The sequence below is a fragment of the Streptomyces sp. NPDC048751 genome, assembly GCF_043198595.1.
Classification (GTDB): domain Bacteria; phylum Actinomycetota; class Actinomycetes; order Streptomycetales; family Streptomycetaceae; genus Streptomyces.
In genome coordinates, this window is sequence record NZ_JBICUX010000005.1 from 514,971 (window position 1) to 572,641 (window position 57,671).

Annotated in this window: 44 protein-coding genes and 1 pseudogene (2 of these 45 cut by a window edge); 19 read left to right on the plus strand and 26 right to left on the minus strand. The window is 70.9% G+C overall.

The genetic code is table 11. From position 1 onward, the window contains the following. On the minus strand, positions 1-822 hold the 5' portion of the coding sequence (locus tag ACGFNV_RS19515; RefSeq protein ID WP_393623981.1) for an acyl-CoA dehydrogenase family protein. The gene continues 813 nt to the left of window position 1, outside the view; the window shows 822 of its 1,635 coding nt (coding positions 1-822); its start codon is at positions 820-822; the stop codon falls past the left edge of the window. 143 nt (positions 823-965) lie between these two features. Here ACGFNV_RS19515 and ACGFNV_RS19520 point away from each other — a divergent pair, with 143 nt between their 5' ends. Then, positions 966-2,126 carry a YihY/virulence factor BrkB family protein gene (locus ACGFNV_RS19520; RefSeq protein WP_393623983.1) on the plus strand — a complete coding sequence of 387 codons (1,161 nt, stop codon included), beginning with the start codon at positions 966-968 and terminating at the stop codon, positions 2,124-2,126. A gap of 6 nt (positions 2,127-2,132) precedes the next feature. On the opposite strand, the gene ACGFNV_RS19525 is transcribed toward ACGFNV_RS19520, so the two are convergent. Next, positions 2,133-2,972, minus strand: a complete 840-nt coding sequence (locus tag ACGFNV_RS19525) for an NAD(P)H-binding protein (protein WP_393623985.1) — start codon at positions 2,970-2,972, stop codon at positions 2,133-2,135. A gap of 125 nt (positions 2,973-3,097) precedes the next feature. Between ACGFNV_RS19525 and ACGFNV_RS19530 the strand changes: the two genes are divergently transcribed. Together ACGFNV_RS19530 and ACGFNV_RS19535 are read left to right on the plus strand one after the other, a co-directional pair. Continuing rightward, entirely contained in the window at positions 3,098-4,033 is a 936-nt protein-coding gene (locus ACGFNV_RS19530; RefSeq protein ID WP_393623987.1) for an AraC family transcriptional regulator, read from the plus strand. A 40-nt stretch (positions 4,034-4,073) separates the two neighbouring features. Next, on the plus strand, positions 4,074-4,754 hold the full coding sequence (locus tag ACGFNV_RS19535; RefSeq protein WP_393623989.1) for a helix-turn-helix domain-containing protein: 681 nt from the start codon (positions 4,074-4,076) through the stop codon (positions 4,752-4,754). Here ACGFNV_RS19535 and ACGFNV_RS19540 read toward each other — a convergent pair. The 4 genes from ACGFNV_RS19540 to ACGFNV_RS19555 form a co-directional block, all read right to left on the minus strand. Then, positions 4,743-5,138, minus strand: coding sequence for a VOC family protein (locus tag ACGFNV_RS19540; protein ID WP_393623990.1), 396 nt, complete (start codon positions 5,136-5,138; stop codon positions 4,743-4,745). The genes ACGFNV_RS19535 and ACGFNV_RS19540 overlap by 12 nt on opposite strands. Before the next feature lie 123 nt (positions 5,139-5,261). Next, a complete protein-coding gene (locus ACGFNV_RS19545; RefSeq protein WP_393623992.1) occupies positions 5,262-5,519 on the minus strand; it encodes a hypothetical protein in 258 nt (85 codons plus the stop codon). After that, complete coding sequence (locus tag ACGFNV_RS19550; protein ID WP_393623994.1) at positions 5,516-6,379, minus strand: oxaloacetate decarboxylase; 864 nt, start codon at positions 6,377-6,379, stop codon at positions 5,516-5,518. The genes ACGFNV_RS19545 and ACGFNV_RS19550 overlap by 4 nt, the downstream gene beginning before the upstream one ends. Positions 6,380-6,571: 192 nt before the next feature. After that, complete coding sequence (locus ACGFNV_RS19555; RefSeq protein ID WP_393623995.1) at positions 6,572-7,216, minus strand: hypothetical protein; 645 nt, start codon at positions 7,214-7,216, stop codon at positions 6,572-6,574. Between the two features lie 73 nt (positions 7,217-7,289). On the opposite strand from ACGFNV_RS19555, the gene ACGFNV_RS19560 reads away from it, so the two are divergent. Beyond that, the gene (locus ACGFNV_RS19560) at positions 7,290-7,919 is read left to right on the plus strand and encodes a VOC family protein (RefSeq protein ID WP_393623997.1); all 630 of its coding nucleotides are present in this window, start codon (positions 7,290-7,292) and stop codon (positions 7,917-7,919) included. A gap of 42 nt (positions 7,920-7,961) precedes the next feature. Here ACGFNV_RS19560 and ACGFNV_RS19565 read toward each other — a convergent pair whose 3' ends face one another. From ACGFNV_RS19565 to ACGFNV_RS19600, 8 genes are all read right to left on the minus strand, one after another. Then, positions 7,962-8,333 (minus strand): VOC family protein, encoded by a 372-nt coding sequence (locus ACGFNV_RS19565; RefSeq protein WP_393623999.1) that lies wholly within the window; start codon positions 8,331-8,333, stop codon positions 7,962-7,964. Positions 8,334-8,395: 62 nt separating this feature from the next. Then, positions 8,396-9,448 carry a LacI family DNA-binding transcriptional regulator gene (locus ACGFNV_RS19570; protein ID WP_393624001.1) on the minus strand — a complete coding sequence of 351 codons (1,053 nt, stop codon included), beginning with the start codon at positions 9,446-9,448 and terminating at the stop codon, positions 8,396-8,398. A gap of 181 nt (positions 9,449-9,629) precedes the next feature. Beyond that, a complete protein-coding gene (locus ACGFNV_RS19575) occupies positions 9,630-11,222 on the minus strand; it encodes a family 43 glycosylhydrolase (RefSeq protein ID WP_393624002.1) in 1,593 nt (530 codons plus the stop codon). Continuing rightward, a complete protein-coding gene (locus tag ACGFNV_RS19580) occupies positions 11,219-12,133 on the minus strand; it encodes a carbohydrate ABC transporter permease (protein WP_393624003.1) in 915 nt (304 codons plus the stop codon). The genes ACGFNV_RS19575 and ACGFNV_RS19580 overlap by 4 nt, the downstream gene beginning before the upstream one ends. Then, on the minus strand, positions 12,133-13,017 hold the full coding sequence (locus ACGFNV_RS19585; protein ID WP_393624005.1) for a carbohydrate ABC transporter permease: 885 nt from the start codon (positions 13,015-13,017) through the stop codon (positions 12,133-12,135). Before ACGFNV_RS19585 ends, ACGFNV_RS19580 begins: the two co-directional genes overlap by 1 nt. 10 nt (positions 13,018-13,027) lie before the next feature. Then, entirely contained in the window at positions 13,028-14,362 is a 1,335-nt protein-coding gene (locus ACGFNV_RS19590; RefSeq protein WP_393624007.1) for an ABC transporter substrate-binding protein, read from the minus strand. Positions 14,363-14,721: 359 nt separating this feature from the next. Next, the gene (locus ACGFNV_RS19595) at positions 14,722-15,810 is read right to left on the minus strand and encodes a LacI family DNA-binding transcriptional regulator (protein ID WP_393624008.1); all 1,089 of its coding nucleotides are present in this window, start codon (positions 15,808-15,810) and stop codon (positions 14,722-14,724) included. Between the two features lie 233 nt (positions 15,811-16,043). Further along, on the minus strand, positions 16,044-17,057 hold the full coding sequence (locus ACGFNV_RS19600) for a hydroxyacid dehydrogenase (protein ID WP_393624010.1): 1,014 nt from the start codon (positions 17,055-17,057) through the stop codon (positions 16,044-16,046). Between the two features lie 615 nt (positions 17,058-17,672). On the opposite strand from ACGFNV_RS19600, the gene ACGFNV_RS19605 reads away from it, so the two are divergent. From ACGFNV_RS19605 to ACGFNV_RS19635, 7 genes are all read left to right on the plus strand, one after another. Then, positions 17,673-19,022: an extracellular solute-binding protein gene (locus ACGFNV_RS19605; protein WP_393624012.1), complete on the plus strand. Its 1,350-nt coding sequence runs from the start codon at positions 17,673-17,675 to the stop codon at positions 19,020-19,022. Further along, positions 19,019-20,011, plus strand: a complete 993-nt coding sequence (locus ACGFNV_RS19610) for a carbohydrate ABC transporter permease (RefSeq protein WP_393624014.1) — start codon at positions 19,019-19,021, stop codon at positions 20,009-20,011. The genes ACGFNV_RS19605 and ACGFNV_RS19610 overlap by 4 nt, the downstream gene beginning before the upstream one ends. Next, on the plus strand, positions 20,008-20,871 hold the full coding sequence (locus ACGFNV_RS19615) for a carbohydrate ABC transporter permease (protein WP_393624016.1): 864 nt from the start codon (positions 20,008-20,010) through the stop codon (positions 20,869-20,871). Before ACGFNV_RS19610 ends, ACGFNV_RS19615 begins: the two co-directional genes overlap by 4 nt. Before the next feature lie 51 nt (positions 20,872-20,922). Further along, the gene (locus ACGFNV_RS19620; RefSeq protein ID WP_393624017.1) at positions 20,923-22,446 is read left to right on the plus strand and encodes a glycosyl hydrolase family 28 protein; all 1,524 of its coding nucleotides are present in this window, start codon (positions 20,923-20,925) and stop codon (positions 22,444-22,446) included. Then, entirely contained in the window at positions 22,443-25,574 is a 3,132-nt protein-coding gene (locus tag ACGFNV_RS19625; protein WP_393624018.1) for an alginate lyase family protein, read from the plus strand. Before ACGFNV_RS19620 ends, ACGFNV_RS19625 begins: the two co-directional genes overlap by 4 nt. A 27-nt stretch (positions 25,575-25,601) precedes the next feature. Then, entirely contained in the window at positions 25,602-26,849 is a 1,248-nt protein-coding gene (locus tag ACGFNV_RS19630; protein WP_393624020.1) for an alginate lyase family protein, read from the plus strand. 92 nt (positions 26,850-26,941) lie between these two features. After that, positions 26,942-28,576, plus strand: a complete 1,635-nt coding sequence (locus tag ACGFNV_RS19635) for a carboxylesterase/lipase family protein (RefSeq protein WP_393624022.1) — start codon at positions 26,942-26,944, stop codon at positions 28,574-28,576. Here ACGFNV_RS19635 and ACGFNV_RS19640 read toward each other — a convergent pair. From ACGFNV_RS19640 to mmuM, 3 genes are all read right to left on the minus strand, one after another. Beyond that, positions 28,458-30,314 carry a glycoside hydrolase family 127 protein gene (locus ACGFNV_RS19640; protein WP_393624023.1) on the minus strand — a complete coding sequence of 619 codons (1,857 nt, stop codon included), beginning with the start codon at positions 30,312-30,314 and terminating at the stop codon, positions 28,458-28,460. The genes ACGFNV_RS19635 and ACGFNV_RS19640 overlap by 119 nt on opposite strands. Positions 30,315-30,472: 158 nt before the next feature. Continuing rightward, positions 30,473-31,528, minus strand: coding sequence for a LacI family DNA-binding transcriptional regulator (locus ACGFNV_RS19645; protein WP_393624024.1), 1,056 nt, complete (start codon positions 31,526-31,528; stop codon positions 30,473-30,475). Positions 31,529-31,674: 146 nt separating this feature from the next. Continuing rightward, on the minus strand, positions 31,675-32,631 hold the full coding sequence (gene mmuM, locus ACGFNV_RS19650; RefSeq protein ID WP_393624026.1) for a homocysteine S-methyltransferase: 957 nt from the start codon (positions 32,629-32,631) through the stop codon (positions 31,675-31,677). Between the two features lie 145 nt (positions 32,632-32,776). Between mmuM and ACGFNV_RS19655 the strand changes: the two genes are divergently transcribed. Then, positions 32,777-34,159 (plus strand): amino acid permease, encoded by a 1,383-nt coding sequence (locus tag ACGFNV_RS19655; protein WP_393624028.1) that lies wholly within the window; start codon positions 32,777-32,779, stop codon positions 34,157-34,159. Here ACGFNV_RS19655 and ACGFNV_RS19660 read toward each other — a convergent pair. Together ACGFNV_RS19660 and ACGFNV_RS19665 are read right to left on the minus strand one after the other, a co-directional pair. Then, positions 34,144-34,629 (minus strand): SRPBCC domain-containing protein, encoded by a 486-nt coding sequence (locus tag ACGFNV_RS19660; protein ID WP_393624030.1) that lies wholly within the window; start codon positions 34,627-34,629, stop codon positions 34,144-34,146. The genes ACGFNV_RS19655 and ACGFNV_RS19660 overlap by 16 nt on opposite strands. 237 nt (positions 34,630-34,866) lie before the next feature. Next, positions 34,867-36,961: pseudogene (locus ACGFNV_RS19665) on the minus strand (autotransporter). A 207-nt stretch (positions 36,962-37,168) separates the two neighbouring features. On the opposite strand from ACGFNV_RS19665, the gene ACGFNV_RS19670 reads away from it, so the two are divergent. After that, positions 37,169-38,233, plus strand: coding sequence for a family 43 glycosylhydrolase (locus ACGFNV_RS19670; protein ID WP_393624031.1), 1,065 nt, complete (start codon positions 37,169-37,171; stop codon positions 38,231-38,233). A 5-nt stretch (positions 38,234-38,238) separates the two neighbouring features. Continuing rightward, on the plus strand, positions 38,239-39,651 hold the full coding sequence (locus ACGFNV_RS19675) for an RICIN domain-containing protein (RefSeq protein WP_393624032.1): 1,413 nt from the start codon (positions 38,239-38,241) through the stop codon (positions 39,649-39,651). Between the two features lie 7 nt (positions 39,652-39,658). On the opposite strand, the gene ACGFNV_RS19680 is transcribed toward ACGFNV_RS19675, so the two are convergent. After that, entirely contained in the window at positions 39,659-41,335 is a 1,677-nt protein-coding gene (locus tag ACGFNV_RS19680; protein ID WP_393624033.1) for a rhamnogalacturonan lyase B N-terminal domain-containing protein, read from the minus strand. A gap of 192 nt (positions 41,336-41,527) precedes the next feature. On the opposite strand from ACGFNV_RS19680, the gene ACGFNV_RS19685 reads away from it, so the two are divergent. After that, positions 41,528-42,571, plus strand: a complete 1,044-nt coding sequence (locus ACGFNV_RS19685; protein WP_393624034.1) for a rhamnogalacturonan acetylesterase — start codon at positions 41,528-41,530, stop codon at positions 42,569-42,571. A gap of 89 nt (positions 42,572-42,660) precedes the next feature. After that, the gene (locus tag ACGFNV_RS19690; protein WP_393624035.1) at positions 42,661-44,382 is read left to right on the plus strand and encodes a DUF2264 domain-containing protein; all 1,722 of its coding nucleotides are present in this window, start codon (positions 42,661-42,663) and stop codon (positions 44,380-44,382) included. A gap of 3 nt (positions 44,383-44,385) precedes the next feature. On the opposite strand, the gene ACGFNV_RS19695 is transcribed toward ACGFNV_RS19690, so the two are convergent. Next, positions 44,386-45,789, minus strand: a complete 1,404-nt coding sequence (locus ACGFNV_RS19695) for a hypothetical protein (protein WP_393624036.1) — start codon at positions 45,787-45,789, stop codon at positions 44,386-44,388. A gap of 99 nt (positions 45,790-45,888) precedes the next feature. On the opposite strand from ACGFNV_RS19695, the gene ACGFNV_RS19700 reads away from it, so the two are divergent. Together ACGFNV_RS19700 and ACGFNV_RS19705 are read left to right on the plus strand one after the other, a co-directional pair. Next, positions 45,889-46,263: a VOC family protein gene (locus tag ACGFNV_RS19700; protein ID WP_393624037.1), complete on the plus strand. Its 375-nt coding sequence runs from the start codon at positions 45,889-45,891 to the stop codon at positions 46,261-46,263. 137 nt (positions 46,264-46,400) lie between these two features. Further along, positions 46,401-46,814, plus strand: a complete 414-nt coding sequence (locus ACGFNV_RS19705; protein WP_393624085.1) for a hypothetical protein — start codon at positions 46,401-46,403, stop codon at positions 46,812-46,814. 7 nt (positions 46,815-46,821) lie between these two features. Here the strand turns inward: ACGFNV_RS19705 and ACGFNV_RS19710 are convergent, their stop codons facing one another. Together ACGFNV_RS19710 and ACGFNV_RS19715 are read right to left on the minus strand one after the other, a co-directional pair. Beyond that, a complete protein-coding gene (locus ACGFNV_RS19710; RefSeq protein WP_393624039.1) occupies positions 46,822-47,613 on the minus strand; it encodes an alpha/beta fold hydrolase in 792 nt (263 codons plus the stop codon). Beyond that, positions 47,603-48,190, minus strand: a complete 588-nt coding sequence (locus ACGFNV_RS19715) for a TetR-like C-terminal domain-containing protein (protein ID WP_393624041.1) — start codon at positions 48,188-48,190, stop codon at positions 47,603-47,605. The genes ACGFNV_RS19710 and ACGFNV_RS19715 overlap by 11 nt, the downstream gene beginning before the upstream one ends. 371 nt (positions 48,191-48,561) lie before the next feature. On the opposite strand from ACGFNV_RS19715, the gene proP reads away from it, so the two are divergent. Beyond that, a complete protein-coding gene (gene proP, locus ACGFNV_RS19720) occupies positions 48,562-50,055 on the plus strand; it encodes a glycine betaine/L-proline transporter ProP (RefSeq protein WP_393624043.1) in 1,494 nt (497 codons plus the stop codon). 81 nt (positions 50,056-50,136) lie between these two features. Here the strand turns inward: proP and ACGFNV_RS19725 are convergent, their stop codons facing one another. From ACGFNV_RS19725 to ACGFNV_RS19735, 3 genes are all read right to left on the minus strand, one after another. Next, positions 50,137-51,480, minus strand: a complete 1,344-nt coding sequence (locus tag ACGFNV_RS19725; protein WP_393624045.1) for a jacalin-like lectin — start codon at positions 51,478-51,480, stop codon at positions 50,137-50,139. A gap of 128 nt (positions 51,481-51,608) precedes the next feature. Continuing rightward, entirely contained in the window at positions 51,609-54,053 is a 2,445-nt protein-coding gene (locus ACGFNV_RS19730) for a SpoIIE family protein phosphatase (protein ID WP_393624047.1), read from the minus strand. Positions 54,054-54,435: 382 nt separating this feature from the next. Beyond that, on the minus strand, positions 54,436-57,671 hold the 3' portion of the coding sequence (locus tag ACGFNV_RS19735) for a HAMP domain-containing protein (protein ID WP_393624048.1). 1,036 nt of this gene lie beyond the right edge of the window; only the last 3,236 of its 4,272 coding nucleotides appear in the window; its start codon lies beyond the right edge, outside the window; its stop codon occupies positions 54,436-54,438.

Below are 57,671 nucleotides of genomic sequence, written 5' to 3' on the forward strand. Positions count from 1 at the left end.
GTCGAACTCGACCTCGGCGGAGGCGTTCGAGCGGTTGCCCAGCTTGTCCTTCAGCCGCTGGACCAGGAACGTGTTGCGGGTGCCGTCCTCCAGCACGCGCGGCACGAGGAAGCAGGTGAGTCCCTCCGGGGCCTGGGCCAGCACCAGGAACCCGTCCGACATGGGTGCCGAGCAGAACCACTTGTGCCCGGTCAGCTCGTACGTCCCGTCCTGCGCGAGCGGCACGGCCCGCGTCGTGTTGGCCCGTACGTCGCTGCCGCCCTGCTTCTCCGTCATCCCCATGCCGAACAGGGCACCCGCCTTGTGGTGGGCGGGCCGCAGCTCACGGTCGTAGATCGTGGACGTCAGGCGCGGCTCCCACTCGGCGGCGAGCACGGGATCCGTACGCAGGGCGGGCACGGCCGCGTGGGTCATCGACAGCGGGCAGCCGTTGCCCGCCTCGACCTGCGCCCAGACCAGGAAACCCGCCGCCCGCCGTACGTGCCCGCCCGGCCGCGCCCAGGCCGCGGTCAGCCCCGCGGCGACGCCCTTGCCCAGCAGACGGTGCCAGGCCGGATGGAAGTCGACCTCGTCGAGGCGCCGGCCCTGGCGGTCGTGCGTACGCAGCCGGGGCGGAAACTCGTTCGCCTGCACCCCCCACTCCTGCACCTGCGCCGACCCGGCCGACTGCCCGAGCCCGGCCAGCTCGCCCAGCGCCTCCTCCACCAGCCCCGGGTCGAGATGCCGCTCGACCGCCTCCGCGAGGGCCCGGTCGGCGGAGAATACGTCATAGCCGACCAGCGGTGGCGGCTGGTTGCTCACCGTATGCGTGCTGCGTCCCATGCAGGCGAACCTACCCCCGGGTACGCCGCTCATGGCCTGTCTGACACGGCCGGCCGGCCGCGGGTGCGGCAGCGGACGTCCCGGCCGGGCGGGAGGCCGTGGCCGGGATGAGTGGGGGCTCGTATGGCGGATACCTTTAGGGCGTGCAGCAAGCAAGCCAGTCACCCGAGCAACCCGAGGGCGCCCCAGGGCGTCTCCACCGGGCGCGTGTCCTCTACCGCAACGTCTCCAAGCGCAGGACCACCTGGCTGCTCCTGAAGGACACCGTCAACTCCTGCATCGAGTACCGCATCCTCGGCCTGGCCGCCGAGGCCGCCTTCTTCACCCTGCTGTCGGTGCCGCCGCTGCTGCTCAGCCTCATCGGTCTCCTCGGCTACGTCGACGACTGGACCGGCACCGACTCCATCAGCAGCCTGGAGAACAACCTCCTGGAAGCCTCCCGCACCGTCCTGTCCGACAAGGGTGTGAGCCAGCTCGCCCAGCCGATCCTGGACGACGTGATGAAGGGCGGCCGCCCCGACGTCATCTCCATAGGCTTCCTCTTCGCCTTGTGGTCCGGCTCCCGCGCGGTGAACGTCTTCATCGACACCATCACCGTCATGTACGGCCTCGACGGCGTCCGCGGCATCGTCAAGACCCGGCTCGTGGCGTTCGCGCTGTTCATCGCGGCCCTGCTGATCGGCTCGGTCGCGCTGCCGCTGATGGTCGCGGGCCCGGACGCCGTGGTGCGGATCGTGCCGTGGTCGACGACGGTGGTCCAGGTCCTGTACTGGCCCGTGGTGATCATCCTGTCCATCGCCTTCCTGACCACCCTCTACCACGTCTCCGTCCCCGTCCGCTCCCCCTGGATCGAGGACGTGCCCGGCGCCCTGGTGGCCCTCGGCATGTGGGTCCTCGGCAGCTTCCTGCTGCGGATCTACCTCCAGAGCACCATCGAGGGCGCCACGATCTACGGCTCCCTGGCCGCCGCCGTGGCCGTACTGCTGTGGATCGGTGTGGCCGCGTTCGCCGTCCTGGTCGGCGCCGCCGTCAACGCGGCGATCGACCGTGTCTGGCCCGCCGCCGCGACGGCCGCGGCCCGTGCGGCCAACGAACGGGCCCGCGAGGAGGAGGCCGCGGACTACGTCGCCCGTATCGCCGCCGCCCGCGCCCACGAGGACCCCGACGACCCCGACATGCCGTCCGAGTTCCCCGAACGCTGGTCCCGCTTCCTGCCACCGGAGGACGTGACGGGCCGGCTGCGCACCCATGCGAAGACCTCACCGAAGGTCAACGGCGAGGAGGAGGACCCGCCGGAGAAGTAAGGCGCCTCACCCCTTCCAGACCCCCGCCGCCGCGGCCTCCCGCGCGAAGTCGCCGAAATCGCGGGGCTCCCGTCCCAGGACGCGCCGGACGCCGTCCGAGAGGTGGGCGTTGCGCCCGTCGAGCAGCGACTCGAACAGCTCGACCAGGAAGCCCACCTCCTGCTCCGGCAGTCCGAAACCGGCCAGGTGCGCGCCGTACTCACGCGCCGACACGGCCCGGTACGTGAACGCGCGTCCCGCCGCCGCACCGACCTCCGCCACCGCCTCCTCGAACGTCAGCAGCCGCGCCCCGGACACGTCGATCGCCTGCCCCACGTACCGGTCGCCGGACGTCAGCGCGGCCACCACGACATCCGCGATGTCCCGCACGTCGACGAACGGCTCCCGCACGCCGTCCCCCGCGGGGAACACCAGCTCCCCGCCCAACCGCAACTCCTCCACCAGCGGCCCCTCGCTGAAGTTCTGCGCGAACCACGAAGCCCGGACGACCGTCCAGTCGGCCCCCGACTCCCGCAGCGCCTCCTCGGTGGGCCGCGCCTGCTCCGCTCCCCGCGCCGACAGCAGCACCAGCCGCCGTACCCCCAGGGCGACCGCCTCGTTCGCGAGCCGCCCGACCGCGTCCGCCGCGCCCGGGGCGCCCACGTCCGACGGGTACACCAGGTACGCCGCGTCCGCGCCCCGCAGGACGTCCGCCCACGTCGACCGGTCCTCCCAGTCGAAACCGCGCGCCCGCGACGCGGCCCGTACCGTCAGCCCCGCACCGCGCGCGGCCTGCGCCACCCGGCTCCCCGTACGACCGGACGCGCCGGTCACCACCACCGTCATGTTCTGAGTGTTCTCGGTCATGTCCCCAGTGAACTCAAGGCCGTGCCGAAGTCCCATCGCTGAACGGCTCATTCCCATACGCGCGCGTCCAAGGGCTGTCCCGTAATCCCTGGGGGGGATTACGGGACAGCCCTTAGGCTGACCGCATGGATGCCCTCGCAGGCCTGCTGGAGGGCCCCCGCGCGCGGGGCGCCTTCATGATCCGTGCGTGCTTCGATCCGCCGTGGAGCCTGCGCGTCGAGGACCGGGCCCCGCTGACCCTGATGCTCATGGCCCGCGGTGACGCCTGGATCACGCCGGACACGGGGGAGCGGGTGCGGTTACGAGCCGGCGACCTCGCCATCGCGCGCGGCCCGGCCCCGTACACCTGCGCCGACGACCCCGCCACGCCCCCGCAGGCGGTGATCCTGCCCGGTGCCGAGTGCGTGTCCCCCGACGGCCGCCCCCTCTGCGGCACGATGGACCTGGGCGTACGCACGTGGGGCGACCGCGCCGACGGCTCCATGGTCATGCTGATCGGCACCTACCAGATGCGGGGCGAGATCAGCGGTCGGCTGCTGGACGCGCTGCCCACCCTCCTGACGCTGTCCTCGGAGGTGTGGGACTGCCCGCTGACCACCCTCCTCATGGAGGAGATCGTGCGCGACGAGCCCGGGCAGGAGGCGGTCCTCGACCGCCTGCTCGACCTGCTGGCCATCACCGCGCTCAGGGCCTGGTTCTCCCGCCCCGAGGCCGAGACGCCCGCCTGGTACCGGGCCCTCGCCGACCCGGTCGTGGGCCGCGCCCTGCGCCTCCTCCAGGACGACCCCGCCCACCCTTGGACGGTCGCCGCCCTGGCGGCCAAGACCGGGGTGTCGAGGGCGGCGCTCGGCCGCCGCTTCACCGCCCTCGTCGGCGAACCCCCGATGACCTATCTCACCGGCTGGCGCCTCGCTCTCGCCGCGGACCGCCTCCGCGACACCGAGGACACGATCGCCGCCATCGCCCGCCAGGTCGGCTACGGCAGCGCGTTCGCCTTGTCCACGGCGTTCAAGAGGACGTACGGGGTGAGCCCGCAGGAGCACCGGACAAGGGCGGGGTAGGGGATCGGTCTCGGCCAGGCCGCGGCGTAGCCTGTCCTACGTGTACGCGGAACGGCCGTCCCGGCTGACCGGCGCCGTCGTCTGGACGAACACCCCGTCGCCGCCCGGCGCCCGGCCCGTGCTGCCCGACGGCTGCATGGACCTGCTGTGGAGCGAGGGCCGACTGCTGGTCGCCGGCCCCGACACCCACGCGTACGCCCCCGAAGGCCCCGCCGTGCCCTGGGCGGGCCTCCGCTTCCACCCGGGCACCGCGCCCGCCTTCCTGGGCGTACCGGCGAACGAACTGCGCGACTGCCGTGTGGAGTTGGCCGACCTGTGGCCGGCCGCGGAGGTACGACGCCTGCGCGATGGTGTCGAGTCGGCGCCCGACCCCGCGACGGGCCTGGAGGAGGCGGCCCTGCGGCGCGCGGCCGAGTCGTTCCCGCCCGACCCACTGCTACGACGGCTCGTCACCGCTCTGGACGCCGGCCGCTCCGTCGCCGCGACCGCCGACGAACTCGGCCTGGGGGAACGCCAGTTGCACCGCAGAGCCCTGACCGCCTTCGGCTACGGTCCGAAGACGCTGGCCCGCATCCTGCGCCTGCAGAGGGCTCTCGCCCTCGCCCGCACGGGCACCCCGTTCGCGGTGACGGCGACCGGCGCCGGTTACGCCGACCAGGCGCACCTGGCAAGGGACGTACGGCAGTTGACGGGCATGACGCTCACGGACCTACTGGCCTGACGGCGCGTAGAGGTCGACGCCGTTGCCGTCCGGGTCGAGCACGACGGCGTACCGCTGACCCCACACGGCGTCCCACGGCTTCAGCTCCCCGCCGTACCCGGCCCTCACCAGTTCCTCGTACACCGCGTCGACCTCACCCGCACCCTCGCACCGCAACGCCAGCGAGGCCCGCCCGCCCCCGGCCGGCGCCCGCCACTCCGGGTGGAAGGACCGCACGGTCTCCTCGGTGTCCAACATCAACCGCACCCCACCCGGCACCCCGGCCTCGGCGTGCGGCGCGCTCTCGGAGCCCTCGGGGAAGGCGAACCCGAGACGACGGTAGAAGGCGACGGAGGCGGTCATGTCGGAGACGACCAGGCCAATGGCATCGAATCGTGGACTCATGAAGCCACCGTAGGCAGCGCTTCGAGCGTCGGTCTTGAAGGAATCGGACACGTTGAAGAGGGCAGGCCGGGTGCCACCTGTCCGTCGGTGACGCCCGGCCGACGCGCTCGTTCTTCTCGTGGCTCAGTCCTTTTCTCTGTCCTGCGCGCCGACCAGCGCCTCCATCATGTCGACCGCGCTGCCGTCGTGGTCGCTGCCCGCGGTGCCGCTGCTGCCCTGCTGGACGTTGCCGGAGCGGTCGATCTCGAGGATCGAGTCGGCCTGGGAGTTGTCGATCACGGTGATGAAGCTCTCTGTGGCCGCCGCGGGTGCCGCCGCGACGCCGAGCAGGGCCGCGGTCAGGGCGGCGACCCTACGCAGCCGGGGCGGGGTCGGGCTCACGCGCTCACGCCCGCGGGCTCGTCGCGCAGCCGGGCGATGTTCCGCTCCAGCAGCTCGGTGGCGGCGCGGACACCGACGCCGCTCGTCGCGTCCACCTCGGGCAGCCTGCCGTCGGCCTGCTTGAGCCCGGCGAGCGCGGAGTCAATCGCCTGGTGGGCGGCGAAGAGACAGGGCGTGCTGTAGATCGCGACGTTCACGCCGAGGTCGGACAGCTCGCTCAGCGAGAGCCGGGGAGACTTGCCGCCGGCGATCTGGTTGAACAGCAGCGGCTTGTCGCCCACGACGTCCCGGATCCGGCGGATCCACTCCACGCTGCGCACTCCGTCGACCAGGACCACGTCCGCGTCGGTGGCGGCCAGTGTCTTGGCGCGGCGCAGGATGTCGGCCTCGTCGGTGGCGTCCGTACGGGCCACCACGACCAGGTCGCGCCGGGTGGCCAGCACCATCTCCAGCTTCGCGAGGTACTCCTCCAGCGGCAGCACCTGCTTGCCGTCGGCGTGTCCGCAGCGGCGCGGCCGCTTCTGGTCCTCCAGGATCACGCCCGAGGCCCCGATCCGCTCCAGGCCCTCCACCACGTGGCAGGCGACCTCCGGATCGACGTACCCGTCGTCGATGTCCACCAACAGGTGGTGCCGCGGGAACGCACCCCGCAGCCGTTGGACGAACGCCACCATGTCCGGCCAGGCGATGAATCCGATGTCCGGCAGTCCGTAGTACGAGGCCGCGAAGCCGAAGCCGGAGACGAACATGCCGTCGTAGTGCTCTGCGGCGATCGACGCGGAGTACATGTCGTACACGCCGATCAGCGGGGTCGTCCCCGGGTTCGCGATCTGCTCCCGCAGCTTGTTCCCGTAAGTCACCGTCCGGCTCCTCCAATGGAGTCGAGGGGTCAACACACCAGGCGTAGGAAGGCCGCCGCGACACGGCAGCCCTTTGCCAAGACAAAAGGATCCCTATGTCGACGGACGACTTTCTCCTTACGGGCACTTTGCTCACCCCAATGGCGCAACCGGTTCACCGGAGAAACGTCACTGGTGTGCCGGGGCGGGCGCTCAGCCACCCACGTCCACGTTGTTGTCGGGGGCTCCGTCGCCGACCGGGGGCAGGTCCCCGCGCTCGACGGGTCCGGTCGGCTGCTGCCCGCCCGTGTCCGGCAGGAGGGTGTCGAGTTCGGCGGCGGAGGGGCGGTGGACGTTGCGGGCGGCCTCGCTCAGGACGTCGCGCGGGACGCCCTCTCCTGCGAGCCGGACGACGTGGCCCTTCTGCGGGATCGCGTACTCCTCCTGCTGTCCGTCGCTGCGGTACCAGGCGTCGCCGTCGCGGGTGCAGGTGGTGCTGCCCGAACTCGCGTCACCTACCGGTTGTTCCGGGCAGTTCTCGGCGGTCATCGTGCCGCGGTCGACGGAGAGGGTGAGCCGGGTGCCGGCCTTCCGCGACCAGTACGTGGCGGAGAAACCGTCGCCGCCGTACACGCCGACGGACTGCTGGGCGAGGGTGTAACCGGAGGCCCGGGTGACGTGGACGAACTCCGGTGCGACGCCCAACGCCTTTGCGCGGGTGGCGAGTTCGGTCGGGTCGGCCGGGCTCGCGTCCGCCGTCCCCGTGCCGGCGTCCGCCTTCTGCGTGCCGCAGCCGGTGAGGAGGGCCGGGAGGAGCAGTGGCAGCGAGAGTGTCAGGGCTCGGGCGGCACGGACCATGAACGCCATCCTGCCGCACAGGTGTTCCCAAGGTGACGTCTTTTCGCCGAGGGGGCGCGTAGTGTCACCCGCGATGAACACAATTCCCACACTGCTTGATCACCTCGTCCTCGCAACCCCCGATCTGGCGGCGACGGTCACCGAGTTCACCCGGCGCACCGGTGTGGCCCCCGCCCCCGGCGGCGCGCACGTCGACCTGGGCACCCGCAACTATCTGGTCGGCCTGGGCGGCACCGCCTACCTGGAGATCATCGGCCCCGACCCGGAGCAGGCGGGCACCGACGGCCCCCGTCCCTTCGGCGCCGACGGGCTCGACACCGCGCGGACGCTCACCTGGGCGATCAGCCCACCCGACCTGGACGCCACGGTCGCGGCCGCCCGCGCCCAGGGCTACGACCCCGGTGACGTGCGGGCGATGAGCCGCCGACGTCCCGACGGCACCCTGCTGGAATGGCGCCTGACGGACGGCTCCGCCCACCCCTCCGGCCTCGTCCCGTTCCTCATCGACTGGGGCACCTCACTCCACCCGTCGGCGTCCGGTCTGCCGGTCACCCCGCTCCTCGCGGTATCGGCGACGGCCCCCGCCCCCGCCGAGATCCGCCCCGCCCTCACGGCACTCGGTACGCAACTCGCCCTGAGCGCGGGCCCGGTGGGGATGACGTTCACGGTTCAGACGCCTCGGGGAGCGGTGACGTTCCACTGAAGCGGCTTCCGAACAACGGGAGTTGCGCGTCCCGAACCGCGTTCACGCCTCCTGGTGGAGATTGACGATGTTGCCGTCCGGGTCACGCAGCCACACCGATCGACGTCCCCACGGCTGGGTCGTCGGAGGCTTGAGGATCTGGAGCCCGCGGGCCCGCGCTTGTTCGTGGCGCGCGTCCACGTCGTCGACCCGGAACTCCAGAGTGAAACGCCCACTCGCGGCAAAGGCCGAGACCCCGGGCACCATCGCCTCGATGCCCTGCGTGGAGAAGAACGACAGCACCGCACCGGGCACCGTCACCCGGGCGAAGGGGTCCTCGCCCTCGACTTCGGCGTCGAGGACGGCGGCGTAGAAGGCCGCGAGACCCGGGACGTCGTCCGTGATCAGACAGGTGCCGGTGAAGTGGGGGCGCATCCGGGCATCGTAGGCCGAGGAACGACGTCACGTCCGGCCGATCAGCCAGGCCTCGCAGCCCCTCAAGTACGGGTCCGGGGTGGCGCCGTGCTCGCCCGTTCCACCAGGCGGGTCGACAGCTCGGTGCGCGTCCCCTCCGGGCGCTCGCCGTCCATCATCCGCACGAGCAGCCGTAGCGCCGTCGCCGCCATCTCGGCGAGGGGCTGGCGGACGGTGGTGAGGGCGGGGGCGGCCCAGCGGGACTCGGGGAGGTCGTCGAAGCCGACGACGCTGATGTCGTGGGGGACGCGGAGGCCGCGCTCGGCCAGGGCCTCGTAGACGCCGAGGGCCATGCGGTCCGAGCAGACGAAGACAGCCGTGGGGGGTTCGGGCAGGTCGAGGAGTTCGCGCATGCGGTGCCGGGCGACGGCCTCGTCGAAGCCGCCGTAGCGGATGTACTCGGGACGGTGCACGACGCCCGCCGAGGCGAGGGCCGAGCGGTAGCCGGCGACGCGGGCGCTGCTGCACATCGTGCGTCGCCGGCCCGCGACGACGGCGATGTGCCGATGGCCCAGCGACAGCAGGTGCTCGGTCGCCGTGACCCCGCCCTGCCAGTTCGCCGCGCCCACCGACACCACGCCCGGCGGCGGTTCCAGCACCGGGTCGATCATCACGAACGGGATGCGGTGCTGGTCGAGCCAGGCGAACTGGGACTCGGTGAGCTCGGCCAGGTTGAACAGGACTCCGGCCGAGCCGCGCACCGTGAGCTTGTCCAGCCAGCCGCGCCGGGGGCGGGCGGCCCGGGTGCGGGACAGGGCGGCCGAGACGACCACGTCCAGGCCCGCGTCGTGCGCCGCCTCCTCCACCCCGTGCAGCACCGCGCCCGACCAGGAACTCTCCAGCGAGTGCACGACGAGGTCGACGAGCCGGGGCGGCCTGGCCGCGTCGAAGCGGGGCCTGCGGACGTAGCCGAGCCGGTCCAGCGCCTCCGTGACCCGGCGGCGGGTCTCGGGTGCGACGTCCTCCCGGCCGTTGACCACCTTGGAGGCGGTCGGTACGGACACCCCCGCCTCGCGGGCCACGACCGCGAGCGTCGGCCCGGCCGTCGCCACGCTCGCACTCCCCGTTCGGACCATCGGGAACCACCTCTCCGGCCCGCCCGAGGGCCAGCGAACGTCCGACCGGCACCGTGGGGGAGCCGCCCGGAGACCGACGCGCAGAAAGCGCTTGCTATCCTAGGTGCGCCTCAACGCGACGTGAAGACACCGGAAGTGACGGGATCTTCCCGCTCACGTCGTCCGGACTTCGACGCGTCGCTCACCGAGCCGTGCACGTCAGCCCGAAGTCCCGGAAGTCGGCCGTGAACGTCGCCGCCACCAGGTCCCACGCGTGGATCCCGGCCATCGCCCCCGTGAACCGCAGCCGCGCACCGTGGTCGTCGGAGAGCCGGCTGAAGTCCAGCACCGGACCGATCGGCGTCCGCGTCCCCTCCCGCACATGCCAGAAGCGCGCATCGGCGCCCTCGATCGTCACCCCCAGTCTCACCGGCACCCCCGCCGCCACCTCCTCGACGGCCACCCGCCGCGCGCCCCCCTCGTCGCGGTCCACGAGGCTGAGCACCGTACGCCCGCCGCCCCGCCACTGCTGCCCGCGCTGCTCCTCGCCCTCCGGCTCGGCCCAGGTCAGGTCCAGGGCGAGGTACGCCTCCGCGTCGTAGCGCAGGACCAGCCCCGCGCCCTGCGTGAAGGTCGACGGACGGGCCTCCACCGTGACCGCAGCCTCCGCCCGGTGCTCGGTGATGCGCTGCGCCAGCAGGCTGTACGCGAACCGCGACTCCGGACCGTGCCGTCCGCGCAGCCGGATCCAGCCCGGCCGGCTCGTGGCGTCGGCCCAGGACGGGTCGGGCGCGGCCCGCAACGTGCTCCAGGGCCAGCCCAACGGGTCGGGCGAGGGGAGGGGACGGACGAGCGGGCGGGCCGGTGTCGGCACGTCCACCTCGACCGCCGGATGCCAACCCCCGTGTGGCATCCGCGGCCGGCCCTGCGCGTCCCAGGTCACCGCCTGGATCGCCGTCTCCCGGCCGAGCGTGCAGCGCGGCCCGTGCGGGGTGTTCAGGGGGCGCGCCGCGAGATGGCTGAGCACCCACTCCCCGTCCGGCGTCTCGACCAGTTCCGCGTGCCCGGCCTTCTGCAACGGCAGCGACGGGTCGTCCCGCGAGGTGAGCAGCGGACGGTCGTCGAGTTCGTACGGCCCCACGATCGCGCGGCTCCGGGCGGTCAGCACACCGTGTTCGAAACCGGTGCCGCCCTCCGCCAGCACCAGCACGTACCAGCCGTCGCGGTACAGCAGCTTCGGGCCCTCGATCAGCCGCTCGTGCTGCAGCAGCAGGTGCGTGTCGCCGACCGGGGCGAGGGTGTCGCGGTCCAGTTCGGTCAGCACGATCCCGGCGAAGCGCCGGCCGCCGGGGCGGTGGTCGTTCTGCAGGTTGAGCAGCCACAGCCGGCCCTCGTGGTGGAAGAGGGCCGGATCGAAGCCGTGACTCGCGATGCGCCGCGGGGACGTCCAGGGCCCGGTCGCCGCGGGGGCGGTGCAGACGTACGTGTCCGTGTCGAAGTACGGCGTCCCCACCGACCGTACGACGGAGTACACCACCCAGAACCGGTTCCCGTCCCAGCTCAGCGAGGGTGCCCAGATGCCGCCCGAGTCGGGGACACCGGCCAGACAGTCGCCGGGGGCCGCGCCCCGGACGTGACCGGCGTACTCCCAGTGGGTGAGGTCCCGGGAGCGGTGGATCGGGATGGTGGGGAACCACTCGAAGGAGCTGTTCGCCACGTAGTACCAGTCCCCGGCCCGGACCAGGGAGGGATCCGGGGCGAAGCCGCGGATCACCGGGTTGCGCAGCACGGTCACTTGAGCGCCCCCAGCGTGACTCCGCTCCGCCAGTAGCGGCGCATCGCGACCATCATGATCGCCATCGGGACGATGGACAGCAGCGCGCCGGTCAGGACCAGGCTCGTCAGGTCGACGCCCGACTCCAGGCGCTTGCCGGACCAGTTGTACAGGCCCAGGTTGAGCGTCCAGTTCTCCTCGCCGCGCAGGACGGTGAGGGGGAGGAAGAAGGCGTTCCAGGTGTTGACGAAGGCCAGCAGGAACACCGTGGCGCCGCCCGTCGTCATCATCCGCAGCACGATGCTGAAGAAGATCCGCAGCTCACCGGCGCCGTCCAGGCGGGCCGCCTCAAGGAGTTCGAAGGGAATGGTGGCCTCTGTGTAGACCTTGGCGAGGTACACGCTGAACGGGTTGATCAGGCAGGGGACCAGCATCGCCCACGGGGTGTCGACCATGCCGATCGCCGAGAACAGCAGGTACAGCGGGAGCGTGAGCAGCGCGATCGGGATCAGGAACGAGCCCACCACGCACGCGAACACCAGATTGCGCCCCGGGAAGTCGAAGCGCGCCAGGCCGTATCCGGTGGCGAGCGCGATCAGCGTGCCGCCGAGCGAGCCGACCCCCGCGTACAGCAACGAGTTCGCCGTCCAGCGCAGGAAGATGCCGTCCTCGTAGGTGAACAGCTGGTGCAGGTTGTCCCACAGGTGCCAGCCGGAGAACCACAGCCCGTTGCTCTGGTAGAGCCCCGTGCGGTTCTTGGTGGCGGCGACCATCAGCCACCAGACCGGGAAAAGACTGTACGCAGTCGCCAGGATGAGGCCGACCAGCAGAAACCTCTGGCCGCCGCGGGAGCGGGAGGCCGGATCCGGGGTCGTGAGCCGGCGCACCGGGCGTCCCGGAGCCTTCTCCGCGCGGTTTTCGGTGAGCGTCATCAGTCGGCCTCCCTCGAGGTCAGCCGGTAGAAGAGGAAGGAGGCCACGCCGAGGATGAGGGCGAGCAGCACCGACAGGGCCGCGGCGTAGTGGTAGTTGCCGGCGTTGAACGCCTGGTTGTAGATGATCATGATGGGCGTGAAGCTGTCGTTCACCGTCTGCGGGGTGACGTTGCGGAACAGCGCGGGCTCGTTGAAGAGCTGCAGCATCTGGATGATGGAGAGCAGCCCGGTCAGCACCAGCGCCCCGCGCACGAACGGCACCTTGATGCTGCGCGCGATGCGGATCTCCGAGGCCCCGTCCAGCCGCGCCGCCTCGAACAGCTCGCGCGGCACGGCCTGGAGGGCCGAGTAGATGATCACCATGTTGTAGCCGATGCCGTGCCAGGTCAGCAGGTTGCCGATGGACGTCCACACCATGGACGGCGCGAAGAAGTTCCAGTGGAACCCCAGCACTTCACCCATCGGCGTCAGCGGCCCCACGTCCGGGCTGTACAGGTTGATCCACACGATCGCCGCGACGACGCCCGGGATCATGTACGGCACCAGCAGCAGGATCCGGAACCGGCTCGCGATCCGCGAGGTGAGCGCGTCCAGGAGCAGGGCCAGCACCAGGCTGATGAACAGCATCACCGGGATCTGCACACAGGCGAACAGCACCACCCGCAGGATGGAGCTCAGGAACGCCGTGTCGGTCAGCCCCTGCCGGTAGTTGTCGAGCCCCGAGAACTTCTCCGTCGCGCCACCGAGCCCCAGCCCGGACTGCTGCTCCCGGAAGAGGGACTGGTGGACGGCGTAGCCGATCGGGACCAGATAGAGGAAGACGAAGCCGAGCTGGAAGGGAACCGTGAACGCGGCACCCTTCCAGCGCAGTGAACGAATCATCTGTTCTGCCTCAGCCCTTGACGCTGATGCCGCGGGACTTCAGGTCCTTGACCGTCCACTCCTGCATGTGCGCGAGCAGGTCGGTCACCTTCTCCTGCTTGTTGATCACCTTCGCCCAGCCGGCCTGCATCTCCGTGAACATCGCGGTCCAGTCCGGCCCGAAGGTCCAGTCGGTGGTGACGGTCTTGAGGCTGTCCTTCACCACTGTCTGCGCGGGCTGGTAGTTGCTGCCGAGCAGCTTCTCGGAGATCGCCTCGGGCACGTACGAGTCACTGTCGGCCAGCGCCGGCATGACGCCGTTGCCGGTCGTCGGACTGGCCATCGTCTTCACGGCACCCGCGTCCGTGGACATCCACAGCGCGGCCTGAGCGGCCTGCTCCTGGTGCTCGCACTGCTGGGTCACCAGCGTCACGCTGCCGGTCAGGTTGGTGCCGGCCGGGGTCTTCGCCGCCTCACCGGCGAACGTCGGCCACGGGGACAGCGCCCACTTCCCGAACGACTTGGAGAAGTTCTGCACCATGCCGGCCATCTGCCAGGTGGAGATCTGCCGGGTCGCGGTGCCGCCGTTGTCGTAGTTGCGCTGCACGGCCGCGTAATCCGCGAACGACAGCTTGGAGTTGAGGTCGTTGTCGATGATCTCCTGGATCACCTTCGCGGCCTTCTGGGTGCCCGCGTCCTGGAAGTCCACCTTCCAGGAGTTGCCGTCGATGGCGTACCAGTGCGCCCCCGCCTGCATGGCGAGCACCTCCAGGGTGCTGGGATCCTCACCGGCGTAGTTGGTGATCTTCACCCCGTGCTTCTTCAGCACCTTGCCCGCGGCGATGAAGTCGTCCCAGGTCGTGGGCGGCTTGATGCCGTACTTCTGGAAGATGTCCGTGCGGTAGATCGTGAAGTTGGGGGCCGAGCTGGTCGGGACCCCGTAGAGCTTGCCCTGCACCTGCGCTCCGGCCCAGGCGCCGGCGTTGAACTTGTCCTTGCCGGCCTCGACATACTTGCTGATGTCGGCGAGCGCCCCCTGGGAGACCCAACTGGTGACGTACTCCGCGGTGTTCTGCACGAGACAGGGCGCGTTCTTGGCCTTGACCGCGTTGGTCAGCTGCTTCTGCATGGTCAGCTGGTCGGTCACCTTGGTGTACTTCAGCTGGATGTCCTTGTGGGAGGCGTTGAACGCCTTGACGACGGCCTCCTGGCCGTTGGCCCAGCCCCAGAAGGGGAGGGTGACCGGGCCCGAGGACTTCGAGGACGAGTCGTCCCCTGACCCGCCGCAGGCGGTGAGCAGACCTGTCAGCGCGAGTCCCGCGACAGCGGCGCGGGCGAACCTTCTCCGGGGGCTGAGGGAGTTCATCTGACCGTGATCCTTCGGAAGTAGGCGTCTCGGAAGAGGGACGGCGGCTCGGTACTGGCCAGGAACGGCGGCCGGAGAACATCGGCACGCGGTTGCGGGGGGTTCGGCCAAGCGGAAGCGGTAGAAACCGGTTGCTGGGAAGGTAGGCCGAGGGGTCGGCCCATATCAAGAGGTGTGCGGGAAATTTGTTACGGCGACCGGTCCGGGAGGTGAGTGCGAAACAGGGGCACCGGATTGTGGTGCCCGCAGGATAAGCGCAGGTCACAGTCAGCGTCAGGGGATCGCCGGGCGACGGACGGGGCCCCGTGCAGGGCGCTCCACACCCTGTAAAACCTCAGGAAACCGTTTACGAAAACAGCTCAGGAACGGTGCGCGGGCGGGCGCACGGAGTCGCGTACGACGACATGGGTGCCCAGCACCAGGTGCTCCCCGTCGCCGCCCTTGCGCCGCCCCGCCCCGACCTCGCGCCGGTCGGCCACGGCACGCAGCGCGACCCGTCCCATCTCCTCGTACGGCACGTGCACGGTGGTCAGTTGAGGCGTCAGCTGCGAGGCCAGCGGGATGTCGTCGTACCCGGTGATGGACACGTCCTCCGGCACCCTCAGCCCCGCCGCGCGCAGCGCCTGAAGCGCACCCGCGGCCACCACGTCCGTGCCGGCCAGTACCGCCGTGAACCGGAGCCCGTCCCGCAGCGCCGACTCGACCGCCCGGTACCCGTGGTCGTCGTCGTACGGCCCGTGCCGCACCGACCCCGGGTCGAACGGCACCCCGTACGTCTCGAACGCCCGCCGCGCCCCCCGCAACCGCCCCTGGGCGGTGGTGAGTCCGGCGGGCCCCGGCAGCACCAGGACCTCCCGGTGCCCGGCCGACAGCAGATGGCTCGCCATGGCGTACGCCCCGGACTCGTTGTCGTAGTCGACCGTCGTGGCCGGTACGTCGCCCTCCAGCGGCGGCCTGCCCACCAGCACGAGATGCGATCCGGCCGCGTCCAGGGAACGGGCGAACCGCGCCATGCGCAGCTGGTACTCCTCGTAGTCGTAGGCACCGCCGAGCAGCACCACCGCCGCGACGCCCTGCTGCCGCATGAGGTTGACCAGGGCGAGTTCGCGCTCCGGGTCGTCGCCCGTCGTCCCCACCAGCGAGAGCCAGCCCCGCAGCGTGGCCGCGCCCTCGACGCCCTTCGCCACGTGCGCGAAGGCCGCCCCGGTGATGTTGTTGATCAGGATCGCCACCGTCGGCGTACCGCCGCCGGCCAGTGAGCGGGCGTGGGCGTTGGTGACGTAGTCCAGGTCCCGGACCACCTTCATCACCCGCCGGCGCAGCTCCTCGGAGACCGGGTAGTTGCCCGACAGCACCCGCGACACACTCGCCACGGACACGCCCGCGCGCTCCGCCACGTCCCGGATGGTCGCCCGTCCGGCGTCCACGGGCGCCTTGCGCTGACTCACCGTTGCGGCTCCTTCACCGTCGTGGGCCGATCACCGGGAGGGCGGGCGGTACGGCGCCTCTCGCCGGTGCGGAAACCGTATCCCATGGTTCCTCCAGGTGGGGGAGGGTGTGGAGGGCGGATGGCAGGGGAGGCCTGCGCCGGTTTTCCAGGTTGCGCCTGCCGGTAAGACAGGGAGTTCGTGGCTGCCGGTGCCACGGGGTGCCGGGCCGCCTGTCCCCGGCAAGCCCGTCCTCAGGCGACCCGGGCAAGATCCGCATGCCGCACCTCATGAGCCAGCGCCGCCCCCGCCACCAGCCGCTCCAGCTCCTCCACCACGATCTGCCCCAGCCGCTCCAGCTCGTTCCCCAGGGACCCCGCGATGTGCGGCGTCAGGAACACGTTGGGCAGCGTGTACAGCGGTGAGTCCGCGGGCAGCGGCTCGGGCTCGGTCACGTCCAGTACGGCGTGCAGGCGTCCGGAGACGAGTTCGTCGGTCAGTGCCCGGTGGTCGATCAGCGCGCCCCGGGAGGTGTTGATGAGCACGCCGCCGTCCCTGATGAGGGCGAGCCGGTCCCGGTCGAGCATGTGGTGGGTCTCGGGGATGTCGGGAGCGTGCAGGCTGACGATGTCGCTGCGGCGGAGCAGGTCCTCCAGGGGGAGGAGTTCGGCGCCCAGCGCGGCGGCTTCGGCGGGGGCGACGTAGGGGTCGTGCAGGAGGACCTGGAAGTCGTACGGCCGGAGCAGTTCGAGCAGGCGGCGGCCGACGCGGGAGGCGCCGATGACACCGATCCGGCGGCCGACGTTGCCGATGGCCGCGGTCTCGGCCGGGGTGGGCTGGGCGTGGGTGGCGCGGAATCGCTCGCGGTGGGTGAACGCGTCCTTGCCGGCCAGCAGGATCATGGCCAGCGTGTACTCGGCGACCGGCAGCGCGTTGCCCGTGACCGCGCTGGAGACGGTGGTCCCGTGCTTCCACAGGGCTTCGCCGACCAGGGAGCGGACGGAGCCCGCGGCGTGCAGGACCGCGCGCAGCCGGGGTGCCGCGGCCAGGGTGTCCGTGTCGAGGTGGGGGCAGCCCCAGCCGGTGATCAGGACCTCGGCGTCGGCCAGTGCGGGCGCGGCGGCGGGGTCGGTGAAGTCCCGTACGACGAGCGCGGGGTCGATCCGGGCCGTCCGCTGGAGCCGGGCCATCAGGGGCGCCGGGAAGAGCAGCGGGAGGTGCACCGGATCCATGGCGAACACGGCCCTGGGCAACTGGGCGCTGGGCATGACTCTCCTGAGGGCGTCGGAAACAGTTTCTGAAAGCGTCTTCTACCGTAGATCTGGCGCCGAGGCGGGGTCAATCACTGGAACGGTCCACGGCCCCGGGAAATCTTTCGACCGGAGTCGGGAGCAAACGCCCACGTCACGGCGGGACTTGGTGGTCGGGCGGGCGATGCTCGCCGTATCCGCGCCTTGAGCGGGGGACCGTAACGTGTTTCCGGAGAGGGCCAGTGCCGTGGGGCGGCAGGTCGCGTGACGGGCGCTGTCACAACCGGTTGCCGTCCCGAGCGTGGCGAGCACCGCAAGGTGCCCGAGCGGGCCGGCGGCTTGTCCCGAACGTCGACACCTCTGACGGCGCGAGCCGTATCGGGCGGATAACCCGAGGTCAGCGCAGTTGCCCTGTTCCCTGTCGCTCGCCCTCGCCCTGTGAGGCGACCGCCCGCGCCCCGTGTGCAGAGTTTTCGAAAGTCTGCGAAGCCCCTTGACGTGCTCCCTCGACCGGAAGAAGCTCTGCCCACCCGATCGCAGCAACCGGTTGCTACCTGTTACTGCGACCCAGGGAGCCGATCGAGTCGATCGAGCCCCTCGAGCCGCGTTCTCCGAGCAGAAGGTGAGGCCTTCATGCGTGCGCATGCCGGTGCCCCTCCCAGTCGCCGCCGATTCCTCGCCCTGTCGGCGGGCGGCGCCGCGGCCGGTGCGGCGGCACTCAGCGGCTGTGCGATGCGGGTGTCGAGCGCGGTCGGCGGCTCCGGCGAGACCGTCACGGTGATGGCCAAGGCCGACGACATCTCCCCGGAGCTGATCAAGCAGGCCCAGAAGGACATCGGCGTCAAGATCAACACGGTGCTGTACAGCACCAGCAAGCTGATCGCGATGATGACCAACGGCAACCCGCCCGACCTGGTACGCGGTGTCGGCGCCGTGGACGCCCCGTACTTCGCGGCCCGGGGGGTGATGGAGAACCTGGACCCGTACTTCGCGAAGAGCGGTGTCCTCAAGCTCGACGACCTGGACCCGGTGAACGACCTGTGGCGTTACGACGGCCGCACCCAGGGCAAGGGCCCGCGCTACGGCATGGCCAAGGACTTCTCCCAGGACTCCATGTTCTGGTACAACACCGCCCTCTTCGACCAGGCCGGCGTCGACTACCCGCCCGAGCTGGAGCCGGTCACGTACGAGGAATGGCTGGACAAGGCCAAGCGGCTCACCCGCCGCAAGAACGGCCAGACGACCGTGTTCGGCGGCAGCTACAACGGTGTACTCACCCCCAACCTCCTGGCCAGTCTGACGGTGGCCGCCGGCGGAAGCCTCTTCACCGACGACTTCTCCCAGGTCGACTTCACCGCCCCCGAGGCCCGCAAGGCGCTCGGCTGGTACATCGACTACTGCCGGACCAGGGTCGGGCCCAGCATCGTCCAGCCCGACCCCAACACCTGGGACGGACCCACCTTCCAGGCGAACCGGCTCGCCATGTCGAACTCGGGGTACTGGCTCGGCGGCCTGATCAACGCCGACAAGAAGCTGGCGCCACTGTCCCGGCTCGCCCCCGCGCCGATCTTCGAGGGCGGTCGGCGGATCAGTCCCTGCCAGGCCGGCACCGGCTTCTGGATCCCCAGCACGTCGCACCACAAGGACGCCGCCTGGAGGGTCTTCGAGTGGTTCTTCGGCGAGGCGCCGGCCAAGGCGCGCGCCTCCGGCGGCTGGGGCATCCCGACCCTGAAGTCCCTGCGATCACTGATGCCGGCGCAGGAGAGCTATCAGAAACGGGTGTTGGAGGTGCAGCAGGCCGAGCTGAAGCACTACTCGGTGATCGCCTTCACGCCCTACGCCACCGCCGACTCGCTCCTCGCCCTCTTCAACCAGATCGCCCCGGCCGCCATGAACGGCGGGATGTCCGTCGACACCCTCGCGCGGCGCCTGAACTCGGCCATGAACGAGCAGCTCAAGCGCGGTAAGGAGCAGGTGGGATGACGGTTGATCAGGTCTCGTCCGTCGCGAGCGGGCCCGGCCCGGCCCCGGTCGCCGGACCGGTACGGCCCCGGCCGCGCTCCTCCATGACCGCGCGCAGGCACCGGGCGTTCTACATGTTCGCCGCGCCCTGGATCGCCGGGTTCGTGCTGCTGACCATCGCACCGATGGCGTACGCGCTGTGGCTGAGCTTCACCACCTTCGACGGCATCTCGCCCCGCTGGCACTACGTCGGGCTCGGCAACTACCGCGAGCTGGCCGCCGACTCGCAGACCTGGGACGCCCTGGGGCGCACGGGACTGTTCGCGGTGACCTCGGTGCCGCTGTCGATCGTCGCCGGACTCGGGCTCGCCGTTCTGGTCAACCGGCCGCTCAAGGCGCGCGGGCTGTTCCGCACCCTGCTCTACCTGCCGGCCGTGGTGCCGCCGGTGGGCGCGGGCATCGCGTTCAAGCAGCTCTTCGACCAGAACTCCGGTGCCGCCAACGGTGTGCTGAACCTCTTCGGCATCGACGCCCTCGGCTGGCTCGCCGACCCCTACGCGCGCTACGTGCTGATCATGACGGTGCTCTGGACCGCCGGAAACATCATGATCATCTCGCTGGCCGGGCTCCAGGACATCCCCCGCGAGCTCCTCGAAGCGGCCCGCATCGACGGCGCGAGCGCCTGGCGGAGCTTCCGCAGCATCACCGTGCCACTGCTGTCGCCGGTCCTGCTCTTCCAGACCGTGACCGGCGTCATCGCCTCGGTGCAGACCATCATGCCGCTGCTCCTGGCCCCCGACCCCACTCCGGCCGGCATCACCGCGCTCCCGCAGTCCACCTACCTCTACATGATGCACGTGTTCGCGGAGTACTTCGCGTTCGGCCGCTACGGCTACGCCTCCGCGCTGCTGTGGGTGCTCTTCGTCCTGATCCTTCTCGCGACCGGACTCATCTTCAAGGCCACGTCCGGCGTGGTGTTCTACAACGTCGACCCGGAGGCGAAGAAGTGACCGCCACGAGCCCGACCCCCAAGGCCGCGCCCCGGGTGCGGGTACGCGTCAACCGCCTCGTCCTCTACACGGTCCTCGTCGTGCTCACCGGCCTGTTCCTCGGCCCCTTCGGGTGGCTGGTCGTCGCCGGCCTGAAGACCCCGGCCGAACTGGCTGCCTCGCCCGTGCGCTGGCTGCCCGACCACGTCCAGTGGCACAACATCACCGACGCCTTCAGCCTCATCGACTTCCTCGGCTACGCCCGCAACTCCCTGGTCATCGCCGGGATCTACGCCACCCTCGTCACCCTCAGCTCGGCCTGGGTCGGCTTCGGCTTCGCCCGCCTGGACGCCCCGGGCAGGAAGACGCTGTTCGGCATCCTGCTCGGCTCGATGATGCTGCCCCAGATGATCACCCTGCTGCCCACCTACCTGATCTTCGCCAAGCTGGGCATGGTCGACACGTACTGGCCGTGGGTGCTGTGGGGCCTCGGGGCCGCCCCCTATCTGGTCTTCCTCTTCCGGCAGTTCTTCGCGGGGCTGCCCCGCGAGCTGGAGGAGGCCGCGATCGTCGACGGCTGCGGCTACGCGGCCATCTTCTGGCGGATCTTCCTGCCGCAGTCCTGGCCGGTGCTCTCCGCGAGCTTCGTGATCGCCTTCACCTGGACCTGGGGCGACTACATCGCCCCGCAGCTGTTGCTGTCCACCGACCGCACCACCCTCGCGGTCGCCGTCATGTCCACCTACGTCACGTCGGCCGGTACCCCGGTCACCAACCTCCAGGCCATGGCCTCCGTGATGTACGTCGTGCCGATCCTGCTGATCTTCCTCGTCGCCCAGCGCGGCTTCGTCGCCGGGATGTCGACGACCGGTCTCAAGTAACCCGCCGCCCCCCTCTCCCCTTGTTTCCCCATCCCTCGCAAGGAGTTCTGGATGAACACGCCCCTGTCCCGCCGTACCGCCCTGCAGGCGGCGGGTGCCACCGTGCTCGCGGCCGGTCTGTCCGGCGGCCTGACGGCGACGGCGGCCCGCGCGGACGACAGCAACGCAGCGCCCCAGCTGGTCACCTACCCGCGCCCGGCGACCATGCCGACCAACACCAGCTTCAAGGTGCGGGTGCGCACCGCCCCCGACGGCGACTGGCAGACCCTCGACATCTGGCGTCCGCAGCTGGAGGAGATCAACGCCACCACCGGCTCCGGCAAGGTCTACAACACCTCGATGGTGTACTTCGACTTCCGCGGCTCCGTCGAGCTGGAGGTCACCTACCTCAAGGGCGGCACCACCAAGGCGCGGGTGAGACCGGACGCGCTCGGCATCACGCCCGAACTCCTCGGCGACACGCTGCGGTTCACCCTCGACGAGCCGCGTGACGTGGTCGTCCAGATCAACGACGAGATCTTCGACTGTCTGCACGTCATCACCAACCGCGTCGACCCCAACCCGCCCTCGGCCGACGACCCGGACGTCATCTACTTCGGTCCGGGCGACCACACCGTCCCCGGCAACGTCCTCACCGTCCCCAGCGGCAAGACCGTGTACCTCGCGGGCGGTGCCGTCCTCCGGGCGCAGGTGTTCTTCAAGAACGTCGAGAAGGCGGCCCTCGTCGGCCACGGCATGATCACCGCCGGCCCCGGCGGCATCCTCTGCGAGGGCAGCAAGAACATCCGCGTCGAGGACGTCATCATCATGAACCCGAACGGCTACGCGGGCACGTTCGGCATGAGCGAGAACGTCCACGTCAAGAAGGCCCGTTCGTTCAGCTCGAAGGGCAACGGCGACGGTTTCGACGTCTTCTCCTCGACCGGGATCGTCTTCGACGGCTGCTTCATGCGCAACTCCGACGACTGCTTCGCCATCTACTGCCACCGCTGGGACTACTACGGCGACACCCGCGACATCACCATCCAGAACTGCACCCTGTGGGCCGACGTCGCCCACCCCATCAACGTGGGCACCCACGGCAACACCGACAACCCCGAAACGCTCGAGAACCTCGTCATCAGGAACATCGACGTCCTCGACCACCGCGAACCCCAGATGAACTACCAGGGTTGCATCGCCCTCAACCCCGGCGACTCCAACCTCATCAAGAACGTGCTGATCGAGGACGTACGGATCGAGGACTTCCGCTGGGGCCAGGTCATCTACATGAAGGTGATGTACAACCCGAAGTACAACACCTCGGTCGGCCGCGGCATCGAGGACGTCTACGTCAAGAACCTCAGCTACACGGGCACGCACGCCAACCCGTCGCTCTTCCTCGGCTACGACGCCGACCACGCCATCAAGAACGTCACCTTCGAGAACCTGGTGATCAACGGCAAGGTCATCGCCGACTCGATGAAGAAGCCGTCCTGGTACTACACCACCGACGCCGTCCAGTGGTTCTACAACGAGCACGTGCTGGGCCTGAAGTTCCTCACCACCGCAGAGGCGGAGGCGGCAGCACAGTGAGCACCATCAGCCGCCGAGGCCTGCTGAAGTCGTCCACGGCGCTGCTGCTCGCCGCGGGTACGAACGCCCTGTTCGTGCCCGCGGCCCGGGCAGCGGACACCACCGACGCCGCCTCGAACGCGCCGGGCTTCGCCTTCACCCACCCCGGCCTCCTGCACAGCGCTGCCGACCTCGCCCGGATGAAGTCCGCGGTCGCCGCCAAGCAGTCACCGATCTACGACGGCTACCTCGCGCTCGCCGCCCACAGCCGCTCGCAGAGCACGTACACCGTCCAGAACACCGGTCAGATCACGTCCTGGGGCCGCGGCCCCACCAACTTCCAGAACCAGGCCGTCGCCGACTCCGCGGCCGCCTATCAGAACGCCCTGCTCTGGGCCGTCACCGGCGACCGGGCGCACGCCGACAAGGCCCGCGACATCCTCAACGCCTGGTCGTCCTCCCTGACGATCGTCACCGGCGCCGACGGCCCCCTCGGCGCGGGCCTGCAGGCCTTCAAGTTCGCCAACGCGGCCGAACTGCTGCGCCACACCGGCTACGACGGCTGGACGGACGCCGACGTCGCCCGCTGCGAACGCTCCCTCCTCGACGTCTGGTATCCCGCCGTCTCCGGCTACATGCTCTACGCCAACGGCAACTGGGACCTGACGGCCATTCAGACCATCCTGGCCATCGGCGTGTTCTGCGAGGAACGCACCCTCTTCGAGGACGCCCTGCGCTTCGCCGCCGCCGGCGCGGGCAACGGCAGCGTCCCGCACCGCGTCGTCACCGACGCGGGCCAGGGCCAGGAGAGCGGCCGCGACCAGGGCCACGAACAGCTCGCCGTCGGCCTGATGGGCGACGCCGCCCAGGTCGCCTGGAACCAGGGCGTCGACCTGTGGGCCTACGACGACAACCGCATCCTCGCCAACGCCGAGTACGCCGCCCGCTACAACCTCGGCGGCGACGTCCCCTTCACCCCCGACCTCGACCGCACCGGCAAGTACATCAAGAAGACCGTCTCCGCCACCGGCCGCGGCACCCTGCCCCCGATCTACGAGATGTACTACGCCCACTACGCCGGCGTCCGCGGTCTCGACACCCCCGCCACCCAGGCCGCCGTCTTCCGCGGCACCGGCGGCGCCCGTGTCGTCGAGGGCAGCAACGACGACCTGCCCAGCTGGGGCACCTTCGCCTACGCCGGCGCCACCGCCGCCGACCCCACCACACCCGCACCCCCGGCCGGCGTCACCGCGGTGGGGGAGGACCGGGCCGTCACCGTTTCCTGGCTGCCCTCGGCCTGGGCGCGGGGCTACGACGTCCAGCGAGCCACCGCCCCCGAGGGCCCCTACGAGACCATCGCCTCCGACGTCGACCAGCCGACCTACGTCGACCGCGGCGTCCGCGCCGGCCGCACCTACTACTACACGGTCACCGCCGCCAACTCGACGGGGGTGAGCGACAGTTCCGCTCTCGCGGTCGCCACGGCCGGCCTCCCCGCCCCCTGGTCGACCCGTGACGTCGGCGACGTGCGGATCCCGGGCTCGGCCGTCTTCGACGGGGAGCGGTTCGTGCTGGAGGCGTCCGGCACCGCCGACACCTACCGCCTCGCGCACCTGCCCCTGCGCGGCGACGGCACGGTCACCGCCCGCATCGTGTGGCCGCTCAGCTCCCAGTACGCCAAGATCGGCGTCACCGTCCGCGCCTCCCTCGACCCCGACGCCGCGCACGCCTCGATGCTCGTCCAGGGCCTGCCGCTGCACACCTGGAGCGGCGTGTGGACCGTACGCCCGCAGACCGGGGCCGCCGTGTCCGCGACCGGCAGCACCCCCGTGCCGCCCAGCCAGCAGCAGGCGATCACCACCAGCGCCTCCTTCCCCATCTCCAGCCTCGGCGCGCTGCCCGAGTCGGCGACGCCGCTTCAGGCGCCGTACGTCGAGGGCGCGGGGGACGGCTACCGGCTGCGGGCGCCCTACTGGGTGCGGGTGAAGCGGGAGGGGCGGCGCCTCACCGGCTCGATCTCTCCCGACGGCAGGCGGTGGACGGTCGTCGGCACGACCGACGTCGACGGCATGCCGCACACCGTCTACGCCGGACTCGCCCTCACCTCCTGCCTCGGCGTCGACGAGGACTACGCCGAGACCGGCACCGGCGCCTTCGACAACGTCAGCGTCACCTCGCCCGACGGCGACGTCTGGCGCGTCCCGGCCCCCACCCGCACCGCCACCGACCTCCGGGCCGCCCCCGGTGCCGACGGCATCGGGCTGGCCTGGACCGACCCGGACCTCTCGGCCCGCTACACCGTGCTGAGGTCCACCCGCGCCCACGGCTCCTACGAGAGCATCGCCACCGGAATCGGCCCGGTCGGCTTCGGCACCCGCATCCGCTACGCCGACGCCACCGGCACACCCGGGACGACGTACCACTACGTCGTGGCGAAGACCAACTGCGGTGGCTGCGGCCCCCGTTCGGCCTCCGCCAATGCCGTCATGCCGACCGTCACCGCCGCCCCCACGCAGCCGACGGCCGCCAGGAACACCCCCCTGCCCGACCCCTGGACCCACGGTGACCTCGGTGACGTGGTCCTCGACCGGAGCGCGTACGGCACCCTCGGCGTCGTCGCCGTCCTCACCCCCGGTGACGCGGCCCACGCCGACGGCACGTTCACCGTGCAGGGCGCCGGGACCGACCTCAACGTCAACTCCCAGGGAATGACGGGACACTTCGTACGGCAACCCGTCACCGGCGACTGCGAGATCACCGCCCGTCTGGTCTCCCGTACCGGAGCCACCGCCGACCGGGTCGGCCTGCTGATGGCGAAGTCGCTGTCGCCGTTCGACCAGGCGGCCGGTGTGATCGTCACCGGCGGGACCACCGCACAGCTCATGCTGCGGCCCACGGTGGCCGGAGCCTCCGCCTTCACCGGGACGAAGGCGGTCCAACTGCCCCTGCTGCTGCGGCTGAAGCGCACCGGGACCGCCTTCGCCGCAGCCGTCTCCACCGACGACGGCGCCACCTGGACCCCCCTCGCCGAGGGCTCGGTCCCGCTGTTCGGTGACGCCCCCTATCACGTGGGCCCGGTGGTCTGCTCCCGCAACCAACAGGCCCTCTGCACCTCAGAGTTCGACGAGGTGAGCATCACCACAACCTGATCCCCCCACGGATTGGAGTGCACCACCATGAGCCGCACTTCCCCCCACGAGCACCACCGGCACACCCCGATGAGCCGCCGCGGTCTGCTCAAGACCGCCGGCGGTCTCACCGCCGCCGTCGCCCTCGGCGCCACGTCCGCCGCCACCGTCGCGGACGCGGCCCCGGGCACCTGGACCCACCCCGGCATGCTGCACAACTGGGGTGACATCAACCGGGCCAAGGTCAGGGTCGCCGCGGGCGACGACCCCTGGCTGTCCGGCTGGAACAAGCTGACCGCCAACTCCCACTCCCAGTCCACCTGGACGCCCCGGGCGACCGCGACGATCATCCGCGGCGGCACCGGCGAGAACTACAGCCTCCTCTACAACGACATCGCCGCCGCCTACCAGAACGCCCTGCGCTGGCAGGTCGGCGGCACCGAGGCCAACGCGCAGTGCGCCGCGAACATCCTCAACGCCTGGTCGTCGACCCTGACGACCGTCACCGGAAACGCCGACCGGTTCCTGGCCGCCGGCATCTACGGCTGGCAGTTCGCCAACGCAGCCGAACTCATGCGCGACTACAGCGGGTTCGACCTGGCCCGCTTCCAGGAGATGATGGTCAACGTCTTCTACCCCCTCAACAACCAGTTCCTCACCGGCCACAACGACGCCTGCATCACCAACTACTGGGCCAACTGGGACCTCTGCAACATGGCCTCCGTCCTGGCCATCGGTATCCTCAACGAGGACGGCGCCAAGTACGACCAGGCCGTCACCTACTTCAAGTCCGGCGCGGGCAACGGCTCCATCCAGCACGCGGTGCCGTTCCTCTACAGCGACGTCGACGGCTACGACCTCGGCCAGTGGCAGGAGTCGGGCCGCGACCAGGGCCACACCGTCATGGGCATGGGCCAGATGGGCGCGATCTGCGAGATGGCCTGGAACCAGGGCGACGACCTCTACTCCTACGACAGCCGGCGCTTCATGAAGGGCGCCCAGTACGTCGCGAAGTACAACCTCGGCAACGACGTCCCTTACACCACCTACACCTGGGGCACCGGCCAGAACTGCGCCCAGAGCTCACAGACCGTCATCTCCGACGTGTCCCGCGGCCAGGTCCGCCCGGTGTGGGCGATGCTCCACTACCACTACAACCGGCGCCTGTTCCTCGACGACAAGTACATCTCCCAGATGTGCTTCTCCGTCGCCCCCGAGGGCGGCGGCGGGGACTACGGCTCCACCAGCGGCGGCTTCGACCAGCTGGGTTTCGGCACCCTGATGTACGCCAAATAGCCCTGTCACAGGCTCGTGCACCGGAATACCGGGCGCCGGTGTGGTGCTCTGGTGTTACCGGTGCACGAGTGCGGCGAAGGGCTGGTGGGCGTATGACGGCAGACCGGGCGGACCCCGTGGCCACCACGCCCCACGGGGCGGTACGCGGCAGACACGAGCACGGGGTCGCGGTGTTCCGCGGCATCCCCTACGCCGCCCCGCCCTTCGGCCCCCGCCGCTTCCGGCCTCCCGAGCCGCCCGAACCCTGGGACGGCGTGCGGGACGCCGGAACCTTCGGGCCGACGCCGCCGAAACCGCCGTACTCGGAGGCGTTCGCGCAGTACCTGTCCGACCCGGTGGTGCCCGGCGACGACTGCCTCAATCTGAACGTATGGACACCGGAGCCGGGCCACGGGGCCCGGCTCCCGGTCCTGGTGTGGCTGCACGGCGGCGCCCTGACCCGGGGCTCCTCGGCCGTACCGGTCTACGACGGGTACCCCTTCGCGCGCGACGGGATCGTCTTCGTCTCGGTGAACTACCGGCTGGGCGTCGAGGGGTACGGACTGTTCCCGGACGCCCCCGCCAACCCCGGCCTGCGCGACCAGCTCGCCGCCCTGCGCTGGGTCCACGAGTCCATCGCGGCCTTCGGCGGCGACCCCGACCGGGTCACCCTGTGCGGCCAGTCGGCCGGCGCCATCAGCATCGGCGCGCTGATCGCCGCCCCGCAGGCGCAGGGCCTGTTCCGGCGGGCCGTGCTCCAGAGCGGGCCGCCCGAGGCGAGCGACCGGGACAAGGTGCGGCGCATGGTGCGCAGGATGGCGGCCCGGCTGAAGGTCCCCGCCACCGCCGAGGCCTTCGCCGCCGTCGACCGCGACCTGCTGCTGCGCACCCAGGCCGAGGCCGGCCGCCTCAGCAGCCCCGTCCTCGGCGGTCCCGCCTTCGGCATCGTGATCGACGGCGACCTCGTGCCCCGCGACCCGCTGGAGGCCCTGGTCGAGGGGGACGTCGCCCGGGACACCGACCTGATGATGGGCTGGACCCGGGACGAGTACCGGCTGTGGCTGGTCCCGGGCGGCCTCCTGGAGCGTGTCGACCGGCTCGGCGCGGTCGCCCTGGCCGGCGCCATGGCCCGCTGCCACTGCGGTCACGAGGTGGTCCGCGGCTACCGCACCCTGCGCCCGGAGGCGGGCACCACGGAGGTCGTCGGCCAGATGGTCACCGACCACCTGCTGCGCCTGCCGCTGCACCGCCTGGCCGACGCCCGGCCCGGATCCTCGTACGTCTACGAGTTCGTCTGGCCCTCGCTGCTGCCCGGCCTCGGCGCCTGCCACGCCCTGGAGCTCGGCTTCGTCTTCGACACCGGTGACGTACCCGAGTCCGCCAAGCTGGCCGGGGAGGGCGCCCCGCAGGAGCTCGCGGACGCCATACACGGGGCGTGGGTGCGGTTCGTCGCCGAGGGGGACCCGGGCTGGGAGCCGTGGGACGTCTCGCATCCGGTGCGGGTCTTCGGCGACGGCGGACCGGATACGGGCGACGGCGGACCGTACACCGTGGCCGATCCGCATACCGTGTACGGTCTGCGGGATCCCGAACTGGTGCTGTGGGCGGCGGCCGACGCCACCCGCGCCCTCACGTCTGAGGAACCCACACCCGCATCGGCCCCGGCCGACGGTTCGCCCACACGCAGTACGGAACTGCGGTCAGTGGTACGGCGGCTCCGTCGCTCCGGCGCCGCCCGTCGGCAGTGATCACACTCACCCCGCCCAGCAGCTCCGGCGCGGGCGTGACCGTCAGATGCCCGCCGTCCGGCAGGGTCAGATCGGCGAAGCGGGTGCCGGGCTCCTGGTCGACGCCCTCCAGGCAGTACACGAGCGGCCCCCGCTCGATCGCGACACAGCCGCGGACGGCGTCCACACAGGGATCGGGGCGGGTCAGCCGGGCCCCCAGGTCGAGATCGAGGGTGAGCGTGTCGCCGGGGCGCCAACGGCGGCGCAGGCGCAGCCAGCCCGGACTGGTCTCGGCGGGCGGGTCCCCGTCCGGCGCCGCCGCGGTGAAGGCGGTGCACCAGGACGGGATGCGCAGACTGAGCGTCCAGTCACGGTCCTCGGGCGCCTCCTCCACCGTGACCGCGATCCGCCCGTCCCACGGGTAGTCCGTCACCACCCGCACCTTGCCGTCGCCGGCCGCGTACCCGCCCGTCGCGTACTGGTGCAGTTGCAGCCCGTCCTTGTCGCCGCTCGCCACATGGTGGGGGAGCGAGGCGAGCAGCCGCATCGCGTTCGGCGGACAGCACGCGCAGCGGAACCACGGCGTGCGGCGGGCCCCCTGGTCAGCCTCGCCCACGCCCTCGTACTCCTCCCGCACCTGGAGCGGGTTGACGTACAGCCAGCTGTCGCCGTCCAGGCCCACGCCGGACAGGAAGCCGTTGTAGAGGGTGCGTTCCACGAGGTCGGAGTACTTCGCCTCGCCGGTCAGCAGCGCCATCCGCCACGACCACTGGACGGAGGCGATCGCCGCGCAGGTCTCCGCGTACGCCCGGTCCGGCGGCAGTTCGTACGCCTCCCCGAACGACTCGCCCTCGTGCCGGGCGCCGACACCGCCGGTGAGATACGTCTTCGTGGACACCATCGCGTCCCACAGCCGCTCGGAGACGGCCCGCAGCTCCGAGTCCCCCGTCTCGGCGGCCAGATCGGCCACACCGGCCAGCAGGTACAACTGCCGTACGGCGTGACCGGTGACCGACGTGGCGGCGCGCACCGGGGTGTGGTCCTGCCAATAGGCGTCCCCCGGGCGGGGATCGGCGTCGGGGTCGAGGAGACCGTGGCCGCGTCGGTCGACGAAGTACGCGGCGAGGTCGAGCCAGCGGCGCTCGTCGGTCTCCCGGTACAGCTCCACCAGCGCGGTCTCGATCCCGGGGTGACCGCACACCCCGTCGACGGTCCCGTCCGGGCCGAAGGTCGCGTCGATGTGTTCGGCGAACCGCACGGCCATCGCGAGGAGTTCGGGCCGCCCGGTCGCCCGGTGGTGCGCGACCCCGGCCTGGACCAGATGGCCCGCGCAGTACAACTCGTGCCCCCAGGCCAGGTCCTGCCAGCGTCGGTCGGGGTGGGCGACCTGGAAGTAGGTCTGGAGGTAGCCGTCCGGCCGCTGGGCAGCGGCGAGGAGGGCGGTCAACTCATCGATACAGGCCGCCAGTTCGGCCTGTCCGGGATCCTCCGCGAGCTGCCAGCTCGCCGCCTCCAGCCACTTGTGCACATCGGAGTCCTGGAACGGGAAGTCACCGCTGTAGGCTCCGCCGCCGCCCGCGGCGGCCCGCAGGTTCGCGAGGTTGCCGGCCTGCTCCAGTCTCTCCGGGCCCTGCGGGACGCTCACCTCGGCGTTGGTCCGCCGCCGCTGCGCCCAGAACCCGCCGGTGATGTGCGCGTCGGTCGCGGGGCGCAGGGTGGTGCGGGCGCGGTGGGTGGGACGGATCGGGCCGGAGGTCATGGAGGCGCACTTCCGTAGAAACCGGTTGCTGTCCTGGTCGAGGATAGGAACGCGCCGCGAGGTGGGGCAAGATCCCGAACGGGTCGCTTGCGGGCGCGCGGTGGCTCGGGCCCGGCTCGTGATCGTGAGGTGGTGGGGCGACGGCAAGTGGACCCACCTCAGGGGCAGACTCCCGCCACGGAGTCCCGCACCACCACATGCGTCCCCAACAGCAGATGTTCCGCCGGGGCGTCCGCACTCCTGCCCAGCGCCGAGCGGACGGCGAGGCGGCCCAGTTCCTCGTAGGGGACGTGGACCGTGGTGAGGGCGGGATGCAGGTCGCGGGCGAACGGGATGTCGTCGTAGCCCGCCAGGGACACATCACCCGGCACGTCCAGTCCCGCCTCGTGCAGAGCGGTGAGCGCTCCCGCGGCGACCATGTCGGTGGCGGCGACGACCGCCGTGAACTCCGGCCCCTCCTTCAGGGCGTGGCGCATCAGACGGTGACCCGCGTCCCGGGTGAAGTCGCCGTGCAGCAGCAGGGCCGGGTCGGGCTCCAGGCCGCGGGCGCGGTGGGCTGCGAGGTAGCCGCGCTCGCGGCCCTGCGCCGTGGTGTGGTCCGGCTTGCCGCCGAGGAACAGGATCCGCCGGTGTCCCTGGGCGAGGACGTGGGCGACGAGGGCGTACGCGCCGCCCTCGTTGTCGTACTCGATGACCGTCACCGGCGCTCCCGGGCCCAGCGGCGGACGGCCGCACAGCACCAGGCGGGAGCCGACCGCGGCGAGCGAGTCGGCGATACGGCGCGTGCGGTCGCGGTACTCCGGGGTGTCGGCGGTGCCGCCGACCAGGATCACGGCCGCGGCCCGCTGGGCCCGCATCATCTCGACGAACTCCAGTTCGTGCCGGACGTCGCCCTCCGTGCTGCACACCAGGCTCAGATGGCCGAGCCGGTGCGCCTCCCGCTCCACGCCGTGCGCCATGTGCGCGAACGACGGACCGGTGATGTCCTCCAGGACGAACGCGAGCGTCGGTGTCCCCGCGCCCGCTATCGCCTTGGCGCGCGCGTCGGCGACGTAGTCCAACTCCCGCACCGCACGCAGCACGCTCGTCCGGGTCGCCGAACTCACCGGATACACCCCGCCGAGCACCCGCGACACCGTCGACGCCGACACACCCGCCCGGGCGGCCACGTCCCGGATGGTGCTGCGCCCCGCGTCCCCGTTCTTCCTGGTCATTCCCCCGGCCCCTCTCCCCGTGGCAACAACGGCCGCTCAGGGCAACCGGTTCCCGCTGCGGAGGCTAGCAGTGGGGGAGGGGCAGCGGCATGGGTTACGTGGGCGTCGGGGCCGACATCACGTGGACGACCAGGGCGGTGCGTCCCTCAGCCCGCCGCCGGCGCCAGCGTCCGCGCGATCGCCCCGATCGCCTCCGGGCCCACCCGGCAGCAGCCGCCGATCAACCGCGCCCCGGCCGCCTGCCAGCCCCGGACCTGCTCGGCGGTGAAGGTGGAGCGGCCGTGCCAGGCGCGGGCCTCGGCGTCCCAGGCCTCCCCGCTGTTCGGGTAGACCACGACCGGCTTGCCGGTCACCCGCGCGGCGATCGCGGCGGCGCCGTCCACGTCCTCGGGGGTGCAGCAGTTCACGCCGACCGCGATCACCTCGTCGGCGTCGGCGGCCGGGGCGAAGGCCTCCTCCAGTGGCTGCCCCGCGCGCGTGCGGTCGCCGGACACGGTGTACGTCAGCCAGGCCGGCACCCCGAGGCCACGCGCCGCCCGCAGCAGCGCCCGGGCCTCGTCGGCGTCGGGGACCGTCTCCAGCGCGAACACGTCGGGACGCGCGGCGGCCAGCACCTCCATGCGGGGCCGGTGGAAGCGCTCCAGTTCCTCGACACTGAGCCCGTAGCGGCCCCGGTACTCGGAGCCGTCGGCCAGCATCGCCCCGTACGGGCCGACCGACGCGGCCACCCACAGCGGGCGAGCGACACCCTTGGCGTGGGCCTGCGCGGCCGCCTCGCGGGCCAGCTCCACGCTCAGCCCGAGCAGGCGGGTCGCCTCCTCGCGGTCGATGCCGCGCTGCGCGAAGCCCTCGAAGGTGGCCTGGTAGCTGGAGGTGATCGCCACGTTCGCGCCCGCCTCGTAGTAGGCGAGGTGCGCCTCGGTGATCGCCTCGGGCCGCTCGGCGAGGAGCCGCGCGGACCACAGCGCGTCGCTCAGGTCGTGTCCGGCGGACTCGAGCTGGTTGGACATGCCGCCGTCGAGGACGACGGTGCCCGCGGCGAGCGCTTCCGCGAGGGACGGCGAGGCGGGCTGGGCGGGGGAGGAAGGGGTCTCGCTGGTCATGTCACGACGCTAGTCGAACGGCCGGACGACAGCCGCATGTGTCCAGTACATGAACAGATGGCCCACGATGTGGGATGCCGGGTTACGATCACGCCCTCCCCACCCCCCTTACCCCGTCCCTTCCCCCGGACCGCCAGGAACCACCATGACTGCCCCCAGCCCCACCGAAGCCACGGACCCGACGGAACCCGACGCGAAGGCGCTCCCCACGCGTCGCCGCACCTTCGGTCTGGCCGCCGCCACCGCCCTGGTCATGGGCAACATCATCGGCGGCGGCATCTTCGCGCTGCCCACCGCCGTGGCCCCGTACGGCACGCTCAGCCTGCTCGCCTTCGTCGTCCTCTCGGTCGCCGCCGTACTGCTCGCCCTGCTCTTCGGCAAGCTCGCCCGCCGCAGCCCGGTCACCGGCGGCCTGTACGTCTACCCGCGCGACGCGTTCGGCCCGTTCGCCGGCTTCCTGTCGGCCTGGTCGTACTGGACGATGTGCTGGGTCAGCATCGCCGCGCTCGCCGTCGCGGTCGTCGGCTACGTCGACGTCCTCATACCGCTGCACGGCAACCACGCCCTGGAAGGGCTCGTCGCGCTCGCCGCGCTGTGGCTCCCGGCCGCCGCGAACTTCGCGGGCACCCGCTGGGTCGGCGCGGTGCAGATCGTCTCCACGGTGCTGAAGTTCGTCCCCCTGCTGCTGGTCGCCACGGTCGGTCTGTTCTTCGTCGACGCCGACAACTTCGGCCCGTTCAACGCCACCGGCGACAGCGTCCCCGGCGCCCTCGCCGCCTCCGCCGCGCTGCTCCTCTACAGCTTCCTCGGGGTCGAGTCGGCCGCGGTCAGCGCCGGCGAGGTCGACGACCCCGAGCGCACGGTGGGCCGCGCGAGTGTCCTCGGCACGCTGGCCTCCGCCCTCGTCTACATTCTCGGCACCGTCGCCGTCTTCGGCCTGGTCCCGCACGACAAGCTGGTCGACTCCGGCGCGCCCTTCGCCGACGCGGTCAACGCGATCACCGGGAGCTCCTGGGGCGGCACGGCGATCGCGCTGGTCGCCGTCGCCTCGATCACCGGCTGCCTCAACGGCTGGATCCTGCTGGCCGCGCAGATGCCGTACGCCGCCGCCCGCGACGGGCTCTTCCCGGCACCCTTCGCCAAGGTCAACAAGGGCGGGGTGCCCGGCTTCGGCGTGTGGGCCACCGCGGTCCTCGGTACGGCTCTCATCGGCCTCAACTACACGGCGGGCCCGGACACCACGTTCCGTGTCCTGGTCCTCATCACCACCTTCACCGGCTGTGTGCCGTACCTGCTGTCGGCGGCGGCCCAGCTCTACTGGCTCGCGAAGGGCACCCGCGAACAGGTCCGCCCCGCCGGTCTCGTCCGCGACCTCGTCGTCGCCGCCCTCTCGTTCGCCTTCTCCTTCTGGCTGATCGCGGGCGCCGGCTACGCGGCCGTGTACCAGGGTGTGCTGTTCCTGTTCGCGGGGATTCCGGTGTACGTGTGGCTGCGGGGGCGCGCCGAGACGGCTCAGACGTCGGCCTGAGGACCGGCCGTCGTCGCCGTGGGGCGTGCCGCGAACATCTCCCCGAGCTTGCCGAGGCCCTGGACCCAGCCTTCCTCGTGGAGGGCCCGACGCCGCTCCGTGGCGAAGTCGCCCTGGTCGACGACCAACTCGGACTCGGCGACGTCGGTGTCGTGGATCGACAGCGTCACCACCGTCTCCCGGTCCTCGGGGTCCGGATCCTCCCAGCGGAAGGTGTACGACAGGTGCAGCGGGGGATCGACCTCGATGTACTCGCCCACCAGGTGGAACAGCTCGCCTTCCGGGGGCTGCATCGCGATCCGGTAGCTGCCACCGGGCCTCAGATCGATCTCCACCCACGGGACGCTGAATCCGTCGGGGCCCCACCACCGGGCCAGTATCCGCGGCTCGGTCAGCGCTTCGAACACCTCTGGGGGCAGTGCGCCCAGCTCGCTGATCACATGCACTCTCAGCCCGCCGTCGTGTGTCATCACGCACCACCTCCCACCGAGGGTGCCAAGAGTGACCACCATGGCCAGCTTACGTTTCCCCGCCGTAGATCACGATCTCACCGACCCAGGCGGGGCGGCCCGACCGCTGCCGTGCCCCTATATCGGGAACGCGGCTCGGTGCCGGCCTTCCTGGCGAAGTGGGCGTCGCAGGCGCGTGCGCCGGCTCCGCGGCTGGGCTTTTCGGAGGCACCGAGCGGGCGTTGAACTCGGCTGTCGTCAGTGCGCCGCATGGCGCCCGCCCTTGCGTCGCCGCTTCGCCATCGGCACCATCAGCCCGATCAGCAGCCCCACTGCCAGCACATACGGCCACCAACCCAGCCCGGTGCTCGCGGTGTTGGCCGTGCGGGTCTCCGCCGCCCCCGCACCGGCGGCCGCCCCGGAGGCGGACTCGTGCCGTGTCGACGGCGTCGGGTTCTTGGTGTCGGCGGTGAGGACCACATCGTTCCCGTCCCCACCCCGATAACTGATCCGGTAGACCGTGTCGCCCAGCTTCACCGCACCGCCCTCACGCAACCCGCTGAACGCCCCGCTGGTCCGCGCGGAACCCGTGTGGTCCAGTACGCGGATCTCGCGCGCGGACGTGTTCCCGGCGGCGGACAGGTCGAGCGCGCCGGCCAGCCGGACCTTGCCGGACACCTTCAACGGCTTGTCGCGCAGGACCAGTTGGCCCTTCGCGCGCTGCGTGAAGTCACCCGCCACCGAGAGCCCCCCGGCGACCACGCCCTCGTTGGTCACGGCCCATCACCGTGCCCCTGCCGGTCAGTGCGGTCGTCACCCGCAGCCCCGCGGTGCCGACGTCCAGCGTCGCGCCCGCCGAGGTGAGCCGGATGGCCTTGCTGCGCGCGAGGGTAGCCCCTTCCCGAAGGGCCAGCGTGCCCTTGGAGACGGTCGTCGTCCCCGTGTACGTCACGCCGCTCCCCGTCAGGGTCGTCGTCGCCGCCCCCGCCTGGGTGAGGGACCCGCTGCCACTGATCCGGGGGAGGGACAGGGCCTTGCTCCTGTTGTTCAGCACCAGTGAGCCGTTGTCGACGACTTTGTACAGGTCACCCTTGGTGTACAGCCCGCCGTCGCCACCGGCCCTGCCGGAGCCCAGCCGGAGCACGGCGCCCTTGTCCACGGTGGTCGAGCCGTTGTAGTACTGGACGGCGGCGAAGGTGACGTCGTTGCCCTTCGTCCCCTTGATGACGATGTCCCCGGCGCCGGGCGCGGAGAGTGTGTCGTGGAACCTGCCGCCGCCGATGGGGGCGCCCAGCGTCACCGGCCCGTCGTAGTCGAAGGTGAGCAGTGAACGGGAGCGCGCCGCCAGCAGGTTGATGTAGACGGTCTCGGCGGTCCCGGGCATGAAGATCTTGTGCGTCGTCCCGTCGCCCCACTGGACGTTCGCGCCCTTGATGTTGGTGCCGCGCTTGTTGACGTTCTTCCGCGCGGGTGTCCAGTTCAGCGCCGGATCGCTGAGCGAGGGGTCGGTGTCGCCGCCCTGGTCCGACCAGCTGTACTGGCCCGTGAGGATCACCTTGCTGCCCGGCCGGGACTGGACGTTGATGTCGCTGCCGTACTCGCGCTGGTAGAAGTCCATGCGCTGGGTGACGGTCTGGCCCAGCGGGGTGTCCACGGTCCAGGTGCCCTGGTTGAGGACCTTGCGCACGTTCGGCAGTGAGGTGGCGTACTCCGGCCGGCCGGTGTTCACCTGCGTGCCGTTGTCGATCACCCCGGAGAAGGGGTGGGTGCCCGAGAGGTCCCAGGTGCCCCAGAGGAACCTCGGCTGGGTGATCAGCCCGGAGCCGCTGATGGTGCCCAGGTTGTAGGCGCTCTTCAGGGACAGCCGCAGGGTGCCGTCGACCCGGATGTTGTCCTGGTTGAGCCGGAACGCGGGGGTGTTGTAGGGGAAGTGGCCGATCAGGCCGGTGGTGCCGCCGTTCCCGTACTGGAGTGTGGCGCCCTTCTCCACGGTGACGGCCGGCGGGTCCGGGTGGGACACGGTGACGTACGGGTGGTTGCCTCCCTGTGTCCGCACCACCTGCCGCTGCCGGGACTTCGGGAGCGTGAACTCGCTGTCCCTGGTGAGGATCAGTGTCCCGCTGCCGCGCACGGTCAGCGTGCCCTCGCCGCGCAGGACGCCGTCGTACGTCGTCGTCCCCGTGGGGACGGTGACCACGGTGTCGCCGGTGAGGGTCACGTCGCGGTCGGCGAGCACGTCGGCGGTGACGTCCCGCGGGCCCGCGGCCACGGCCGGGGGAGCCGTGGTCAGAAGGGCGGCGACCGCCGCGAGGGCGGCGGCGGCCGCTGCTGTGGTGTGGAGATGGCTGCGCACACCGGTGGAGACGCGGCGGGGCTCCCGCCGATAACAGAAAGTTGGCCGCAGACAGCGCTTTCCCCTGAGTCTCGCCCGACCCGTTGACCTGGTCGTAACACGCCCTTACCTTTTCGGCGTTCGGAATGACAGAACTTGTGCGGTAGGTCGAACGTTTCTGTTTTCTTTTGTGTCACCTGTGTCCCCCCACTGTGAGAGGCAGTGCACATGAACCGAAGACTGCTGATGAAGGGCGCCCTGGCGGCCGGCGCCCTCACCACGATGCCGACCGTGGCGCAGGCCGCGAGTTCCCCCGCGGGCGCGGGCGCGGCCGCCCCGTACGTCAATCCGCTGGTCCGCAACCGCGCCGACCCCCACATCCACCGCCACACCGACCGGCGTTACTACTTCACGGCCACCGCCCCCGAGTACGACCGGATCATCCTGCGCCGCTCCCGCACCCTGCGCGGACTCGCGACCGCCGGCGAGGCCGTCATCTGGCGCAAGCACGCCACCGGTGTCATGGGCGCCCACATCTGGGCGCCGGAGATCCACCACATCGACGGCAAGTGGTACGTCTACTTCGCCTCCGCGCCCGCCGAGGACATCTGGGCGATCCGCATCTGGGTCCTGGAGAACTCCCACCCCGACCCGTTCAAGGGCACCTGGGTCGAGCGCGGCCAGCTGAAGACCGCCTGGGAGACCTTCTCCCTGGACGCCACCACCTTCACCCACCGCGGCTCCCGCTACCTCGCCTGGGCGCAGCACGAGCCCGGCATGGACAACAACACCGCGGTGTGGCTGTCGAGGATGGCCGACCCAGTGACCCTGACGGGCCCTCAGATCCGGCTCACCACACCGGAGTACGACTGGGAGACCATCGGCTTCAAGGTCAACGAGGGCCCGTCGGTCATCAGGCGCAACGGCCGTCTGTTCATGTCGTACTCGGCGAGCGCGACCGACTACCACTACTGCCTCGGCCTGCTCTCGGTCGACGCCGACGCCGACCTGATGAACCCCGCGAACTGGACCAAGTCACCGACGCCGGTCTTCACCAGCAACGACACCACCAAGCAGTACGGCCCCGGCCACAACTGCTTCACGGTCGCCGAGGACGGCCACACCGACGTCCTCGTGTACCACGCCCGCCAGTACAAGGAGATCGTCGGCGACCCGCTGAACGACCCCAACCGCCACACCCGCATCCAGCGGCTGGGCTGGAAGGCCGACGGCACACCGGACTTCGGCATCCCGGTAGCCGACACCCCCGCTCGCGGCGTCCAAGGAGAGTGACCGAGATGAGACGTGCCTACGCGATCCTCCTCGCCGTCTGTCTGGCGTTGGCAGGCGCGCTGATGACGGCGGGCCCCGCCCAGGCGGCCCCGCAGACCGTCCCCAACGGCGTGCAGTTCACCGACACTTCGGGTGCCGCCCTGCACGCCCACGGCGGCGGGGTCATCAAAGTCGGCGCCTACTACTACTGGTTCGGCGAGGACCGCAACGCCGACAACACCTTCCGTTCGGTGGACGTCTACCGCTCCACCGACCTGAAGAACTGGGAGTTCAGGAACCGCGCCCTGACCCAGTCCAGCGCCGCCGAGCTGAACACCGCCTACATCGAGCGGCCCAAGGTCATCTACAACGCCTCCACCGGCAAGTTCGTGATGTGGATGCACAAGGAGAACGGCACCGACTACAGCGAGGCCCGCGCGGCCGTCGCCGTCTCCAGCACGGTCGACGGGAACTACACCTACCAGGGCAGCTTCCGCCCGCTCGGCCAGCACATGTCCCGGGACATCACCACGTTCGTCGACAGCGACGGCACCGGCTACATGGTCTCCGCCGCCCGCGAGAACTACGACCTGCAGATCTACCGGCTCACCGACGACTACACCGGCATCGCGAGCCTGGTCGCCAACCCCTGGCCGGGCGGCCACCGTGAGGCACCGGCGCTGTTCAAGCGGGGCAATGTCTACTTCATGCTCACCTCGGGCGCGACCGGCTGGAACCCCAACCAGCAGCAGTACGCGACGGCGACCTCCCTGGCAGGCCCCTGGACGTCGATGACCAACGTCGGCGACTCGACCGCGTACGGCTCGCAGACCGCGTACGTCCTCCCCGTGCAGGGCACTTCGGGCACCTCGTACCTCTACATGGGCGACCGCTGGGGCAACTCCTTCAACGGCACGGTCAACGACTCCCGTTATGTGTGGCTGCCGTTGACCTTCCCCTCGGCCACCTCGATGTCCATGTCCTGGAGCCCGGAGGTCACGATCGACGCGGCCGCCGGGACGGTCGGCGGGACCAGTGCCACGTACAACACGCTGATCGCCCGGCACTCCTCCAGGTGCGCCGACGTCACCAGTCAGTCGCTGTGGCAGGGCGCGCAGATCAAGCAGTACGACTGCAACGGCGGCACCAACCAGAAGTACTGGTTCAAGTCCGTGGGCAGCGGCTACTACCAGCTGGTGGTGCGCAACAGCTCCCTGTGCGTCCAGGAGAACGCGAACACCGTCACGCAGGAGAACTGCAACGGCTCGGCGACCGGTCAGCAGTGGTCGCTGACCACCACCGGCTCCTACGTGAACATCAAGTCCCGCGCGAGTGGTGAGTGCCTGGACGTGAACGGCGCGTCCACCGCCAACGGTGCCGCGATCCTCACGTACACCTGCAACGGAGGAACCAACCAGCAGTGGACGCGCGGAACCTGACGTCAGGTCAGGCGAGCAGGTCGATCGCGTCGATCGAGGTGCCCGCGCTGAGGTAGGAGGCCGCTCCCGAACCGCTCACCACGTTGATCTTCAGCACGTTGTACTGGCCGGTGTCCGTCAACCAGGCACTGGCCGGGACGCTGTAGGTGAACGTGTGGTTGTTGCCCCGGTACGAGCCGTTGGTCAGGGACCTGGTGCTCGGCTGGGTGGGCGGGGAGGGGATGGCCGACGTCCAGTCGTTGACCGCGATCTGGGGGCGGCCGTTGGCGTAGGCCGTCGTCACGCCGATGCGCAGGGTGTGCGCGGCGGCGGCCTGGGCCGCGGTCAGCTTGAAATACACCAGCAGACCGCTGTTGACGTCCTTCCAGAGGTAGCAGGGGAACGCCGAGGTCTCGCTGCCGCTGCCGATGACCACATTGCCGGTCCAGGCGGCGGCCCGGGAGTCCGACGGATGCGCGTACGTCATCAGGTCCGCGTTCTTGAATCCGCTCGGTGTGCCGGTCCAGTCGCCGATCCGCCAGATCGCGCTCGCGTTGCTCGGGTCGTTCGACGACGGGATCGCTATTGAGTTCAGAGTGGTGGTCGCTCCCGCGGACACGGTCACCTGCGTGCTGTACACGGCCAACTCGCTCTTGTAGACGGTCAGCGTGTACGTCCCCGGCAGGACGCCCCCGATCGAGTAGTAGCCGTCGGAGGCCCGCGCCGAACCCCAGTACTGCGCGGCGGAGTTGGAGAGCCCCACCGTGTACGGGTACGCCGTGTCGCGCCCGGTGATCCCGACGCCCGCGACCCGGCCCCGGCCGCTCGCGCCGACGTACCCGGCGATGCCGAGCGAGTCCGCCCACGAGGTGGTCAGAGTGCCCGGGAACAGCGACGAGGAGGGTGCGCCGCCGTCCGTGAAGGCGATGACGTACGGGCCCTGGAGGCCGAAGCGCTGGTCCTCGGTCTGGTTCTGGGCGTAGTAGAGGATCTCGTACAGGCCGCCGCCGTCGGCGCTCTGGTGGCGCAGCAGGGAGCGGTAGAAGGGGCCGCCGGAGGCCTTCTCGTGGTTGCTGCGCACGATCCACAGGCCGACGCCGCCGGCGCTCCAGCCGATGTAGTCGTAGTCCATCACCCGGCGCTTGGAGAAGTGCTTGGAGCGGGTCTGGCCGTCGGACTTCGCGAAGACGTCCGAGGCCTCGACGGTGGAGTTCGTGTACGTGTAGGAGTCCGGTTCGTCGTTGAGGAACAGACCCTTCTTGACGCGGACGATGTAGCGGGTGGCGGAGACGGACGTGTCGGCCTTGTTGGTCCACAGGTAGATGTTGTTCTCGCCGCTGCGGGCCGCGTAGTAGTGCTTCAGCGTGCCGTGCGTGACGGAGATCAGGATCGTCGAGCCGGACTGCTTGACGGACACGGTGGAGGAGCCGAGGCCGGACTCGATGTGGGAGTTCATGCCGCCGTAGCCCTGGTACTCCGTGCCCTTGTAGACCAGCGACGACAGGTCGCCGTTGGACTTGTCGACCTTGAAGACCAGGTTGGCTCCGGTGTCGACGACGTAGTGGGTGCCGTCGTCGGTGTAGCCGAATCCGGCGGCCGAGGCGGCGGTGGCGAGCGGGCCGGCGAGCGCGGCGGAGCCGGCCGCGGCCGCCGAGCCGAGGACGAAGGTGCGGCGACGGACCGGTCTGTTCACGGATCCGGACATGTGGGGGTGCCTCCTTCGGGAGGTGGGGGGTGCGGATGGTTGGTCAGAGTGGCAGTTGAATGGATTTTACGAAAGGGCTTTCGCCATCACGGGGTTGGCAATCTCGTGAAATTGCTCCAAGGGCTAGAAAGCGCTTGCCAGGAGCGGTACGGTCCAGCCGCCAGGTCTTGCCCCCTGCCCGAGGAGCCGCGAATGAGACGTTTCAAACTGGCCGTACTGGCGGCGGTGACGCTGAGCACCGGCCTGCTCGCCGTACCGGCCGAGGCACACGGTGGCCGGAGCCCCCTCGGCCTCGATCACTGCACCGCCACCGCGTGCCACTTCGACGTCCCGCCCGGCACGTACGACGTGAAGGTCCTCCTCGGCGGCGACGCGGCGTCGAGTACGAGCATCGCCGGTGAGACCAGGCGCTCCCTGCTCCCCGAGACCGCCGCCGCGGCCGGGGAACACGTCGCCCGCGGCTTCACCGTGAACGTCCGCACCCCCGAGGGCGAACCCACCGGTCCCGAGGGCACACCGGGCCTCGATCTCGCCCTCGGCGGCTCGGCCCCCGCGCTCGCCGACATCAAGGTCACCCCCGCCCGGCACGCCCGGCAGATCTTCCTCGTCGGCGACTCCACGGTCTGCGACCAGCCCGGCGACCCGTACTCCGGCTGGGGCCAGCAGCTGCCCCAGTACCTGCGCAAGGGCGTGTCCGTCGCGAACTACGCCGACTCCGGCGAGAGCACCGTCAGCTACCTGTCGAACCCGCAGCTCTGGGCCACCGTCCAGCCGCAGATCCGCCGGGGCGACCTGGTCCTCATCCAGCTCGCCCACAACGACAAGACCACCGACGAGGTGACCTACCGGGCCAACCTGGAGACCCTGGTCGCGGGCGTGCGGGACAAGGGCGGCAGGCCGGTCCTCGTCACCCCCGTCGTGCGGCGCTGGTTCAACACCGACGGCACCCTGAACAACAACACCGCGCTCCTGGTCAACGGCCTCGGCGTCGACCACCCCGCCGTCATCCGCTCGGTCGCCGCCGCCCGGAAGGTCCCCCTGATCGACCTGACCGCGAAGACGAAGGCGCTGGTGGAGTCCCTGGGCGTCGAGGGCTCCAAGGCGCTGTACCTCTACAACGAGAAGCGCGACAACACGCACACCTCGGTCCACGGCGCCACCGTCTACGCCGGCCTGGTCCGTGACGAACTCACCGCGCTGCATCTGGTGCCCGAGGGCCGGGTCAGGGTGGGATGAACCCCTGGGGCGCCTCGACCGGAACCGGGGCGTCCCAGGGCCCGCGCACATCAGGGGCGACCGAAGCACAGGAAAGAGCAGGAAAGAGAATGCAGCTGCCTCCCGACGACCGCACCCGCAGCCCGCGCACCGGCTACACCCGCGCCCACTGGGAGGCCGCCGCCGACGCGCTGCTCGCCGCGACCGAGCCGTACGCCACCGCCGACCGCGCCCTCTACTACTTCCCCGGAGCCCACGAGAGCTGGTCGGGCCGCCTCTCCGACGGCCTGGAGGGCTACGCCCGGACGCTGCTGCTCGCCGCCTTCCGCCGCGACGAGACCGCCCTTGAGCGCTACGCCGACGGCCTCGCCGCGGGCGTGGCGGGCGTCTGGCCCCGCATCGAGGACCGCAGCCAGCCCCTGGTGGAGGCCGCGTCGATCGCCCTCGCGCTGCGACTGACCCGGCCTCTCCTCTGGGACCGCCTGGACGACTCCGTACGACAGCGCGCGACCGCCTGGCTCGGCGACGCGCTCACCGCCGAACCCTGGCCCTGCAACTGGGAGTTGTTCCCCGTCACGGTCGGTGGCTTCCTCCAGGAGATCGGGTACGAGGCCGAGGCCTCCCGCAAGGCGATCGACCACGGCCTGGAACGCATCGAGCAGTGGTACCTCGGCCACGGCTGGTACACCGATGGCGACGGCCGCAAGTTCGACTACTACAACGGCTGGGCCATGCACCTCTACCCGGTGCTGCACGCCTGGCTCGCGGACGACGCCCGCCTGCTCGACCTGTACGGCGGCCGCCTGGAAACCCATCTCGCCGACTACGCCCGTCTGTTCGGCGGCGACGGCGCCCCGATGCACCAGGGCCGCTCCCTGACGTACCGCTTCGCGACGACGTCCCCGCTGTGGCTGGGCGCGCTGACCGGCCGTACGCCGCTGTCGCCGGGGCAGACGCGCCGGCTGGCGTCGGGTGCGCTGAGGTACTTCCTGGACCGGGGTGCGGTCGACGAGCACGGGCTGCTCACCCTCGGCTGGCACGGCCCCGACGAGTCCGTCCTCCAGGGCTACTCGGGCCCCGCGTCCCCGTACTGGGCGAGCAAGGCCTTCATCGGCCTGCTCCTTCCGCCGGACCACGAGGTGTGGACGGCGGCGGAGGAACCCGGCCCGGTGGAGACCGAGGACGAGGTGCGACCGGTGGGCCCGCCCAACTGGCTGCTTCAGTCGACGTGTTCGGACGGTCTGGTGCGCCTCCACAACCACGGCAGCGAGGACGTCCGCTACGACCCGTACTACACCCGTCTCGCCTACTCGACGGTGACGGTGCCCGACGCGTCGCACGAGGCGTCGCACGACAACAGTGTGATCGTCGGCGGCGATGCGAGCCGGACGGAGATCGAGCCGCTGGGCGTGGGCGACGGGTGGGTGGCGTCCCGGCACTCGGCGGGCGGGGGAGCGCGGGTGACGAGTCTCGTGCTCGCGCGCGGGGCCGTGGAGGTGCGGGCCCATCTCGTGGCGGGAGCGGAGCCGGGGACCCCGGTGCGGGTGACCGGCTGGGCGGCGGGGGACGGCGTCCGAGCCGAACTGCGCCCAGCCGTGGGCCTCACCGACGAGCTCACCGGAGCCGTGTCCGAGGACGCCACGCTCTTCGTGGCCCTCGCCCGGCTCACGGCCGAGCAGGACCCCGTGCCCCTGGAGGACACGGTGTCCGTACGGCTGGAGGGGACGGGCGAGCTGCACGTGCGCTGGGACGGCGGCCCGGAGGTACGGGTCCGGCTGACGGACGGCGCGGTCGCCTCGCCGGACCTCGTACCGTCTACGGCGACGGAGTGACCGTCAGGGCTTGAGGCGGGCGATCCGCAGGGCCGTGGTGGTCGGGGAGGCGCCCGTGAGGGGAGTGGCGTAGGACGGGGTCACGGGCGCGTACGCCCAGGTCAGGGTGCCGTCCTTGAGGACCGCGACGTCGCCGGTGATACGGGCGTTGACCACCTTGTCCGGGCTCTGGAAGTTGCCGTTCCAGTCGATGAGACGCAGATGGGTGCCCGTGAAGGTCCCCTTGCAGGTGCCGTCGGCGCACTTGGCGTTCTTCAGGGACTCCCAGGACAGCAGGAGCCGGTCCTTGCCGTACGGGGCGAGGTGGACGTTGACGTGTTCCGTGCCCGGCGTGTTGGAGAGGCGGATCGCCTTGCCGGGCCCGGAGTTGCGGTTCTCGAGGAAGGCGACGGCCACCTGGTGGGTGCTCGTCCGCGGCTCGACCGTCCAGCCGCGTCCGCTGGAGTCGGCCGGGTTCTTCTTCGCCGAGGCGGCGCCGCGCGAGGCGAAGGCGGTGGCGTAGCGGCCGCTCGCCGACTTCACCAGGTCGCCCGTACGGCCGGGGAAGGTACCGCCGCAGTACCCTGCCCAGCACTGTTCGCGTTGCACGACCGGGGCGTTGTCCGGGGCCCCGATCCCGGTGGAGACGAAGAGGCCCGAGCGCCAGTCGTCGAAGCAGAGGGAGGTGAAGGCGCCGGTCTTCTCGGGGTGCAGGGCTATGCCCTCGTTGTGGCTGCACCCCCAGCTCCAGCCGCCGCTGAGCTTGGCACCCTTGGCGCTGACGTACGAAAGCTTGTCGCCGTAGTGGCCGTCGGCGAAGCCGCCCGCGCCGTGCACGACGAAGTAGGCGCCGTACTTGCTGCCGTTCCAGGTGAGTTGGCCGTCCAGCAGCGGGGCGGTGTCGTGGGAGGCGGTGGAGGTGAGCTTGGTCCGCCAGGTCTGCTTGCCGCCGGTGTAGCGGACGATCGCGGCGGCCGTCTCCTTCCACTTGTTCGTGTCGGGGACGCGGGTGAGCAGGGCGAAGCCGTCGTTGTGCGCGACCAGGCCGCCCACTTCCTTGGCGCCCTTGACGACGGTGTCCGCGCCGGAGCGCTTCCCGGCGGCGGTGAGCGGGGTGACGTGGACGCCGTCGGAGGCGGGCCACGCCACGCGGAGCGTGCCGTTGGGGGCGACGGCGGTCGTGGTGCGCGTCCACTCACGGGTGTTGTTGTAACCCGCTGTCAGGTACGGGAACTTGGCGGCCAGGCCGACGGCGGTCGTGGTGACGGTGAGGCCGCCGGAGGGGGCCGGTGCGGCGCCCGCGGTCGCGTACCACGCGCCGACCAGGGCGGCGGTGGCGGCGAGACCGGCGACGAGGGGCTTGCGGGCGCCCCGGGCACGGCGGTGGCTCGTGGTGCCCGTGTTGCTGGTGTGACTTGCGGAGGTCATGCCTTGTAGTGGCCGCCGAGGCCTGAAGGGTTGCCCTCCTTGGCCGGAAGAGCTCTATTCCGTTGCCCGGTGATCAACGTGTGCAGGAGACTCCCCAACATGACCTCAGCCATCCGTCACATGACGATCCACTGCGCCGACGCCTACGCCCTCGCCACGTTCTGGTCCCAGGTGCTGGGCCAACCCCTGCACGAGGACGACCACCCGGGCGACGAGGAGACGCTGATCGAGGGTGCCGGCGTGCTCTTCGTCACCGTGCCGGATTCCAAGGGCGTCAAGAGCCGCATCCACGTCGACCTCCAGCCCCAGGACCGCACCCGCGACGAGGAGGTCGCCCGCCTCCTCGCCCTCGGCGCCACCCAGGTCAGGGACCAGCGCAGGCCGGATGGGACGGGGTGGGTCGTCCTCGCGGACCCGGAGGGCAACGAGTTCTGTGTGGAGCGGAGCGCGGGGGAGCGGGAGGGCGGGGCCTGATCCCGGGCGGAGCCTGATCCCCCACCCCACCCCCGTTTCGGCGCTCGCATACTTCGGCCGACGCCGAAACGACCAGTGCCTAGCGTGCCGGTGTGAACGAAAGCCCACAGGAGAACCCCGCCCAGGCGGTCACCGGCATGGTGGACCACGTCCTCGCCCTCGCCGCCACCTGGACCGCCTGGGACGGCAGGCCCGCGCACGTGGACGACCGCGTGTACACCCCGCACAAGGCGATCCGCAGGGTCGCCGATCACCTGGTCGACCACTTGGCGGAGTTGGAGGCGAGGCTGGTGGGTGAGGAGCCGCAGCCGGACCACTGGCACGCGTCCGCTTCGACGAGCGAGGCGGACCTCGCGCCCTTCACCCGCGAGGACCTCGACGAGGCCCGCAGCCGGCTCACCCGCCTCGCCCGGATCTGGGCGAACCGCCTGGACACGCTGACCGGCGAGCAGCTCGACGATTCGCCCGGCGAGGGGTGGAGCTTCCGTGAACTCGCCCTGCATCTGAAGGAGTCGACGTACTACGCCGACGCGGTGGGCGACCTCTCGTGACCGTGGCTCAGGGCTTCAACGTCTCCGTCAGCCGCTCCGCGAAGGCGACCGGGTGTTCCAGGGGGCCCAGATGGCCGCCGGGGAACTCGGTGAAGGCGCTGTGGGTGGAGGCGGCGAGGAACTGGGCCGTGCGGTGGAGGAGTTGGCCGCGTGAATCGGTGCCGGCGGCGACGGTGAGGTGGGTGGCGGGGAGGTCGGGGGAGGGGATGTAGGACGAGAAGGGGTGCAGGACGTGGCGGAGCATGAGGGCCATGGGCTGGCTCAACTCCTCGTCCCTGGACAGGGGTTGTCGCGGCTCGCCTTCGTCGTCCTGCGGTTCCTGGTCCGTCAGGACGGCGGTCATCCGCCGGGCCGCCGCCGCGAGCCCGGCGGTGCGGTAACACTCGCACACGTCCCGGAACTTGGCCTGTTGCTGCGCTCCGTCGGGCAGGATGCCCACCACCGGCGGCTCGTGGACGACGACGTGGCGGAGGCGTTCCGGGTGTCGGGCGAGGAGGTCGAGGGCGGCGACGGCACCGGCGCTGGTGCCGAGGACGAAGGCGGAGCCGTCGTCGCCCAGGACGGCGTTCAGGACACGGGACGCGCCGTCGCTCCAGTCCTCGACGCGCTGGTCGGCGACGGGTTCGCCCAGACGGCCGTGGGCGAGGCCGAGCGGGTCGTGGGTGACGACGGTGAAGCGGTCGGCGAGGACGTCCGTCATGGGCTCGAGCCCCATGGGGTGACCGGCGCCGCCGGGGATGATCAGGAGTACGGGCCCTTTGCCGCGTATGTCGTAGTGGTCTTCGAAGTCAGTCGTCATCGGTCTTCTCCTCGTGGGGCCAGTGGGTGAGGGCCACGTGCAGGGCGTCGACGGCACTGTCCCAGGACCTGCGCACGTCCCGGGGTGCACCGAAGCCGCCGGTGGCCTCCAGGGCGCAGTAACCGTGGAAGGTGCTGCGCAACAGGCGGACGGCGTCGGTGAGGTCGGGTTCGGTGAGGCCGTAGGCGCGCAGCATGCCGTAGGTGATCTCGGTGGTGCGGCGCAGAGCGGGGGAGGCGGTGACGAGGGCCTGGTCGACGCGGATCTGGGTCGCCGCGTAACGGCCGGGGTGCTGGAGGGCGTAGTCGCGGTAGGCGCCGGCGAAGGCGGCCAGCGCGTCCTTGCCGACCCGTCCGGCGACGGCGGCGGCGATCCGGTCGATCATCTCGCCGCCGGCGAGGAAGGCCATCCGGGTGCGCAGGTCGTTCAGGTTCCTGACGTGCGAGTACAGACTCGCGTCCTTCACGCCGAAGCGGCGTGCCAGCGCGGACACCGTGACGTTCTCGAAGCCGACCTCGTCGGCGAGATCGGCGGCCGCCGCGACGACCCGCTCGGTCGTGAGGCCGGCTCTGGGCATGGGGCCACCACCCTGCGTGCTGAAACCTAGGAGCTCTAGGAATGAGCCTAGTGCAAGGTCCGGCTTCGACGTCGGCGATTACCGGCCGCAACGGCTACTGACGGCCGCCGGGCCGGGTTTCGAGTGGGGGGCGCGCCGAGCCGCTTCCCCGACTCGGCGCGCTGAAGGGTCATACGCACATGGCGGCCGAGTTGTTCGAAGGGGCCGGCGGCCATTCACCCACAGCCCAACCGGCGGCCATCCGCCCACAGCCCATGTGACTGACCGTCACCATCGGTTGCCGTCCGGCGCGGCGCGAGCGTCGAGTTTGAGCGCGCGAGAACTGCGCAGGAGTTGTGCTTGGAAATGCGAACGGCGAAAGGAACACCGTCATGGCGGCAACCGACAACGACAAGTCGGTGGACCCCGCCGCAGTCAGGCGCCATCGGGTGCTGTTCCGAGCGATCGAGAAACGACGCCATCCGAAGCTGCGCCGCAGCGACATCACCGTGACCGACGAGGCGGCGGTCAAACGCGCCACCAAGGCCGCCGCCCTCGGCAACGCGATGGAGTGGTACGACTTCGGCATCTACAGCTACCTCGCCTCGACCATCGGCAAGGTCTTCTTCCCTTCGGGGAACGACACCGCCCAGTTGCTCAGCTCCTTCGCGACCTTCGCGGTGGCCTTCCTGGTGCGTCCCGTCGGCGGAATGGTCTTCGGGCCGCTCGGCGACAAGATCGGCCGCAAGCGCATCCTCTCCCTCACCATGATCATGATGGCGGTGGGGACCTTCGCCATCGGCCTCATCCCCTCGCACGCCAGCATCGGCCTCTGGGCCCCGGCCCTGCTGATCTTCTTCCGGCTGGTGCAGGGCTTCTCGACGGGTGGGGAGTACGGGGGCGCCTCGACCTTCATCGCGGAGTACGCGCCCGACAAACGGCGCGGCTTCTTCGGCAGCTTCCTGGAGTTCGGCACGCTCGCCGGGTACGTCGGAGCCTCCGGCCTCGTCGTCGTGCTCACCAGCGTCTTCAGCGCGGACCAGATGCTGCAGTGGGGCTGGCGCATCCCCTTCCTGGTCGCGGCCCCGCTCGGATTCATCGGCCTCTACCTGCGGCTCAAGCTGGACGAGACACCCGCCTTCCAGAAGCTGGAGGGCGGCCAGGCCAAGGCGAGCGAGGCCGCCGACGCCGTGGAGACCTCGGCCACCGCCGACCTCGGCAAGATCTTCACCGGCCACTGGCGGCCGCTGCTGCTGTGCCTCGCTCTCGTCGCGGCGTACAACATCACCGACTACATGCTGCTCTCGTACATGCCGACGTACCTGTCCGACGAACTCGGCTACGGGACCAACCACGGGCTGCTGATCCTGCTCCTCGTGATGGTCCTCCAGATGTGCGTCATCAACCAGGTCGGACGGCTCTCGGACCGCTTCGGCCGCAAACCGCTGCTGATGACGGGGATGCTCGGCTTCCTCCTCTCCGTGCCGTCCTTCCTCCTCATCCGGCAGGGCAGCGTCGTCCTCATCACCCTGGGCCTGCTCCTGATGGGGCTCTCCCTGGTGGCGATGCTCGGCACGATGTCGGCGGCGCTCCCGGCGATGTTCCCCACCCAGGTCCGCTACGGCTCCCTCTCGGTCGCCTACAACTTCGCCACCTCGGTCTTCGGCGGTACGACCCCCTTGGTGATCACCGCTCTGATCAGCGCCTTCGGCACCAATCTCATGCCGGCCTACTACGCCACCGCCGCCGCGGTCGTCGGCATCGTCGCCGTCCTGTGCATGAGGGAGACCGCCAACAAACCCCTGGCCGGCTCCCCGCCCTCCGTCGAAACGGAGAAGGAGGCCGCCGAGCTCGTCCAGGCCCAGACCCCCGAGCCCAAGTTCTGAAGTGGGCCTCCGCCCGGGCACGGTGTACAGGACCGTGTGGGCGGAGGCCTCCCTTCGTTCGAGCGTCAGCCGACTCGAGCGTCAGCCGATCGGGGTGTACAGCACGCCCAGTTTGTCGACCTCGTCACCCTCGCGGCCCGTGAAGCCGGCGATCTGCCAGCCGGAGGGGGCCGTGAAGGTCTTCGCGTCGCTGGTCACGGTGCCGGAGGACAGGGTGCGGCCCTTGTCCGTCGAGAACGTGGCGGAGAACAGGCGGGTGCGGCCGTCCTTCTGGCCCTGCGTCAGCTTGACGGAGGTGAGGTGCTCGCCGGTGGCCAGCGTCAGCGAGGTCGCGGTGCCGCCCGTGCCGCCGTGGAGCAGTGTCGTACCGCCGTCGAGCGTGAGCGACACCGCGTCGAGACGGGAGCCGCCGCGCAGGGTGAGGGTGCGGGGGGACACGGCCGTCGGCAGCTCGTCCGCGTCGGTGAAGGCCGTGCCGTGCGGGCCGCCGAAGAAGTCACTCGCCCTCAGGGACGGGTTGACGGTGTAGGAGAAGGCGGTCGTGTGCGGGAAGTGGTCCGAGAGGTTGCCGCCCGCGGAGTCGAGGAACGACGCCCACTCGTTGTTGTAGCGGGTCGCGGTCAGGGACAGGACCTTGCTGCCGCGGTAGAGGACCTTGTCGACGACCTCGCAGCCGTTGGTCGGGGCCGTCGTCGGGCAGACGAGCGCGTCACTGCCCTGGGCCGGCGGGGTGCCGCCCTTCGCCAGCTTCACCCAGGCGTCCGTCAGACCGTTCTCGTCGACGAGCGTGCGGATGTTGTCGCCGGACCGCGTGTACCGCGTGTTCGTGTCGCCCATCACGATCACCGCGTTGCCCGCGGAGTTCGCCTGGATGAAGTCCGACAGCTGTTCGACGTTGGCGCGGCGGGCGGCGAGGGCGTCGTCGGTGTCGTCCGCGTTGGTATGGACGTTGTAGAGGTCGACGAAGACACCCTCGGCGAGGCGGACCCGGGCCAGCGTGAAACCCTTGGGAGTCAGGCAGTTGGTGCCCGTGCACTTCTTCCACTTGACCCGCTCGAAGTCGTCGAACGGCAGGTCCGAGAGCGTGTTGAGGCCGTCACCGAACGGCACCCCGCCGCTGGTCGCGGTGCGGTACGGGTGGTTGTCGCCCGCGTACAGCGCCGCGTGGTAGTTGAAGTCCTCCTGGACGTTCACGATGTCGTACGGCGCCAACCGCGGTGAGATCAGCGGGGTGTTGGTCGCCGGATGGCCGGAGCTCAGGCCCTCCGGCAGGCCCGCGACGTTGTACGTCAGGACGTTGAAGGTGCCGGAGGCCGCGGCGGCGGCCGCCTGGGCCGGGGCGGCGGTGGCGGAGGTGGCGGTCGCGGCGGTGAGCCCGGCCAGTGCGAGCGTACCGGCCACGACGGTGCCGAGGAGTCTTCTCATGGTGGGGGAGTCTCCGGTCGGAGGAAACGGGGGACGAGCGGCGATGTCCCCCAGAATCCCCGGCAACTGGTGTGACATACAAGGGCTGTTGGGGAAACAGTGGCCGACCGTTACTCGCCCCCCGCGCCTCACCCCACCCGGATCCCCACGATGCAGGTGTCGTCGTCGGTGTCCGACCTGCTGTACGTCAGCAGGCGGTCCAGTTGCTGGTCGAGGGTGCTGGGAGCGGTGCGCGCGGTGGTCAGCAGATGGGTCAGGGACTCCTCCACGGACCGGTCGCGGCGCTCGATCAGACCGTCCGTGAACATCAACAAGGTGTCCTCGGCGTCCAGTTGGACCTCGTCCTCCTCGTACGTCACATCGGGCAGCACGCCCAGGAGCATCCCCTTGACCAGGGGCAGCGGAGCCGCCTCGGCGCCCCGGACGAGCACGGGCGGCAGATGGCCCGCCCTGGCCCAGCGGAGCGTGTTGCGGGCCGGGTCGTACAGACCGCACACCGCCGTCGCGGTGATGGCGCCGGCCAAGTTGTGCGCGACGATGTTGAGCCACGACAGCAGCTGCCCCGGCCCGGCGCCGGTCACCGCGAGGCCGCGCAGCGCGTTGCGCAGGACGACCATGCTCGTCGCGGCCTCTATGCCGTGGCCGGCCACGTCTCCCACGCACACCAGCACCAGCCGGGACGGCAGGACGACGGCGTCGTACCAGTCGCCGCCCACCAACTGCTCGGTCTCCGCGGGCCGGTAGCGGACGGCCACCTGGAGGTCGGGCACCTGCAACGGCGCCTGCGTGGGCGGCATGATGGCGTGCTGCAACTGCAGGGCCAGCCGGTTGCGTTCAGTGGCCTGCTGCTCGGTGTGCGCCAGTTGGTCGCGGGTGGCGGCCAGCGCCACCTCGGTCCAGTGCTGGGCCGAGATGTCCTGGCAGGCGCCGCGGACGAGAAGGAGCCGGCCGTCGGTGTCGAGGACCGGTTCGGCGACGACCCGGATGTGCCGGGTCACCCCGTCCGGGCGCTGCAACCGGAAGGCCGCGGAGGCCGGTCGCCGGTGGTGCAGCAGCGTCCGCAGAAAGCGACGGATGGACGTGCCGTCGTCCGGGTGGGCGTGGGCCGGCAACTCCTCCATGGGCACCGGGGTGCTCGACTGCGGCCGCCCGAAGAGGTCGAACAGCTGCCCGTTCCAGGTGATCTCGCCGGTCAGCACGTGCTGCTCGAAGCCGCCGATACGGCCCAGCCGCTGGGCGTGCTGGAGCAGGCTCGCCAGCCGGGCCGTCTCGTCCTCGATGCGCCAGATGAACAGGACGGCGGAGCCGTGCCGGCTGACGCTGATGTCCGCGACCGCCGACAGCGGGACCTCGTCGACGAGGGCGGTGAGGTTCATCCGGCGGGCCCTGAAGGGCTCACCGGTGGCGTACACCCGCTCGATCCGCTGGAACAGCTCGCTCTCCCCGGCGGCCATCGGATACGCCTCGAGCAGCAGCGCTCCGCTCACGACGGCACGCGGCCTGCCGGCCGGATCCAGGAAGCGGTTGTTCACGTGCTGGATGCGGAAGTCCACCAGGTGGCCCGAACCGTCGAGGTGCGGCACCAGGACGAGGGCCGGGTCGTGCAACCCGTCGGCCAGGTCGATCAGTTCCGCCGCGTCGGGCAGCAGGCGCGGCTCCTGGGCGGCCCCGTGCAGCAGCGTGTACGTCTCCAGCGTGTGGGCGCACAGCTCGGCCAGCGCCTCCACCTGACGGACGATCTGCGGGGACTGCGGCGGCAGCACCGTCGGCCAGGCGATCTCCAGCACACCGTGGATACGTCCTCCGACGCCGGCGGGAAGGGCCGCCCTGCCCCCGTCGGGGTGGTGGTGCAGGCCGATGCTGGGCAGTCCGGTCTCCGCGAGGGACGTGATCCACTGCCCGTCGCGCTCGGTCAGGCCGCTCCGCGCCACCGTCGCCACGTCCGGGGGGACGTAACGCCAGCGCGTGGCCTCGGCCGAGGAGAACCCGGCGCTGCCCGCCAGCGTGAGCGAACCGTCGGAACCCGCCGCCCAGATGGCCACGGCCACCGCGCCGAGCGGACGCAGCGCCTGCTCAAGGAGGGCGTCGGCTACGGCCTGGGTATCGTCCGCGGCCAGCGCGCCGCTCTCCGCCGCGCGCAGCCGTACGGCGGCCGACTCGGAGTCCGTCTCGTCGGCGTCCCTGGTGGCGGCCAGGAACGCGTCCGTCACCTCGGACATCCGGTCCCGGGCGGCCTGGTTGATGACGTCGACCGCGAACTCCAGGGGCGTGAGCTGGGCCTGCTCGGCGAGTTCGGTGAGCTGCCGGGCGGCCTGGGCGGGCCCGCACCCCAGCCGTTCCACCAGGATCCCCTTGGCGAGTTCGATCAGCGCACGCCCCTCGGCCTCCGCCTGCGCGGCCCGCACCTCCCGGCTCAGCCGTTCCACGGTGGCCGCCAGCCTGCCCACCGGTGTGGCGGGCGCGGCGCCCACAGGGCCCGTGGGCGTCACCGACACGGCGGACTCCGCCGGGCCACCGGCGCCTTCGAGTGCCGGCTCACCGTCCCGACCCGGTTCGGGCGGATGCTCGGACATGCTCACAGTGTGAATGCTCCTCGACTTGAGCGCCCGGGGGCGCGGAACGGGAGACGCGGGGGGAGGCCCGGCCCCGCCGATGCGCCCGACGACGGGCGCTGGGGCAGGCCCGGTCCGGCGGGTGTGTCGGATGGCGGGTGTGTGGCCGACGGGTGGGGCTGGGACAGGGTTGGCCCTGCCCATGCCTCCGTCGGCGGGCGTTGGGGCCGGCCCGGTCCCGTGGGTGTGCCGGAGGGCGTGGGCTCGGGGAGGCCCGGCACCGGGGGCGTGGCCGACGGGAGGGGCTGGGGGACGCCCGACCACGCCGATGTGCCCGACCGCGGGAGCTGTGGAGCGCCCCGGCCTGTCGTACGGCACACCTGCGGGGCCGGTGGGTGCGTACTCACGCCGGGAGCCAGCGGCGGACGCAGGCCATCAGGTCGCGGGTGTCGACGGGTTTGGTGACGTAGTCGCTGGCGCCGGAGGCGAGGCTCTTCTCGCGGTCGCCGGGCATCGCCTTCGCGGTGACGGCGATGATGGGCAGCTCGGCGTACTGCGGCATCCTGCGGATCTCGGCTGTCGCGGTGTAGCCGTCCATCTCCGGCATCATCACGTCCATCAGCACCAGCGCGACGTCCGGGTTGTCCACGAGCGCCTCGATGCCCTTGCGCCCGTTCTCCGCGTGCAGTACCCGGAAGCCGTGCAGCTCCAGGATCCCGCTGAGCGCGAAGAGGTTGCGGGCGTCGTCGTCGACGACCAGGACGGTGAGGCCGGCCGACGCTTCGTCGACGGGGTGCGGCACCGGACGCTGTGACTCCTCGCTCCTGACCAGGGACAGCACCTCGCCCGGCTCCTCCGCCGACAGGTGCAGGGCGATGCGCTCGCGCAGTTCGTCGAGACTGGACAGGAACTCCAGCGCCCCGCCCGCCGAGCGGGACCGCAACGCCTCCTCCAGCACCGCGTCCGTACGGTGACCGCTGTGCACCAGCACCGGAACGCTCGCCAGCGCCGAGTCACCCTCCAGGGCCTGGAGGAACTGCGACGCCTCGCCGTCCCGGAGGCCCAGCTCCACGACGACGCAGTGGCACGGTTCCGCCGCGAGCGCGCCCGCCGCCTCCTGCGCCCCGACGGCGGTGATGACGTCGACCGCCGGCCGCTGCCCACCGTCCTCACGGCCGTGCGTCAGATCCGTCACGACGCTCTCCGCGACGAGGGTCAGCAGACCGCGCGGCCGCTCCTCCACGACCAGCAGCCGCCTGGGCCGCGGACCCGGCCCGATCTGGGCCGGCGGCACCCCTCGGGCCGCCCCCTCCACGAGGATCCCCGCCGAGGACGGCTCCGGGGCCCTGCCGTGCGCGAGCAGATCCTCGAAGTCCGCACGGGCCACGGGCAGGAAGAGCGTGAACGTGCTGCCCTGCCCCGGCGTGCTGTCCACGGTGACGGCACCACCCAGCAGATGGGCGATCTCCCGCGTGATGGACAGACCCAGACCCGTGCCGCCGTACTTGCGGCTCGTCGTGCCGTCCGCCTGCTGGAAGGCACCGAAGATCGTCTCCAGGTGCTGCTCCGGGATGCCGATGCCGGTGTCCTTCACCCGGAACGCCACCACGGCCCCGCCCCGCAGCACACCCTCGGGCACCTCGTCGTCCGCGGCCGACTCGATGCTCAGCTCCACGCTGCCCCGCTCGGTGAACTTCACCGCGTTCGACAGCAGGTTGCGCAGCACCTGCCGCAGCCGGGAGTCGTCCGTGAGCAGGTCCGCGGGCGCGCCGGGAGCGGTCGTCACCGTGAAGTCGAGGCTCTTCTGTGTCGTCATGGGCCGGAAGGTGGCCTCGACGTACTCGATGAGCTGCCGCAGCTCCACCACCTCGGGAGCGACGTCCATCTTCCCGGCCTCGACCTTCGACAGGTCGAGGATGTCGTTGATCAGCTGGAGCAGGTCCGAGCCCGCGGAGTGGATGATCTGCGCGTACTCGACCTGCTTCTGGGTGAGGTTGCGGGAGGGGTTCTGGGCCAGCAACTGGGCCAGGATGAGCAGGCTGTTGAGCGGGGTGCGCAGCTCGTGGCTCATGTTCGCCAGGAACTCCGACTTGTACTTCGAGGCCAGCGACAGCTGCTGGGCCCGGGTCTCCAACTCCTGCCGCGCCTGCTCGATCTGCAGGTTCTTCGCCTCGATGTCCCGGTTCTGGTCCGCCAGCAGCGAGGCCTTGTCCTCCAGTTCCGCGTTGGAACGCTGCAGCTCCTCCTGCTGCACCTGCAACTCCGCCGAACGGGCCTGGAGTTCACCCGTCAGGCGCTGCGACTCGACCAGCAGCTCGTCGGTACGGGCGTTGGCCACGATGGTGTTGACGTTTACGCCGATGGTCTCCATCAGCTGCGCCAGGAAGTCCTGGTGGATCTGGGTGAAGGCGGTGACGGACGCCAGCTCGATGACGCCGAGGACCTGGCCCTCGACCACGATGGGCAGCAGCACCAGCGCCGTCGGCACCACCTGGCCGAGCCCCGAGGAGATGGTCACGTAGTCCGGCGGCAGCTCGTCCACCGTGATGGTGCGCCGGCTGCGCGCGGCCTGGCCGACCAGGGTGCGGCCGAAGGGGATCCGGGCGGGCCGGGTGTCGTCGTCGGGGTAGCCGTAGGAACCGACCAGCCGCAGCTCGGGCCCGCCGTCGCCCTCCTCGGCCAGGTAGAAGGCGCCGTACTGGGCCGACACCAGCGGCACCAGCTCGTCCATGATCAGCTCGGCGACCACGGGCAGGTCGCGGTGGCCCTGCATCAGGCCCGAGATCCGGGCGAGGTTCGTCTTGAGCCAGTCCTGCTCCTGGTTGGCGCGGGTGGTCTCGCGCAGGGACTCCACCATGGAGTTGATGTTGTCCTTGAGCTCGGCCACCTCGCCCGACGCGTCCACGGTGATCGAACGCGTCAGATCGCCCTCGGCGACGGCGCTGGCGACCTCGGCGATCGCGCGGACCTGCCGGGTCAGGTTGCCCGCCAGCTCGTTCACGTTCTCCGTCAGGCGCTTCCAGGTGCCCGACACGCCCTCCACCTCGGCCTGTCCTCCCAGGCGCCCCTCGGTGCCGACCTCGCGGGCGACCCGGGTGACCTCGTCGGCGAACGCCGAGAGCTGGTCGACCATCGTGTTGATCGTCGTCTTGAGCTCGAGGATCTCGCCGCGGGCGTCCACGTCGATCTTCTTCGACAGGTCGCCCCGGGCCACCGCGGTCGTCACGAGCGCGATGTTGCGCACCTGACCGGTGAGGTTGTTGGCCATCGAGTTGACGTTGTCGGTGAGGTCCTTCCAGGTGCCCGCCACGTTCGGCACGTGCGCCTGTCCGCCCAGGCGTCCCTCGGTGCCGACCTCGCGGGCGACGCGGGTGACCTCGTCGGCGAACGCCGACAGCGTGTCCACCATCGTGTTGATGACGTCCGCCAGCGCCGCGACCTCGCCCTTGGCCTCGACCGTGATCCGCTGCGACAGGTCGCCGCGCGCCACGGCGGTGGCGACCTGGGCGATGGAGCGGACCTGCCCGGTCAGGTTCGACGCCATCACGTTGACGTTGTCGGTGAGGTCCTTCCAGGTCCCCGACACGCCCCGCATCTGGGCCTGGCCGCCGAGGCGTCCCTCGGTGCCGACCTCGCGGG

Excerpts from the sequence above, each read along its gene's own strand:
- ACGFNV_RS19525 (WP_393623985.1), bottom strand. The coding sequence starts at position 2,972 with ATGACCGAGAACACTCAGAACATGACGGTGGTGGTGACCGGCGCGTCC.
- ACGFNV_RS19530 (WP_393623987.1), top strand. The coding sequence starts at position 3,098 with ATGGATGCCCTCGCAGGCCTGCTGGAGGGCCCCCGCGCGCGGGGCGCC.
- ACGFNV_RS19540 (WP_393623990.1), bottom strand. The coding sequence starts at position 5,138 with ATGAGTCCACGATTCGATGCCATTGGCCTGGTCGTCTCCGACATGACC.
- ACGFNV_RS19555 (WP_393623995.1), bottom strand. The coding sequence starts at position 7,216 with ATGGTCCGTGCCGCCCGAGCCCTGACACTCTCGCTGCCACTGCTCCTC.
- ACGFNV_RS19560 (WP_393623997.1), top strand. The coding sequence starts at position 7,290 with ATGAACACAATTCCCACACTGCTTGATCACCTCGTCCTCGCAACCCCC.
- ACGFNV_RS19565 (WP_393623999.1), bottom strand. The coding sequence starts at position 8,333 with ATGCGCCCCCACTTCACCGGCACCTGTCTGATCACGGACGACGTCCCG.
- ACGFNV_RS19570 (WP_393624001.1), bottom strand. The coding sequence starts at position 9,448 with ATGGTCCGAACGGGGAGTGCGAGCGTGGCGACGGCCGGGCCGACGCTC.
- ACGFNV_RS19580 (WP_393624003.1), bottom strand. The coding sequence starts at position 12,133 with ATGACGCTCACCGAAAACCGCGCGGAGAAGGCTCCGGGACGCCCGGTG.
- ACGFNV_RS19585 (WP_393624005.1), bottom strand. The coding sequence starts at position 13,017 with ATGATTCGTTCACTGCGCTGGAAGGGTGCCGCGTTCACGGTTCCCTTC.
- ACGFNV_RS19590 (WP_393624007.1), bottom strand. The coding sequence starts at position 14,362 with ATGAACTCCCTCAGCCCCCGGAGAAGGTTCGCCCGCGCCGCTGTCGCG.
- ACGFNV_RS19600 (WP_393624010.1), bottom strand. The coding sequence starts at position 17,057 with ATGCCCAGCGCCCAGTTGCCCAGGGCCGTGTTCGCCATGGATCCGGTG.
- ACGFNV_RS19605 (WP_393624012.1), top strand. The coding sequence starts at position 17,673 with ATGCGTGCGCATGCCGGTGCCCCTCCCAGTCGCCGCCGATTCCTCGCC.
- ACGFNV_RS19610 (WP_393624014.1), top strand. The coding sequence starts at position 19,019 with ATGACGGTTGATCAGGTCTCGTCCGTCGCGAGCGGGCCCGGCCCGGCC.
- ACGFNV_RS19620 (WP_393624017.1), top strand. The coding sequence starts at position 20,923 with ATGAACACGCCCCTGTCCCGCCGTACCGCCCTGCAGGCGGCGGGTGCC.
- ACGFNV_RS19630 (WP_393624020.1), top strand. The coding sequence starts at position 25,602 with ATGAGCCGCACTTCCCCCCACGAGCACCACCGGCACACCCCGATGAGC.
- ACGFNV_RS19635 (WP_393624022.1), top strand. The coding sequence starts at position 26,942 with ATGACGGCAGACCGGGCGGACCCCGTGGCCACCACGCCCCACGGGGCG.
- ACGFNV_RS19640 (WP_393624023.1), bottom strand. The coding sequence starts at position 30,314 with ATGACCTCCGGCCCGATCCGTCCCACCCACCGCGCCCGCACCACCCTG.
- ACGFNV_RS19645 (WP_393624024.1), bottom strand. The coding sequence starts at position 31,528 with ATGACCAGGAAGAACGGGGACGCGGGGCGCAGCACCATCCGGGACGTG.
- mmuM (WP_393624026.1), bottom strand. The coding sequence starts at position 32,631 with ATGACCAGCGAGACCCCTTCCTCCCCCGCCCAGCCCGCCTCGCCGTCC.
- ACGFNV_RS19655 (WP_393624028.1), top strand. The coding sequence starts at position 32,777 with ATGACTGCCCCCAGCCCCACCGAAGCCACGGACCCGACGGAACCCGAC.
- ACGFNV_RS19660 (WP_393624030.1), bottom strand. The coding sequence starts at position 34,629 with ATGACACACGACGGCGGGCTGAGAGTGCATGTGATCAGCGAGCTGGGC.
- ACGFNV_RS19670 (WP_393624031.1), top strand. The coding sequence starts at position 37,169 with ATGAACCGAAGACTGCTGATGAAGGGCGCCCTGGCGGCCGGCGCCCTC.
- ACGFNV_RS19675 (WP_393624032.1), top strand. The coding sequence starts at position 38,239 with ATGAGACGTGCCTACGCGATCCTCCTCGCCGTCTGTCTGGCGTTGGCA.
- ACGFNV_RS19680 (WP_393624033.1), bottom strand. The coding sequence starts at position 41,335 with ATGTCCGGATCCGTGAACAGACCGGTCCGTCGCCGCACCTTCGTCCTC.
- ACGFNV_RS19685 (WP_393624034.1), top strand. The coding sequence starts at position 41,528 with ATGAGACGTTTCAAACTGGCCGTACTGGCGGCGGTGACGCTGAGCACC.
- ACGFNV_RS19690 (WP_393624035.1), top strand. The coding sequence starts at position 42,661 with ATGCAGCTGCCTCCCGACGACCGCACCCGCAGCCCGCGCACCGGCTAC.
- ACGFNV_RS19695 (WP_393624036.1), bottom strand. The coding sequence starts at position 45,789 with ATGACCTCCGCAAGTCACACCAGCAACACGGGCACCACGAGCCACCGC.
- ACGFNV_RS19700 (WP_393624037.1), top strand. The coding sequence starts at position 45,889 with ATGACCTCAGCCATCCGTCACATGACGATCCACTGCGCCGACGCCTAC.
- ACGFNV_RS19705 (WP_393624085.1), top strand. The coding sequence starts at position 46,401 with ATGGTGGACCACGTCCTCGCCCTCGCCGCCACCTGGACCGCCTGGGAC.
- ACGFNV_RS19710 (WP_393624039.1), bottom strand. The coding sequence starts at position 47,613 with ATGACGACTGACTTCGAAGACCACTACGACATACGCGGCAAAGGGCCC.
- ACGFNV_RS19715 (WP_393624041.1), bottom strand. The coding sequence starts at position 48,190 with ATGCCCAGAGCCGGCCTCACGACCGAGCGGGTCGTCGCGGCGGCCGCC.
- proP (WP_393624043.1), top strand. The coding sequence starts at position 48,562 with ATGGCGGCAACCGACAACGACAAGTCGGTGGACCCCGCCGCAGTCAGG.
- ACGFNV_RS19725 (WP_393624045.1), bottom strand. The coding sequence starts at position 51,480 with ATGAGAAGACTCCTCGGCACCGTCGTGGCCGGTACGCTCGCACTGGCC.
- ACGFNV_RS19730 (WP_393624047.1), bottom strand. The coding sequence starts at position 54,053 with ATGTCCGAGCATCCGCCCGAACCGGGTCGGGACGGTGAGCCGGCACTC.